We start from the raw sequence: 56562 nt of genomic DNA on the forward strand, positions 1-56562 counted from the left end.
GAGCTGGCCCGCGTCACCCAGGCCGACGGCAGCCTGGTCGCCGTGCCCGGCGCCTCCGGCGGCACCGTCGACGAGGAGCTGCTGCCCTCGCTGCTCGCGCTGTCCGACGTGATGCCGACGGGGTGGCACGCCGCGGTCAGCGCCGGCGTCGCGCAGGGCGGTACGGCCGTCGTGGTCGGCGACGGCGCGGTCGGGCTGTGCGGGGTGCTGGCGGCCTCGGTGATGGGTGCGGAGAAGGTGGTCGCGCTCTCGCGCCACCAGCCCCGCCAGGACATCGCCCGCGCCTTCGGTGCGACCCACGTGGTCGCCGGACGCGGGGACGAGGCGCTGGAGGCGGTGCTGGAGATCACCGGCGGCCTCGGCGCCGACGCGGTGCTCGAGTGCGTGGGCACCGACCAGGCGATGCGGACCGCCTTCGACGTGGCCCGACCTGGCTCGACCGTCGGGTTCGTCGGGGTGCCCCACGGCGTCGAGCTGCCGGTCCGCCGGATGTTCTCCAAGAACGTCGGCCTGGCCGGCGGGATGGCGCCCGTGCGCCGCTACCTGCCGCAGCTGCTCGACCTGGTCACCTCCCGCGAGATCGACCCGGGCCTGGTCTTCGACCTGACCCTGCCGCTGGCCGACGTCGCCGAGGGCTACCGCGCGATGGACGAGCGTCGGGCGGTCAAGGTCATGCTGCGGCCCTGACCTCTCGCGGGTCGGGTCAGCCGGAGCCGACGCTGTTCGTCATCGCGCCCAGGGTCGGCCCGCTGAAGCCGGGGAAGACCGAGGCCGTGCTCGCACCGAACCGGGTCGAGACCACCTCGGCGAGCACGCTGCGGTAGTCGGTGGTGACGGTGAGGTCGGAGTAGGCCTGGGTGCCGAGGTCGGGGAACCGGCCGTAGAACCGGCCGCCGCGCACGCCCGCGCCGGCCAGCATCATCATGCTGCCGAACCCGTGGTCCAGGCCGCGGTTCGGGTTCTCCACGATCCGGCGCCCGAACTCGGTCAGCGTCACCAGGGTGACCGTCCCGGCGCGCGGGCCCAGGTCGGTGAAGAAGGCGGCGATCGCCTGGGCCAGCTCGGCGCAGCTGCGCTGCATCAGGCCCGAGTCGACGGTGCCGAGCTGGGCGTGCATGTCCCAGCTGCCGTGGTCGACGGTGAGCACCTCGGTGCCGACGTCCCCGCGGATGATGCGGGCCGCCGTGGCCATGGCGCCCCCGAGGTCGCCGGAGGGGTAGCGGGCACCGTTCTGCGGCCGGGCCGTGGTCTGACGGGCCGGTGCGAAGTCGGCGACGGCCCCGAGCGCCATCTGTGCGGCGCGGCCCAGGGCGTCGTCGCGCCCGCCCCACAGCGTGCGCAGCGACGACTCCCGCTGTCGCGGGTCGCCGCCGCCGGCGACGACGACGCTGTCGACGTCCTCGGTGCTCATCGCGGGGGTCGGGCCGACCAGGCTGGAGGGCAGGGCGCCGGCGTCGAGGTTGACCGCGCGCAGCGGGGTGGTCCGGTCCTCGAGGCCGACCAGCCGGTTCAGCCAGCCGGCGCGGGTGGTCGAGCCGGGGGCGGCGTCCTCGACCTCCTCCATGGCCGAGAAGTGCGACCGGTTGGGAGCCGGCAGCCCGACGGCCTGGACCGCGGCGAGGCGGCCCTGGGCCCACAGACCCTGGAGCGGCTTCAGCGCCGGGTGCCACCCGAAGAACCCGTCGCTGCCCCAGAGCCTCTCCGGCTGCACCCCGATCCTCGGCCGGGCCTTGTAGTAGGCGGGGTCACCGTGCGGGACCACCATCGACAGCCCGTCGGCCGCGCCGCGCAGGGAGAGCACGACCAGGGTGTTGCGGGCGGTGCCGCTGGCGGCCCGCGCGGTCTGCAGGACGGCATCGCCGACCATGGTGGTGGCGGTGGTGGCGGTGGTGGCCCCGACCAGGCCGGCACCGAGGCCGAGCACCCCGCGGCGCGAGAGCCCGGCGTACTCGGGGCAGCCGCAGCCGTCGGCGGCGGGGAGGGGGGAGGTCGTCGTCATGGGGGTCACCGGAGGAAGTGTTCGGGGGAGTCGAGGACGGTCAGCAGCACGCGGGGCATGCCGTAGCGCAGGAGCTTGTGGTCACGGGTGACCTTCTCGGACGGCGAGCTGTCCATCACCTGGCAGCAGGCCCGGACCAGCGCGGGCGTCGCGCGGCGGTGGAGCAGCTGGTTCGCGAGGTGGTCGACCACCTGCTCGAAGGTCGCGGGCAGCCGCGGCAGCCAGGCGCGCTGCCGTCGGTAGGTGATGTCGTCGTTCGGGTAGTAGCCGCCGCCGACGACGTGGTGGATCCGGTACGAGGCGAGCATCCGGGCGGGGTTGCACCAGGCGTCGTTGCCGATCGGTGCGCCGTCGGGTCGGGGCCAGGCCAGGGGCATCAGGCCCATCGACCGGGCCTGCCAGAGGATCGCGTTGGCCGCGGAGGTCTGTCGCGTGGGGCGGGCGATCCGGGTCCGGGTGAGCCGGTAGGTCGCGACCAGGTCCTCGGCGGGGTCGCGGACCTTGCGCCCGGCGGAGGCTGCGAAGTCGGGGGAGTCGACCAGCGCCTGCAGGACGGGCACGACCGCGGTGTCGTGGTCGAGGTAGACCTGGGCCAGCCGGTCGACGAAGGCCTCGGACGGGTCGTCGCGCACGAACTTGACGGCCAGCCGCCGGGCCAGGCGTCGGGCCGTGAGCGGGTGCCGGGCCAGGTGCGCGAGGTAGGCCTCGGTCACCGCGCGCCCGTCCTGGGCCTTGTTGCCGTGCGTGAAGCCGAGGACCGACACCGTGCCGGTGGCGTGGTGGTCGGGGCGGTAGGACGCCGCCCAGGTCGGGCTCGGGTTCCCCTCGATGGTGTCGACCGCCCACCCGGTGAGGATCCGCGCCGAGTCCTTGACCTCGGCCTCGGTGTAGGCGCCCAGGCCGACGGTGTGCAGCTCGAGGAGCTCCCGGCCGAGGTTCTCGTTGGGCTGGCGGGCGGTGGAGCGGGCGTTGTCGAGGTAGACCAGCATCGCCGGGTGCAGGACCGCGGCGCGCAGGATCTCGGCGAACGAGGTGAAGGCCAGCGACCGCAGGGTGTCGCCGTAGCCGCGGCGGTGGACGTACGACGTCTCGCCGCCGATGGTGGGGACGTTGAGCAGCTGCTCCCAGAACTCGGTCATCACCTCACGGACCTGGCGGTCGGCACGGATCCGGCGGCACAGCACGTAGCGCTGGTAGTCGTAGGCGAACTGGTGGCTGGCGCTGTCGCGCCACAACCGGACCGGGTCCCACGACAGGTGGCCCCACCAGCCCTGGCACTCGTCAGCGGCCGGGTCCTCGACGGGGGCGGCGAGCTGCTGGTCGAACCAGGTCCGGGCACCGCCGGCGCGACGGACCTGCGAGGCCAGGGCCGGGGTCAGCCCGTAGGAGAACCGGGCGGCCAGGAGGCGCTGCTCGGGGGCAAGAAGCTTCACGGGGGAGTCATCGGCACGCCGGGGGCCGGTGTTGAGGGCGCGCGACAGGCAGGTGGCGGCGTACCGCGGTGCAGGTCAGGCGGGGTGCGGGCGGGGGACCTCGCGTGCGGGGACGACGCCGTCGGGAGCGGCGGGGAGCGTGAGCCGGAAGACGGTTCCGCCGCTGGGGAGGTGGTCGGCCACGACCGTGCCGCCGTGCCGCTCCACGGTGCTGCGCACGATCGACAGCCCCAGGCCGGTGCCGCGGTAGTCCCCCGCGTGCACCCGGTGGAAGGCGTCGAAGACGGCGTCGAGCTGGTCGTGGGGAACGCCGATGCCGTTGTCGGCGACCTCGACGACGACCACGTCGTCGGTGCGGCGTCCCTCGACGGTGACGACCGGGACCACACCGTCGGCGACGTACTTCACCGCGTTCCCGACGAGGTTGTCCAGCACCTGCCGCAGCTGGCCGGCGTCCCCGGCGACCGGGGGGACCGCCCCGACCTCGATCCGGGGCCGGCCACCGCCGACCGGCTCCTCCGACCAGCGGGCCGCGACGTCGGCGGCGATCGCGCCGAGGTCCACCGCGTCGCGGGCCAGGGTGGCGTCGCGCGCGGTGACGAAGGTGAGCAGGTCGTCGATGAGGTCGTGCATCCCGCTGGTCGCGGTCCCGATCCGGGCCAGCGCGCGTGCTGCGGTCGGCGGCACGGGGTCCTCGCCGGCCAGTGCGGCGACCTGGGTGGCGAGCACCTCCGTCCAGCCCGAGACCGTGCTGAGGGGGCTGACCAGGTCGTGCGCGACGACCCCGGCGAAGGAGGCGAGGCCGTCACGCTCGCGGCGTTCGGCCGTGACGTCGTGGTAGACGACGAGGGTGGCCCGCCGGCCGCCGCCGACGCTGACCGCGGTGGCCCGGACCTCCAGACGCCGGGACTCGCCACCGTCGGCGGGGACCACGACGAGGTCCTGGGGCTCCGAGACGCTGTCGGGGTGGTCGGCGGCGCGCTCGGACTGGGTGCGCAGCAGGGCCTCGATGCTCGTCTCCTTGCCGTCGGGGCGCAGCACCTTCATCCGGCGGTGGTCGACGTGGGTCCCGACCGCGGCCGCGCCGCCCCCGGTCAGCCTCACACCGGCGTCGTTGCGCAGCAGCACCGTGCCGTCGTCGGCGACGAGCAGGACACCCTCCGCCATCGCCCCGAGCACCCGGGACAGCGTCTCGGCCTGGTCCGCAGCGCCCGATCGGGCGGCGACGAGGTCCGCGTTGAGCCGACGACGCTCGGCGGCGTCGAGGGCCAGCACCATGGTCAGCGCGACCACGAAGGCCACCCAGAGCTGGGTGACCGAGGCGGCGTCGCGGGCCGGGCCCAGCGGCACGAAGCCACCCAGGCCGAGGACCGCCGAGACCACGACCGCGCTCGCGAGGAGGACGGCGTGCACGTTGGCCCCCAACGGGCTGAGCCGCAGCCCCGCCCAGACGCTGGTCGCCAGCACCAGGAACGCCAGGGGCAGCCGGTCCTGGGTGGTGAGGACCACCACCACCAGCCCCGCGGTGACGGAGTAGAGCGCCAGCAGCTCGACCGGGCTGTCGCGGACGGTCCCCAGGGGCCGGTCGGACGTCGCGGCTCGCGCGGCGATCGGTGTCGCGCGCCGGGCGCGGCGCAGCAGCCACCGGTCGCGGGCGAGCAGCACGACCGGGACGATCGCGATGACGCCGGCCAGGTTGCGGACGGCGAGCTCGAGCCCGGGAGCCGGGTCGCCGCGCAGCAGCGGCTCCCAGGTGATCTCGAAGGCCACCAGGGCCGAGAGCAGGCACGACGACACCCCGGCGACCAGCACGAACGCCACGTCCCGGCCGGCGCGCAGGGTGGGGCCGTCGTCGGCCGAGCGTGGGCCGCGGAGCCGGGGTGCGACGAGGCCGAGCACGCCGGAGAAGACCAGGCCGAGCGACACCGCGACCAGGCCGAGGTCCCGGGAGAGCGGCCAGGTGGCGCCGGTGGCGAGGTTGACGCTCGCGGCAGCGAGGAAGAGCACGGCCCCGTCGACGACCAGGGAGCGTCGCCAGCCGAGCACCGCGAACCACACCGCGATCACGCCGTTGGCCGGCCAGATCAGCGCCAGCGACTCGCCCTCGGGCACGGTGAGCCGGCCCAGGTAGGCGAAGACCAGGAAGCCCAGCGCGCCGGCGGCGGTGACGGCCCACCGACCGGCGCCCCCTCGTGGTGGCCAGGCCGTGCGGGAGGGGTCCCCGCCCGGCCCGGTCCGCGGGGACGTCGGGGGAACCGGTGGCACGGCCGCCGCGGGTCCTCCGGCGGCGTACGCCGGTGCCGGCCGGTCTGGGTCGGAGGCGACGGGCCCGTCCGCGCCGCGCCCCAGCGGCGCCGGCCCCGGCGTCGGGTCCGCGCGGGCGCGACGGCGCGGGCGGGCACTGAGGATCGTCATGGACTGCCTGTCGCTGGGGGGTGGTTCCACGGCGTCGGGACGGCCACATCATGGCTCACCGGTGGTCCTCCCGACCAGGGTCGCCTGGCACTCGTGGTGCGCGCCCCGGGTGAGGCGACCCCGGGGGGAGGGCGGTAGGACAGGGGGATGAAGACACGACACCTCGGCAACGACTCCGTCGGCCACGTCCAGGTGGGCGCGATCGGGCTGGGTCTGATGACCTTCGACCAGTCCGGGGCAGCCCCCCGCCAGCAGCTGCTCGACACGATCCGCACCGCGCTCGACCGCGGGGTGACCCTCTTCGACACCGCCGACGCCTACGGCCACGGTGACGCGGGCGCCGGCGCCCAGGGGCAGAACGAGTCCCTCGTCGCGGGCCTGCTCGACGAGCTCGGGGTGCGCGACCAGGTCCTGCTGGCCACCAAGGGCGGGCACGTGCGTACGGAGGGCGGCGACTGGGGTCTGGACTCCTCGGCCGAGCACCTCCGCTCGGCCGTCGACGCGAGCCTGCAGCGCCTCGGCGTCGACCAGATCGCCCTGTGGCAGCACCACCGTCCCGACCCGGAGGTGCCCTACGAGGAGGTCGTGGGCACGCTGCGGGAGATCCACGAGTCGGGCAAGGTCGCGATGGTCGGGCTGTCCAACGCCGACCCCGAGCAGATCCGGCTGGCGCACGAGGTCCTGGGGGACGCCCTGGTGAGCGTGCAGAACCAGTTCTCGCCCAAGTTCCGCAGCAGCCGGCCCGAGATCACCGTCTGCGAGGAGCTCGGCCTGGCCTTCCTGCCGTGGAGCCCGCTCGGCGGGCTCAACGACGCCAAGGAGCTGGCGCAGAAGCACCCCGCGTTCGCCGAGGTCGCCGAGGAGCGCGGGGCGAGCGCGCAGCAGGTGGCGCTGGCCTGGTCGTTGGCGCAGTCGGACTGCGTGATCCCGATCCCGGGGGCCAAGCGGCCCCAGTCGGTGGAGAGCTCGGCCGCGGCGGCCGACCTCGAGCTGAGCACCGACGAGCTGCGGCGCCTCGACGCCGACTGAGCGGCCGCAGCAACGGGTCGTGTGCCTGAGCCCGGTCCTGGGGCCGTGCTCAGGCACACGACTGCCGGTGGCGGTCAGACGACCGCCAGCACCTCGCCGTGCAGCAGGGAGAGCCAGCCGTCCGGGTCCGCCGCCCAGGTCCGCCAGCCGGCGGCGACCCGCTCGAGGTCGTCGCGGGTGGCCCGGCCCTCCGAGACCAGCTGGTCCGCCAGCGCCGAGGTGGTGATCCGGTCGGCCCAGAGACCGCCCCACCAGGCGCGGTCGTCCGGGGTCGCGAAGCACCACGTGGCGGAGGACGGGCGTAGGTCGGTGAAGCCGGCCGCGCGGGCCCACGACAGCAGCCGGCGGCCCGCGTCCGGCTCGCCGCCGTTGGCGCGGGCCGCGTCGCGGTAGAGGTCCAGCCACGCGTCGAGCTCGGGCACGCGGGGCCACCAGGTGAAGGCGGAGTAGTCGCTGTCGCGCACCGCGACCAGGCCGCCGGGCCGCGTGACGCGGCGCATCTCGCGCAGGGCCTGCACCGGGTCGGCGACGTGCTGAAGGACCTGGTGGGCGTGGACGACGTCGACGCTGTCGTCGGGCAGGTCGAGGGCGTGGACGTCGCCGACGACCAGCTCGACCCCGGTGACGCCCTGCGACGCCAGCTCACGGCGGGTCAGGTCGAGCGCGCCCTCGCCGACCTCGAGCGCGGTGACCCGTCCCGGGGCCACCGCGCGGGCCAGGTCGGCGGTGATCGTGCCGGGCCCGCTGCCCACGTCGAGCAGGTGCAGGTCGGGACGGCGCGCGGCCAGCTCCGCCAGCGCGGGGAGCAGGTAACCCGCGGAGTTCTCCGCGGTGCGCCACCGGTGCGAGCGCAGGACGGACTCGTGGTGGCCGTGGGTGTAGACGTGCTCCGGGGTCATGGGTCGAGGCTAGGACGGCGGGTCGGGACCGCCGGGTCCCGTCTCACTAGGCTGGGACGGTGAGCAGCACCGCGGACGACGCCCCCACCATCCACGCCACCGAGGTGGGCGACAGCGGCCCGCGGGTCGTCTTCCTGCACGGGCTCTTCGGGCAGGGCCGCAACTTCACGCAGGCCGCGAAGGCGCTCGTGCCGGACCTGCGCTCGGTGCTGGTCGACCTGCCCAACCACGGCCGCTCGGCGTGGACCGAGGAGGCCGACTACGTCGTGGTCGCCGAGGTGGTCGCCACCTGGCTGCGGACGACGTACGGCGGGGAGCCGGTGCACCTCGTCGGGCACTCGATGGGGGGCAAGGTGGCGATGGTCCTGGCGCTCGCGCACCCCGACCTCGTCGACCGCCTGGTCGTCGTCGACATCTCCCCGGCCACCAGCGACGGCGCCGGCGAGTTCGAGCACCTGCTGGGGGCGCTGGCCGGGGTGGACCTCACGATGCTCGAGCGGCGTGGCGACGCCGACGAGCAGCTGCGCGGCACGATCAACGACGAGCGGGTCCGTGGCTTCCTCCTGCAGAACCTGCGCTCCGGGTCCGGGGACAGCGGCTTCCGGTGGCAGGCCAACCTCGACCTGCTGCGCCGCGAGCTGGCCGACATCGGCGGCTTCCCCGACCTCGACTCGACCTTCGACCACCCGGTGCTGTGGATGGCGGGGGAGCGGTCTCGCTACGTGCTGCCCGAGCACGAGCCGGCGATGCGGCGGCTCTTCCCCCGCACCACCCTGGTCACGATCAAGGGCGCCGGGCACTGGGTGCACTCGGAGAAGCCGGAGGCGTTCGTCTCGGCGCTGCGGGTGTTCCTCACCGCCGCTGACCGCTGAGGCGGGGCCAGGGCTGCAGCACCGGTGCCAGGTCGACCCGGAACCGGCCGGACCCGCCAGGACGTGCGCCAGCACCACGATGGTCGAGGAGCGAGCGCAGCGAGCGTCACGAGACCCAGCACCACGATGGTCGAGGAGCGAGCGCAGCGAGCGTCACGAGACCCTGCGCCACCTCATGCAGTTCGGCTTTTGCCTAATGGTGTTAGGCTGATCGGCATGGAGCGAGTGGGGCTGACGACACGCCGGGTGGCCGAGGCCGGGGCGGAGCTTGCCGACGAGGTGGGTTTCGACCGGGTCACCGTCTCCGACTTGGCCCGACGGCTCGGGGTGGCGACCCCGAGTCTGTACTCCCACGTCGCGGGCTCCGCCGACCTCCGCACGCAGATCGCGCTGCTGGCGCTGGAGGAGATGGCCGACCGGTCGGCGGAGGCGCTGGCAGGCAGGTCGGGCCGGGAGGCGCTGGCTGCGCTGGGCGGCAGCTACCGGGGGTACGCCCGCGAGCACCCCGGGCGGTACGCCGCGGCACGCCTGCCGATGGACACCGCCACGGCCGTTGCCAGCGCGGGCCCCCGGCACGCCGCGATGACACGGGCGCTGCTGCGCGGCTACGACCTGAAGGAGCCCGACGCGACCCACGCCGTACGCCTGCTCGGCAGCCTGTTCCACGGGTGGAGCAGCCTGGAGCTCGCCGGTGGGTTCGACCACAGCGCGCCGGACGCCGCCACCAGCTGGGAGCGCGTCGTCGACGCGCTGGACCACCTGCTGCGGACCTGGCCGGGGGAGGGGCGGTCATGACGGACCGGACGTGGGTGACGACGCCGGTCACCGCCGAGCTGCTGCGCGGGGCGCTCGAGGTCGAGCAGACGCCGCGCGGCCTGCTCCCGCACCGGCTGCCGGCGCGGGCCCGGGCGCAGTGCGCGGACCCGCAGCTGGCGCTGGCCGAGAGCCAGCCGGCCGGCGTACGCCTGGCGCTGCGGACGACCGCCTCGGTCCTCGAGCTCGACACCGTGCCGACCAAGCGCGTCTACACCGGCCTGCCACCGCGTCCGGACGGCGTCTACGACGTCGTCGTCGACGGGGGCCTGGTCGCGCAGGGGAGCGTGACCGGCGGCGACGTCCTGGAGATCGACATGAGGACGGGGCAGGTTGCGCTCCGGGAAGGACCTGCCGGGACGCTGCGCGTCGACGGGCTCGGGCCGGGGGAGAAGGACGTCGAGATCTGGCTGCCGCACGACGAGACGACGATCGTGTCGACGCTGTGCTCCGACGCCGCGGTGTCGCCCTCGCCGCCGTCCGGGCGCCGGACCTGGCTGCACCACGGCAGCTCGATCAGCCACGGGTCGAACGCGACCAGCCCCACGGGGACCTGGCCGGTCGTCGCAGCACGGCTCGGCGGCGCCGAGCTGGTGAACCTCGGGCTCGGCGGCAGCGCGCTGCTGGACCCGTTCACCGCGCGAGCGATGCGGGACACCCCGGCCGACCTGGTCAGCGTGAAGCTCGGGATCAACGTCGTGAACCTCGACCTGATGCGCCGGCGGGCGTTCGGGCCGGCCGTGCACGGGTTCCTGGACACGATCCGCGACGGGCACCCCGACGTGCCGCTGGTGGTGGTGACGCCGGTGCTGGCGCCGATGCACGAGGACACCCCGGGCCCGGCGGCGCCCGACCCGGCCGCCTTCGCGGAGGGTCGCGCGGGGTTCCTCGCCACCGGCGACCCGGCCGACGTCGCGTCGGGACGGCTCACGCTGCGGGTCGTGCGGGAGGAGCTGGCGGCGGTCGTCGCCCAGCGGCAGGCCGAGGACCCGCACCTGCACCTGGTGAGCGGGCTGGACCTCTACGGCGCGGGCGACCACGACCTGATGCCGCTGGCCGACGGGCTGCACCCGGGCCCGGAGGCACACCGCTCGATCGGCGAACGGTTCGCGGAGCAGGTCTTCGGCGACGGCGGTGCGTTCACACCCTGAGGCCCGGGGTCGGTACGGTCCGGCGATGCGCATCGTGCTGCTCGGCGACAGCCACCTGGCCCGGATCACCGACGACCTCGACCGGCTCGGCGACGACGTCGTCAATGCCGCGGTGGGCGGATCGGTCGCAGCCGACGTGCTCGCGCAGGCCCAGTCGGTCGGGGTGGGCCCGCGCGACGTCGCCGTGGTCTCGGTCGGCACCAACGACGCCGCACCGTGGAACGAGGTGGACCCGGACGACTTCCGGGTGCAGCTGGAGCGGCTGGTCGAGTCGGTGCAGCCGTACCGGTGGGTGCACGTCGCGCCGCCAGGGGTCGACGAGCTGCGGATGGAGCCCGAGATGGACGGGGCCAACGGGCTGCTCGCGCGCTACCAGCGGGTCGGGGGAGTCGTCCTCGGGGAGGCCGGCGCCGAGCTGGTCGACACCCCGCGGGTGATCGCCCGGCTGGGGTCGGAGGCGTTCGTCGACGACGGGGTGCACCTGTCGGCGGCGGGGTACGCGCTGCTGGTGCCGGCGATCGCTGACGCGGTCGAGGATGCGGCCGGCTGAGCCGGTGACGTGAGATGCCTGCACGTTATGTCACGGGTGGTGGTCGCGATGGTCGATGAAGAGTGGAGGGCCGGTCGGTGAGCGAGGTCGTCTTCACCGCGGCCGCGGCGGTGCTCGTCGTCGGCGCCGTGCTGGTGCTGGTCGCCCAGCACCGCAGGGCCCGGGAGGAGCACACCGACCCGCCGGTAGAAGTCAGCGGACGCGTACGCGCCATCCAGGTCGGTCTGTTCCTGGCGTGGTTCGTGATCCTGGCGGTCGATGCCGTGCGAGACGGTCGGGAGGTCGGCGCGGTCGTGGCCAGTGTCGGCGCCGTCGTGGCTGCTGTCGTCTTGGTCCGGATCCACCAGAGGAAGAACGTGCCAGACGCCTGGGTCGACCCCGATCCACATAGTGCCGATAAGTGACATTATGTCAGATAGAGTCAGCCCGGCACCCTCGTGGGCCCCGACCGTGAATGACAACGGTGTCGTACTCAGGCTCCGGTCGGAGCGTCGTCCGGCGTCGATCGCCAGGGCCGCCCCGCACTGGTCCGTAGGTAGGCAGAGACGACCAGAGCCATCAGCAGCCCCTGAAGAATCAGCGACTCGGCCGCGCGCCACGCGATCTCGCCGTCGGCGACCGAGAGATAGATCGTCCATGCGACGGTCGCGGCCACGATGAACACCCACGCCACCAGCAGTGACCGCCAGAAAGCCACGTGGTCGCGGTCCTGCCGCGAGCCCACCATGTACGCGATGACCGCGTAGACCATCGCGCTGCCGACGAACGACACCGCGCCGCGCCAACCGTTTCGTGAGGGCCTCGAGGTTCAGCAAGACCACGACCACCCAGAGCCCGATGGCCCACCGGTGGCGGTTGCGCACGAACGACTCCACAGCGCGCTCTACGTACGGCTCAACGACCGATGATGTCGTCACGACGTACGCCAAGCACCGTGCGGCAAGGCCACGTTGGGTGGCCCGTGATTCGCCTCGATCATGGGCTCGACCGCTGCCGAGTGACAGCTCAGCATCGCTTTCGCCAGGTCACCGAGTAGCCGGTAGTGACCGAGAAGGTCTTACCGTCCACCTCGTACTCGATCCGGACGCCCGAGAGGTCGGCTGAGTCCGGGTCATCCCCGGAGCGAAGGAGAATGACGAGGTTGGCCTGCGAGTTCGGGTCGATTCTCCCGAGAGGTTCGAAAGCCTGCTTCTGCAAGCGCTCGGCGGAGGGCCATCCCAGCAGTGTGCCCACCAGAGTGTTTCTCGGTGGGCCCTGATAGCTGTCTCTGATCTCGAGGTTCCGGGCGTCGACGAGCGACACGTCCTTGATCTGCACGACTGAATCAGATTCGTTGTAGAGCACCTCGCTTCCGTGCACGACATCACTGTCGGTCTCGAAGGCGGGCAGGCACCACTCGCCGCTGCCCTGCGTGACTCCCAGGGGACCCGAATCGGCGTCGCTCAGCGTGCCGACTGTGGAGCATGCGGCCAGGAGGACGGTGAGGACCAAGCCCACGGCCACGTCCCTGGACCGGAGGGCGGCTCTCCGCGACATTCCTGGTCCCCCGCCTGGAATCCGATGCTCTTCACCCGGGTGTCCGAGGAGCGTTGGCGCATTCCTACTAGACGCTGCCTCCTGGAGTTTGCAGAGCTCGCGCCATTCCTCGGCGGTTTGCTTGGCTGCGGCCGGGAGCCGGTGCGGAGGCCCCTGGATCCACGTGGCGCAGGTCACCCACGAACGGTGTGACGACCGTGCGTGAGCACACGACTAACCAGTGTTCGAAGCAGTCACCGCATTGATTCAAGGAGGAATCACCATGGGTATCGCAGACAAGGCCAAGAACGCCGCGCAGGACGCACTCGGCAAGGCCAAGGAGGTTGCCGGCGACGTGACCGACAACGACAAGCTCAAGGCCGAGGGCAAGTCCGACCAGACCAAGGCGTCGGCGAAGAAGACCGGCGAGGACGTCAAGGACGTCTTCAAGAACTGACGCATCGCGGGCTCCGGCCCGCATCCGCACGACCCGTCCTGGACCTGCCGGGGCGGGTCGTCGTCATCTCGACTGCTCTGGCACCAGGTCGTCGTCAGGCGGTCGTCAGCAGGCAGAACGGGTGGCCCGCCGGGTCGGCCAGGACGAAGAGCGCCTCGTCGGGGTCGTCGGACCGGTCCAGCAGGACGGCCGCCCCGAGGTCGACGGCCCGGTCCTTGTGCCGTTCCAGCTCCGCACGGCTGCTCACGGAGAAGTCCAGGTGCAGCTGCATCGGCACCTTGTGACCCGGCCACGTCGGTCGCGCCAGCGGCTCGTCGACACGCTGCACGGCGACCGTACGACGTCCGTCGTCGTCAACGAGCACGAGCCAGCTGTCGTCGTCGGCTCCCCCGTCGGTCGGCGGCTCGTCCCCGGGTCGGTAGTGCCACCCCATCAGCTCGCGGTAGAACTCGGCCAGGCCGCGGGCGTCGTTGGTGTCCAGGGCGGTGTGCATCAGGTGCGGGTGCTCCACCGTCCCGTTCTACCCCACGTCCCGGCGGGTCGCGTGACCTGGAGCACACGACGTGGGATGAAGGGTCCATGCGCATCACGAAAGCGGCCGTCGCCGCGACCCTGGTCCTCGGCGTGGCCGCCCCGCTCGGCCTCGCCTCCCCCGTCCACGCCGCCACGGAGGTGGTGGTCGACCCGGCCGGCGACGCCGGTGGTCCTCAGCGCCTCGACGTCACACGCGCCGCGGTGCGCAATGACGACCGTCTCCTCGTGGCGCGGGTCAGCCTCGCTGAGGACCGGAGGGGAGACGTCATCGTGAGCGTCGACCCCCGTGGCGACTCGGGTCTGCGGCTCGTCGCCACCAAGAAGACTGACGGCTCGGTCCGCGAGCAGATCCTCCCCGGAGCGTTCACCGACGGCGGCGACGTCGACGGGCCCACTCCGTGCCGCGGCCTGCGCGTTCGCTGGGCTGAGGACGTCGCCCGGTTGGCCATGCCCTCGGCGTGCCTGCACGACGGCGACTACGGGGCGGTCCGGTTCTCGGTCCTCACCGAGAATGGAGCCGACTCCGACGTCGCCCCCGACCGTGGCACCTCGGGCTGGATCCCCCGCGGCTGAGCTCAACCGCCCCAGATCATGACGAGCCGCCGTGCTGCGCCATGATTGCCGCGGATCACTGCGAACAGTTCGCAGTGATCCGCGGCATTGTCAGAAGTGGTCGGGTCGCGACTGCAGGAACTCCCGCAGGTACGGGATCGTGAACCGCAGGTAGCCGCGCCGGCTCGGCTCGACCAACCCGGCGACGATCAGTCGGGCGCGGTAGCGGGAGACGTACCCGTGGTCCCGGCCCATCCTGCGCTCGACGTCGGCGATCGAGGACTCCCCCGTGTCGTCCTGGGCCATCGCCCACACGAACGCCCGGTCGCCCTCGGAGAGGTCGTTGATCGCGGGCTCGTGCAGCGCGAACCCGGCCTCGCGGACGGCGGCGGCGACCCCGGCGCGTACGTGGTCGGCCGTGATCGTCGGGGCCGCGGGGTCCTGCCGCCAGACCTGGTCGCCGATGACCTGGACGAGGTACGGGTAGCCGTGCGTGGCCAGCGCCATCGCCGCCACCTCGGCCTCGGCGACCTCGCGACCCGCCTGCAGGATCGGCACCCGGAGCGCCTCCTCGGCGGCGACCGGAGTGAGCGGCTCGAGGACGAAGCGACGGGCGCGGCGCAGGAAGGTCGAGACGTCGGAGGCCAGCAGGTCCTGGACCGCGGCCGGCAGCCCGGCGGCGGCGAAGGCGACCGGGCGCTCCTCGCGGAACGCGTGCTGGACCACGGCGCAGAGCTGGGCGACGTCGGCGCGACCGTCCCGGGCATGGACCTCGTCGAGCGTCACCAGGATGCCCGTGCCGTGCTCGTCGAGCACGTCGGTCAGCGCGTTGAGCTGGCGGCGCAGTCCGCCGGGACCGGCCTCGGCCGGGAGGTCGAACTCCAGCCCGCCCAGCCCGGAGGGCAGTGAGAACCCGCGGACGCGGCGGCGCGAGGACGGCGCTTGGCGCATCAGGTCGGCCAGCTCGGGCAGACCGTCCTGCGTGAGCCGGTCGAGGAGCCCGGCCGTGGCTGTCTCGGACACGACCAGCCAGCCCCGCTCACGCGCGAGCGCCTCGGCCTCGTTCAGCACGACGGTCTTGCCGATGCCGCGGTTGCCGGTCAGCAGCGCCGCCCGCCCCGCGGCACCGGGGCCGGCGTCGAGCGCGTCGCCGAGCTCGGCCAGGATCGCGTCGCGACCCGAGACCAGGGGCGGGCTGGTGCCGAAGGACGGGCGGAACGGGCTACGGGTGGGCGGCACCCCATCCATAGTTCATCATCTTTCATCAAGCGTCTAGTGCTTCATCAATCTTCATCATGCGGGGTGGGCGAGCCGCTCCCCGGCCTCCACCCGTGCCTCGACCGTGTTGCCCGGCGGGGCCAGGGGGCACTGCCAGCGGGGGTCGTACCGGCACGACGGGTGGTAGGCGAAGTTCAGGTCGAGCACGACCTCGTCGCCGTGCCCGCCGAGCCACGCGCCCTTGGCGGTGTCCAGGAGATAGCGGCCGCCGCCGTACGACTCCCGTCCCGCCGTGCCGTCGCGCAGCGGTACGAAGAGTCCCCCGCCGTACTGCGCCAGGCTCCACACGTCGAGGCTCGCCCCGACCGGGTCCGGCAGCTCGACGACCCCGCTCCGGCGCAGCTCGAGCGTGCCGTCCTCCCCCACCACGACCGGTCGCGTCTCGGCGGGCGCCGGTCGGACCGGGACCGAGAAGCGGTACGCCGGGTCGTAGTCGAACCACGGCAGACCGGTCTCGCGCAGCGGGTCGTCAGCCGGCAGCGGCGACTGCGGATGGGTGCGGAACAGGTCGTCGCGAGCCGCCTTCCAGGTGGCGTGACCCCCGGCCGGGTCCCCCGAGGCCGCGGCGGCGCGGGCGAGTGCGAAGGCCGCGTCCATCCGCTGGCGCCAGTCGACGAGCTCGAGGTGGTCGGCTGCGGAGGGCGGCGTGGTCACGTCGTGGACGCTACGCCGGGTGTGAGGTCACCCAGTAGCGCCTCTTCCCCTCCCGCTCGTCCTCCAGGACGCCACCGGCGGACTCGATCGTGAGCATCGAGCCGACGTTGTCCTCGTCGCACGTCACGAGCACCCGCTCGATCCCGAGGCCGGCCGCCCGAGCCAGGGCCAGCCGCAGCCCCGTCCGGGCGTGCCCCTCGCGGCGACGGGAGGGTCGGACGGCGTACCCGACGTGACCGCCCCGCTCGAGCAGGAACGGCGTCAACGCATGACGAAGGGCTAGGAACCCGACGACCGGGTCCTCCGTGGTCGAGGCGTCGACGAGCCACCAGTGCTCGCAGCGCACCAGGTCCTCGGGCAGCAAGGTCGCCGGGTCGGCGAGTGGTCGCACCAGGTCGATCAGGGCGCGCCCCGAGGCCTCGGTCGCCTCGAGCCGGCCCCCGTCCACGAGGAAGTCCCCCGACCCGGGGATCCGGCTGCCACCGAACTCGGCGACCGCCCGGACCCAGGACGGCAGCAGGTGAGACGACGGGGTCGCGAGCTCGGTCACGGGCACTTCCTAGCAGCAGCCCGCCGAGGTGACGCTTGCGGCGCCTCGAGATGACGTTTCCGGACACCCCGCCCGACCCGACCGCGGCCTGTCACCGAACGTTTGTTCTACTGTTACTCCAGTGTGGTCGGGAAAGGCGCTCTGAGCGGCAGGGCTGTCGGCGGTCAGTGCTTGAGTAGACCCATGACCACCACCCACGACACCCACACCGAGGCCGCCGACCTCGGATGTGACGGACCGTGGGTGCCGGGTCCAGCACGGGTACGTCCCGGGGTCCGCGTCACCGGCGCCCTGCTCGACGCCCGCGGTGCTGTCTCCGCCGCGGCCGGGGTCTCGACCACCGCACTATCCAACACCGACCTGACCACCGCAGCCCACGAGATCACCGCCCTGGAGTCCCAGGTCGCGGCCTACAAGCTCGCCGTCCTCGCCGAAGCCCGCGACCGCGGACAACAAGGCCCCGTCGGCGACGAAGCCGACCCCGACCCCGCCTCCTGGCTCGCCAAGCTCACCGGCGACCCCACCGAGGTCCTCCGCGGAGGGACCTACATCGCGACCCTCCTGCAGACCCGGTACCACCACACCCGACGCGCCCTCGAAGCCGGAACGCTCAGGCTGTCCCAGGCCAAGGTCCTCGTCCGCGCCGCCGAACGCGCCCCCAAGGCGTTGACCCCCGCACAGATCGCGTCCGCGGAGGAATCACTCGTCCTGACCGCGACCGGCGAGTCCTCACCCACGAATGGCAAGGGCCGACCCATGTCGGCCAAGAGGCTCCGCGACGAGGCACGGCGGGTGTTCGCCAACATGCTCCCGTCGAAGGCCGAGGCCGACACCGTCGAAGGCGACGACGCCGCTGATGAGGAGCACGAAGCGCACCGGGAGTGCTACCTGTCCCTGAACGACCGGGGCGATGGGACCTTCCGCGGGACGTTCGTGATCCCCACCCTGCACGGACGGATCCTGCAAGCGGCGTTGGAGAAGCTCACCGCACCGAGGCGTCACACCCGCGACACCGACGGCACGCCCCTCACCGATGAGTCCGCGCAGCACGGGACCTCCTACGGGGAGAAGATCGGTGCGGGGTTCTGCGAGCTCATCGAGCACCTGCCCACCACGGGCTTCGACCACGGCAACACCATCGGCCTGCTCATCACCGCAGCCCTCGACAAGATCGCCGCCGGCGTCGGGACCGGGACCCTGGCCACCGGCGAGGTCATCTCCATCCGCTCGATCCGGCGCCTGGCCTGCAACGCCGGCCACCTCCCCGTCGTCCTGGGCGGGGACTCCATGCCCGTCGATGTCGGGAAGTCCCGGCGCAAGTTCACCCGCCACCAGGGCTACGCCCTGAACACCCTGCACGACACCTGCGGCATCGCCGGCTGCGAGAGACCCTTCGCCTGGTGCGAGCTGCATCACCTCCTGGAGTGGTCCCGCGGCGGCCCCACCGACCTCCGCAACGCGCTCCCCCTGTGCGGACACCACCACCGCAGAGCCCACGACCCCGCCTACGAGATGCGCCGACACCGAGGCCGCGAGTACGTCCTGAAGAAGATCCGCAGATAAGCCGGTGACCCCGGCCCCTCCAGGTGTCAGGCTCCACCCGTGATCGACGACCACTGGCCCTTCTTCGGCCTCGAGGTGTCGACCCCCTCGCTGCGCCTGCGCGTCCCCCGGGAGGAGGAGCTGGCGGCGTTGGCGGACCTCGCCGCCGGCGGCGTGCACCCACCCGACGAGCGCCCGTTCCTCACTCCGTGGGCCGAGGGGACCCCGGAGGAGCGTGCGCGGTACGTCCTGCTCGAGCACTGGGACCGCCTCGCCTCGTGGTCCCCCACCGACTGGCGGCTGGGTCTGGGCATCTTCACCGCCGACGGCGAGGCTCTCGGCGCGATCAGGCTGGCGGCCCGGGACTTCTCCGTCATCCGTGAGGTCACGACCTACACCTGGCTCGGCCTGGCGCACCAGGGACGTGGGCTCGGGACCGAGGCCCGCCGAGGGGTCCTGTCCCTGGCCTTCGACCACCTCGCCGCCGCCTCGGCACTCACCTTCGTCTTCCGCGACAACCACGCCTCCCAGGGCGTCTCCCGCCGCCTCGGCTACCGGCCCGACGGCACCACCCGCGACGCCCGGGGCGACGAGATGCTCGTCTCGGACCGGCTCCGCCTGGACGCCGCCGACTGGGCCGGGGCCCGCGAGGCCGGGTACTCGGTCACCGGCCTCGATGCCTGCCGCGGGCTCCTCGGCGCGACGTGACCGCGACGTGACCGACCAGGGGCCGATGCACGAGCGCCAGCTGACGGTGACCCCCGACCTGGTCCGGCGACTCCTCGACGACCAGCTCCCGCAGCACCGGCACCTGCCCCTCCGCCCGGTGGCCGGCGGCGGCACCGTGTGCGCCGTCCTCCGGCTCGGCGAGGGCCTGGCGGTCCGGCTCCCCCTCACCGGCGACGACCCCGTCCAGGTCCGAGCTGGTCTCGAGGCCGAGGCGCAGGCCTCGGCGGCCCTCGCGGCCATCTGCCCCGCCCCCGCGCCACTGCCCGTCACCCTCTGCCGTCCCGGCCACGGCTATCCCCTCCCCTGGTCTGTCCAGACCTGGGTGCCCGGCCACGACGCCCTCGTCGAGGACCCGGCCGGGTCGTCCGCGTTCGCCGAGGACCTGGCCGCCGTCCTCGACGCCTTCCGCACCGCGGACACAAGCGGACGGACGTTCGTCGGTGAGCAGCGCGATGGGCGTGGCGGGCACCTGCCCGACCACGACGAGTGGGTCGCCCACTGCCTCGGACAGAGCGTGGACCACGACCTCGACACCGCGTCGCTCGCCGGGCTCTGGGCCGACTTGCGAGACCTGCCGCCCGCCGGCCCCGACGTGATGACCCACGGGGACCTGATGCCCGGCAACGTCATCGTCACCCACGGCCGCCTCGGCGGGCTGCTCGACACGGGCGGCTTCGGCCCGGCCGACCGCGCCCTCGACCTGGTCGCCGCCTGGCACCTGCTCCACGCACCGGCCCGAGCCGTACTCCGAGACCAGCTCGGGTGCACCGACCTCGAGTGGGCTCGCGGGCGCGCCTGGGCGCTCCAGCAGGCCCTCGGCCTGGTCTGGTACTACGCCCGCACCCACCCCGTCATCTCAGCGACCGGCCGACGCACCCTGGCCCGCGTGCTCACGGGCTGAACCACGGACGGCCGGGTGAGCCGGGCCCCGTCCACCCGGTCGGCACACTGGGACCTGTGACCGCGACCGAGCCCGACTGGGACACCCGCACCGGCCGTACGCCCGGCCCCGCGATGCGGCTGCTCAACACCGTCGTCCCCGGGGTGCGCCGGGTGCGGGCGCAGGCGGACCCGTACGCCGCCGCGTGGCGCGCGCACAATGCCCGTGCCGTCCTCGAGCCGCGCCGCCGCTGGGTCGTGCTCGGCGACTCCATGTCGCAGGGCGTCGGCGCCTCGGCGCACGACGCCGGCTGGGTCGGCCAGCTCGACCAGCGCCTGCGCGCGGACGGCCACGACCTCGCCGTGCTCAACCTGTCGGCCACCGGCGCCCGCACCCGCGACGTCCTCGACCGCCAGCTGCCCGTCCTGGACAGCCTGCCCGCCCAGCCGGACGGCACCCCGGCGGCCCTGGTCACCGTGCTGGTCGGCTCCAACGACCTCTTCGGCGGCCGGGAGGCACGCGCGGCGCTGCCGAGCGCGATGGCCGAGCTGGTCGACCGGCTCCCGGCCGGTTCGCTGGTGACCACGCTCCCCCAGCCCTCGGCGGCCGCCGACCTCGCCAACGAGCACGTCGTCCGCGCCGCCGCCCGCGGCAAGGTCGTGCTGGTCGACCTGCGCGAGACCGGCCCGACCTCGTGGCGGGGCCGGCTGGCGCCGGACTTCTTCCACCCCAACGACCTCGGGTACGCCGCGATGGCCGACGCCCTCGAGCCCGGCGTGCGCGCGGTCCTGCAGGCGCCTCAGCCCTGATCGACCGGCCTCAGCGCGGGTAGGCGTCCCCCGCGGCCTGGCGGGCCTGCCAGGCCGACGACACCATGTCGTGCAGGGTGTGCCGCATCTTCCAGTCCAGGTCGCGCGCGGCCAGCTCGCCGGAGGCGACGATCCGGTCAGGGTCCCCCGGCCGGCGGGGTGCGACGTCGGGGGTGAAGTCGATGCCGGTCACCTCGCGGATGGTGTCCATGATCTCGCGCACCGACGTGCCGCCGCCGCTGCCGAGGTTGTAGACCCGCTCCACCGGCTCGTCGGCCGCCAGCCGGCGCGCGGCCGCCACGTGGGCCTCGGCCAGGTCGGCGACGTGGATGTAGTCGCGCACGCAGGTGCCGTCGGGGGTCTGGTAGTCGTCACCGTTGATCCGCGGGTTGTCGCCGCGCACGAGCATGTCGAAGACCAGCGGGAAGAGGTTGTGCGGGCTGGTGTCGAAGAGGTCGGTGGACCCCGAGCCGACGACGTTGAAGTAGCGCAGGCTGGTGTGCTTCAGCCCCGTCGCGCGCCCGGCGGCGCGCAGCATCCACTCCCCGATCAGCTTCGTCTCGCCGTACGGCGACTCCGGCATGGTCGGCGTGCTCTCGGTGACCAGGTCGGTGTCGGGCGTGCCGAAGGTCGCGGCGCTGGAGGAGAAGACCAGCTTGTCGGCGCCGACGGCCTCCATGCACTGCATCAGGATCACCATCGCCGACACGTTCTGCTCGTAGGTGTGCAGCGGCCGCTGCATCGACACCCCGGCGTACTTGAAGCCCGCGACGTGGACGACGCCCTCGACCTGGTGCTCCTGCAGCGTGTGGTCGACGAGCTTGGCGTCCAGCACGCTGCCGTGCTCGAAGGGCACGCCCGGCGGCAGGAACTGCTCGAAGCCCGACGAGAGGTCGTCGAGGACCACCACCGGGATGTCCGCGGCCTGGAACGCTCGTACGACGTGCGAGCCGATGTAGCCCGCTCCTCCGGTCACCAACCAGGTCATCCGTACCGCTCCTTCGTCCGTGCTCCGAGTCGTGCGTGCGACCCGCAGACGCTAGCGGAGGCGGGCGCTCAGGCCGGGCGCGACGCCACGAGGACGCCGATCTTGTCGATCCGGTGCTCGGGGTTGCCGTTCTCGTCGGACCAGTAGTTGCCCTCTGCGTGGTCCTCGGGCGTCGCGCAGGTCGACAGCGTGATCATCGCCCTCGTCGGCTCGGCACCGGGCCGTCCCGGCACCGCGGCGCGCTGGGCGGTCAGCGACGCGGGCTCGCGGAACGACGTCTCCCGGGTCGTGCGCACCTCGTAGACGTAGTCGGTCCCGTCCGCCGTCACCGTCACCCGGTCCCCGCGCACCAGCGACGGCAGCTCCAGGAACGGCTCGGTGGAGGACAGCCGGTGCCCGGTCACCAGGTAGTTGCCGACGCCGCCCGGCCCGACGCCGCCGTCGGGGCCGTACGGGCTGGCCAGGTCGCCGGCGTCCTGGATCACCGTGCCGGCCACGTCGTCGGTGGTCCCCCGGTAGGCCTGCACCGGGAAGTCGCGCAGCCCGAGGTCCGGCACGCTCAGGGTCGCGGCGCGCGGGGTGCCGTCGGAGGTCGCCGGCCCGGCCGGCTCCAGCCGCTGCCCGGCCTCGGCTGCCGCCTCCGGCGCCGGCGACGACGGCTGCGGCTGCGGGGCCTGGGTCGACGCGGGTACGCGGGCCGCCGCGTCCTGCACCCGCTCGGCGGCCGGCTCACGCTCCGGCGCGGCGGAGCAGCCGGTCAGCGCAGCCAGGGCCACGAGCGGGGCGAGCACGGAAAACCTCATGCCGTCCGAGCGTAGCCAGGCCGCGGTGGGGCCGGCCGTACGTCGGCAGGCACGATGGTGGTGTGTCCCGCCCCTCCCCCGCCGGTGCCGGCGGTGGGCCCAGCCCGGGCCCGGGCGGTGGCTGACCCGGGTCGGGTGCCGCGCCACGTCCACCCGACCCAGGACGACCCCGTCGTTGCCGCCCTGTCCGAGGGCGTCGGCGGCCCGGTCGGGCCGCGGGCCGCGCGCAGCCGCTGGTGGAGCCCCACCGCGGTGGTGCTGCTGCTGGCCGCGCTGACCTTCGCGCTCGGCACCCTGCAGAAGGCGCCGTGCGCGAGCGACGCCTGGGCGGACGGGCAGACCCGCTACTCGGCGATGTGCTACTCCGACCTGCCCTACCTCTACACCGGCCGCGGCTTCGTCGAGCACGAGTGGCCCTACTCCGACGACGCCGGGGTGCGCGACCGCTTCGAGGCCATGGAGTACCCCGTCGGGATCTCCTACTGGGCCTGGGCGTCGAGCTGGGCCACGCACGCGGTGGTCGGGTTCCCCGACCTCGCCCCGCGGTACGCCACCCCGGCCGACGAGCTCTTCGGCCAGCCCGAGGTGGCGCGCGAGGTGGTGCTGTTCACCGCGGTGAACGCCTTCGGCCTGGCCCTGCTGACCCTGGGCGCGGCGTGGTTCCTGACCCGCGCGAACCCCGGGCGGCCCTGGGACGCCGCGGTGTTCGCCGCCTCACCGACGCTGGCGCTGACCGGGCTGATCAACTGGGACCTGCTGGCCGTGGCCCTGGTCGCGGCGGCGCTGTGGTCGTGGTCGCGCGGGCGCCCGCTGCTGACCGGCGTGCTGCTGGGGCTGGGCACGGCGGCCAAGCTCTACCCGGGGCTGCTGCTCGGCCCGGTGCTGGTGCTGCTGGTCCGCGCCCGGCGCTGGCGCGAGGCGGGGCTCGTGGTGGCGGGGGCGGCCGGGGCCTGGCTGCTGGCCAACGCTCCGGCGTACCTCACCGGGCCGGAGGCCTGGGGCGTCTTCTGGGGGTTCAACGCCGAGCGTGGCGCCGACCTCGGCTCGGTGTGGACGATGGTCTCGCAGGTCGGCGACGTGACGTTCTCGGCCGGCACGATCAACCTCGTCTCGCAGGGCTTCCTGGTCGTGTGGTGCCTCGGCGTCGCGGCGCTCGGGCTGCTCGCGCCGTCCCCGCCCCGGCTGGCCCAGCTCGGTCTGCTCGTGGTCGTCGGCTTCCTGCTGGTCAACAAGGTCTACTCCCCGCAGTACGTCCTGTGGCTGCTGCCGCTGGCCGCGCTGGCCCGCCCGCGGTGGCGCGACCAGGTCGTGTGGCAGGCCGGCGAGGTCTTCTACTTCGCGGTGGTCTGGTGGTACCTCGGCGGCTACCTGCGCCCGGGCGCGGCGGGGGAGGGCGAGGCGTACGACGCCCCGGTCTACTGGCTCGGGATCGTGCTGCGGATGCTCTGCGAGCTCTACCTGGCCGCCGTCGTGGTCCGCGACGTGTGGCGGCCGGACCGGGACCCGGTGGCCCGCACGGAGCCGTTGACGCTGCCGGTGCGGTCTCAGTCCACCAGCACGCGGTCGAACGACGTGGTCGTGTAGCGGACCCGTACGTCGAGCTCGTCGCCCACCTCGGGCACCCGGGCGCCGGCCGGCAGCAGCAGCATCGAGGCCTGCATGTGCGGCGGCTCGGCGAACAGGCGCTGGCGGCCGTCGACGGTGAACGGGGAGCGGGCCAGACCGGCGGCGTCGAGCCCGCCGCGCGCCAGCACGGCCGCGCGGGCGCGCAGCCGGCTCTCACCGGCCGGGGCGGTCAGGCCGATGCCGTGGGCGGTGCCGCCGCTGACCACGAGGAGGTGCCCGGCGCGGGGGGCGGTGCGGCCGCGGTAGCCGTACACCTGGCCCCGGCGCAGCGGGTGCACGTCGAGCACGGTGGAGGTGACCCGCAGCGCACCGCGGTCACCGAGCCAGAGCCCGGTGCCGACCCGGGGTCGGACGGTGTAGTCGGCATAGGTCCGCCGCAGCGTGGCCAGCTCGTCGGCCGACAGGTGGCTGATCCACAGCGTGCGGGTCGGCAGGTCGGCGGCGACCACGTCGTCCATCAGCTGCAGGACCTCGGCGAGGTGCGAGCCCTGGTCCAGCGGGAGGTGGAACGCCACGCCGGCCACGGAGGCCGTACGCCGTCCACGCAGCAGCCGTCCCGCGGCCCGCAGCCCGTCGGCGTCGAAGCCGTGACGCAGCATGCTGGTGCGTCGCTCGAGCACGACCCGGGCGGCGGGGTGCCGGTCGAGCAGGTCGACCAGGTCCTCGAGGCGGCCGACGGTGTGGACGACGCGACGCTCCAGCGCCTCGTCGAGCTCCAGCTCGGGCCCGAAGGGACGCCACGGCGTGAGCACGAGCAGGTCGCCGTCGAAGCGGCTCGCCACGGTCTCCAGCTCGGAGTAGGTGCCGACCGCGATCGTGTCGACGTCGTGGCCCTGCTCGCGCAGCCAGCCGGCGCGGCGGGCCAGCCGCGGCAGCGTCAGGCCGTACCCGTTGCCCTTGACGACCGGCGCCAGGCCGGGGTTCGCGGTCGCGACGGCGTCGAGGTGGGCGCGCCAGCGGGCGCCGTCGACGTGGAGGGTCAGGGTCATGCGGTCACCGCCGGCTCATGTAGAGGTCGAAGGCGCGATAGAGCGCCCGGTTGAGCGGGAGGTCCCACTCGCCGACGGTCTCGACGGCCTCGCCGCCGGTGCCGACCTTGAACTGGATCAGCCCGACGTGGGAGTCCTCGGGGTCGAGGGTGTCGGTGATCCCGCGCAGGTCGTAGACGTGGGCGCCGGCGGCGAGCGCGTCGCGCACCATCGCCCACTGCACGGCGTTGGACCCGCGGACCTCGCGCTTCTCGGTGGAGGAGGCGCCGTAGGAGTACCAGGCGTGGGTGCCGACCCGGATGGCGATGGTCGAGGCGACGAGGTCGCCGTCGTGGCGGGCGGCGAAGACCCGGAACCGGTCACGGTCCTCGGCGCCGAGCGCCTCGGCCATGGTGCGGAAGTACGACAGCGGGCGCGGGGTGAAGTGGTCGCGCTCGGCGGTGTGGACGTAGAGCGCGTGGAAGGCGGCCAGCTCGTCGGCCAGGCCGGCGGGGTCGCCGGCGTCGGCGGTGGTGACCTCGACGCCCTCCTTGGCGGCCTTCTTGATGTTGCGCCGCCAGAGCTGGTTCATGCCCTTGAGGACCTCGTCCTCGGTACGGGCGGTGCCGTCGGGGTGGACCAGCGGGACCTGGAAGACGTACTGCGGCTGGCCCGCCGCGAACCCGCCCTCGGCGCCCTGGTGCCGCCAGCCGAGGCGACGCAGCCCGGAGACGACGGCGGCGCCGAGCGGCTCGCGCACCGACGGGGCGAGGTCGGCCAGCCGGGCGGTGGTGTCGTCGGCGACACCGTCCTTGACCTGCTGCGCGCTCCACCGGCGGGTGACCACGGGCGGGCCGATCCGGACGCCGAAGGCGCCCTGACCCTTGACGTGGGCCGTCAGCGGGTCGAGCCAGGCGGCGAGGTCCTCGGCGGCGTCGTCCCAGTCCAGGACGGGTCCCTCGGGCAGGTAGGCCAGGAACCGCTTCACCTTCGGCAGCTGGCGGTAGAGCACCAGCGCGGCGCCGACCATCTCCTCGGCACGGTCGGGGGAGGACCGGAACCAGCCCAGCGACTCACGGCGCCACTCGCTCTTGACCCGGCCCCAGGCCGGCGTCTGCAGGAAGCTGGCCGACGGGCGTGAGCGCAGGTGGGCGAGGTGCTCGTCCTCGGTGACGGGTCGGACGGTGAGGGCGGCAGGCACGGATCGAGGCTACCGGCGACCGGGCGGTGGGCCCGACCGGGCGGGTCAGAGGCGTTCGCGGAGCCAGGCGAAGTCGGCGACGTGGGCCTCGGCCGGGCCGGGGGTCTCGCAGACGACCGGGGCGCCGGCGTCGCGCACCACCTGGGCCAGCAGGTCGGGGTCGATCCGGCCCTGGCCGAAGTTGGTGTGCCGGTCGGCGCCGGAGTCGAACTCGTCACGGCTGTCGTTGGCGTGCACCAGGTCGATCCGGCCGGTGATCGCGAGCACGTCCTGGACCACGGTCGTCAGGTCGTTGCCGCCCGCGTGGGCGTGGCAGGTGTCGAGGCAGAACCCGACCATGTCGGCGCCCTCGGCCGAGGAGATCGCGTCCCACACCCGCCCGATCCGCTCCAGGTAGCGGGTCATCGCGTTGTCCCCGCCGGCGGTGTTCTCGATCAGCAGCGGGAGCTTGAGGTCGGTGGCCTCGACGGCCTTGCGCCAGTTGTCGAACCCGGTCTCCGGGTCGTCGGCCTTGTTCACGTGCCCGCCGTGCACGATCAGGCCCTTCGCGCCGATCTCGGCCGCGGCGTCGACGTGCTTCTGGAGCAGCTTGCGGCTCGGGATCCGGATCCGGTTGTTCGTGGTGGCGACGTTGACGATGTACGGCGCGTGGACGTAGAGGTCCACGCCGGCCGCCTCCGCGTCGGCCCGCAGCCCCTCGGCGCCCCCGGCGTAGGCCACCTCGGGGCCGGCGTAGCCCTGCGGGTCGCCCAGGAACATCTGCACCAGCGGCGCCCCCCGCTCCCGGGCCTCGGCCAGCGGGTCGGTCTGGTCGACGTGGGCGCCGATGGCGATCGTGGTGCTGCTCATGCGGGCCAGGGTAGGCGGGCCGTCCGGGGGTGCGGGAAGTCCCCGGTCGGCCGGGGACTTCTGAACATGTCGGGCTTTGCAAAGGCCGACAAGTTCGAAACCTGCCCGTCCAGTCCGGCTCAGCCGACCGGGGCCTGGATCGGCCCGGTCTCCCACAGGTCGGGGTGCTCGGCCAGCCAGGTCCGCGCGTCCCGGCGGCCGAGGTCGCGGGCGGCGTCGAAGAAGTCGGGGTCGAACAGCAGGTAGCTCAGCAGCTCGCCCTGCAGCGGGCTGTCGCTGCCGAGCAGCCGGTGCACCACCTGCAGGTCGGGGTCGGACAGGGTGCCGCGCCACGACTTGTGGTTCTCGCGGAACACCTCCAGCGCCGTGTCGGCCAGGGCGTCGCCCCGCTCGGGGGCGATCGCGACGTAGGGCACGACGCGGTACCCCGGCTTCCCCCGCGACGAGCGGTGCCGGTCGAGCGCGGGGCGGAGGTCGTCGTCGGCGGCCATCGCGTTGGTCTCGGCCAGTCGACGGAGGTCGTGGCGCATCGGGTCGTCCATCACCGACCCGAGCAGGGTGGCGCCGCCGTCGCCGAGGTCGACCGGGGCGCGGTCGAGGGCCGGGTCGGCCGGGCGCGGGTGCAGGCTGCCGGTGCCGACGGCCACGACCCGCTCGGCGCCGAGCTCGAGCGCGGGGGCCAGCGGCACCCGGCGGCGGGTGGCGCCGTCGGCGTACCAGCCTGCGGCCTCCTCCGGGGAGTCCACCCGCACCGAGGGGAACAGCGTCGGGATGGCCGAGGAGGCCATCAGGTGCTCCACGCCGAGGCGGGTCCGTACGAACCGGCGGTAGCCGTCCGGCGTCGGGGAGCCCGGCAGGTCGGTGTGGTCGGGACCGGTCTCGGTGAACATCACGACCTCACCGGTGCGGACGGCCGTGGCCACCACCGACAGGGCGTGCACCCGGCCCTGCTCGAGGTTGTCGTGCAGCGAGTCCCAGGTGATCGCCCGGCCCAGGGTGCGGGCCAGCGGAGCCGTGCCGAACAGCCCGCGCAGCCGGAAGACCGACAGGCCCAGGGTCTCGGAGGCGTAGCGCAGCGCGACGACCGGGACCTGCTGCCACAGCGGGCGGATCACGTGCCGCTTGGTGGCCTGGCCGAGGGTGGCCACGAGACGCTCGACCTGCTCCTCGGCGTCGAGGTGCGCGGTCGAGGTGAGTGCGGCGGCGAGCAGCGCGCCGGCGCTGGTGCCGAGGTGCAGGGTCGGGTGCACCCCTCGGCGCTCGAGCTCGGGGAGGAGGACCTCGAGCACCCCGACCTGGTACGCCGAGCGGGCGCCGCCGGCGTCGAGCACCAGGGCGACCTCACCGTCCGTCCCCGCCCCGTCGCGCGGGGACCCGTCGGGACGGGCGGGACGGGAGGGGCGGCGGGGCTCGGCAGGGGGCACCCGCCGGATGCTAGACGGTGCGCCCGGGCCTGGGGACGATGATTTCGGCACCTCGGCGACACGCTGGTACCTTGTGCTGTCCTCGCGACCAGCCGGACCCGCAGACCGGGTCCGCGCCCCGAGGAGCACAGGCCCTCCTGCCACGGAGATTCCGTGGCCACCTAGCCCACAGGAGGTGGAGACAGCCTTGCGCGCTTACGAAGTCATGGTCATCCTTGACCCCAGTCTCGACGAGCGGACTGTCGAGCCGTCGCTCGACAAGTACCTCAACGTCATCCGCAAGGACGGCGGCACGATCGACAACCTCGACGTCTGGGGCCGTCGGCGCCTGGCCTACGAGGTCAAGAAGAACGCCGAGGGCATCTACGCCGTCGTCACGCTGCAGGCCGAGCCGGCCACGGTCAAGGAGTTCGACCGCCAGCTCACCCTGAACGAGTCGATCCTGCGTACCAAGGTCCTCCGGCCCGACGCCCACTGATCGCAGCCCTGCCTGTGGACAGCCGCTGACGGCTGTCGGCGCGGCACGGCACGATCGGCGGACACCGCTCCGGACACCGCACCACCTCGACCCAGGAGAACCCCATGGCAGGCGAGACCGTCATCACCGTCGTCGGCAACCTCGTCGACGACCCCGAGCTTCGCTTCACGCCCTCCGGGGCGGCCGTGGCGAACTTCCGGATCGCGTCGACTCCGCGGACCTTCGACAAGAACACCAACGAGTGGAAGGACGGCGAAGGCCTGTTCCTCTCCTGCTCGGTGTGGCGTCAGGCCGCGGAGAACGTCGCCGAGTCCCTCCAGAAGGGGATGCGCGTGGTCGTGCAGGGGCGGCTCAAGCAGCGCTCCTACGAGACCCGTGAGGGCGAGAAGCGCACCGTCGTCGAGCTCGAGGTCGAGGAGGTCGGGCCGTCGCTGAAGTACGCCACGGCCAAGGTCGCCCGAGCCAGCCGCTCCGGCGGCAACGGCCAGGGCGGCGGCGGGTACGGCGGGGGCGCCCCTCAGGGCGGCTCCGGCGGCCAGGGCAACCAGGGTGGTTCCGGCGGCGGCGGTTCGTACGGCGGGGACGACCCGTGGGCGACCCCGGCTCCCCAGCAGGGGGGTCAGGGCGGCCAGCAGCGTCCCGCCGGTGGCCAGCAGGCCGACCCCTGGGGGGCTCCGGGCGTCGGCTCGGAAGAGCCCCCCTTCTGATCCAGCACCCATCCACCATTCCGGTCCGGACACCACAACGGACCGGGCTCATCGAAGGAGAGCACCGCAATGGCCAAGCCAGTGGTCCGCAAGCCGAAGAAGAAGGTTTGCCAGTTCTGCAAGGAGAAGGCGACCGGTGTCGACTACAAGGACGCCGCCCTGCTCCGCAAGTTCATCTCCGACCGCGGCAAGATCCGCGCGCGTCGGGTCACGGGCAACTGTGTCCAGCACCAGCGCGACGTCGCCACGGCCGTGAAGAACGCCCGTGAGGTCGCCCTGCTGCCGTACACCGCGACCGGTCGCTGAGAGGACTGACGACATGAAGCTCATCCTCACCCAGGAGGTCGACGGCCTCGGTGCCCCCGGGGACGTCGTGGACGTCAAGCCCGGCTACGGCCGCAACTACCTCGTCCCGCGCGGCGAGGCCCTGGTCTGGACCCGCGGTGGCGAGAAGACCGTGGAGTCCATCAAGGCCGCCCGCGGCGCCCGCGCCGTGCGTGACCGCGACCACGCGGTCGAGGTCAAGGCCTCGCTCGAGGGCTCGACGGTCGACCTGCCGGTGCGCGCCGGTGCCGGGGGCCGTCTCTTCGGCGCCGTCACCACCGGTGACATCGCCTCGGCGATCGGCACCGCGTCCGGCGAGAAGATCGACAAGCGCACGATCGTGCTCGGCAACCCGATCAAGTCGCTCGGCAGGCACACCGTCGGTGTGCGCCTCCACGAGGAGGTCTCGGCCACGGTGACGCTCAACGTCGTCCCCGCCTGACCGAGCCACCCGCACCACCCGCAGTACCACGACGGCCGTCCCCCTCGGGGGGCGGCCGTCGTCGCGTCCGGGCGGTCAGCGCGCCACGAGGCCGTCGAGGACGGCGGGTCGCTGCGCGCTCACCGTGCCTGCGCGGAGCTGGAGACGGCCGCTGGTCGGGCGGTCGTAGGCGGCCAGCACGACCACCTGGGCCTGACGGGTCCGCTCGGCGCGCTGCGGCACCACCGCCCACCGACCGCGGTCCAGCCGCCACTCGACGACCCCCAGGCCGGGCCCCGTGGGCGCCACGACCCGCAGGTCGCGCACCCCGGTCAGCCGGGTGCTCAGGACGGCCCCGCGGGTCCGGGTCACCAGCACGTCCCCGCCGAGGGCACCCTTCGTGCCGCGGGTCGCCCAGCCGGCGGGGGCCGCCAGCTCACGGGGGACGTGGAACGCGCGGCGCTGGGGCGTGGGGTCGGTGTTGCCCGCGACGTCGGTGGCCGTCGCGGTGACCTCGTGGTCGCCCGCGGCGAGCCGACCGAGCCGGAGGGGCCCGCCGGCGCACTCACGCGCGACGCCGTCGAGGGCGCAGGTCCAGGTGACCGGGGTCGTCCGCGTCCCCTCGTCGGCGCCGACGAAGACCCCCGGCTTGAGCGTGGCCTGCACCGGCGAGCCCGGGGTGACGGGGTCCGGGTCCAGGCCACCGACCCGGGTCTCGGGCGCCCGGGTGTCGGAGCGCCAGGTCGCGGTGGCCGGGGAGGCGCTGTCGTCGTCGGGGGCGGTCTCGCGGCCCGGCTGCAGGAGGCTGCCACGCCAGTCGACCGGGGCGTCGCCCTCGTCGACCGCGTGGACCTCGAACCGCCAGGGGCCCTGGCCGCTCCCGACCTGCGTGTCGGGCAGGTCCTCGTAGGTCACCGGGCTGGTGCAGGGCTCGAGGTCCGTGGTCACCGCCCCGACGACGCGGCAGCGGAAGCCCCACGGGCCGGCGTCGCCGTCCTCGACGACCTCGTGGAACTCGAAGGTCACGGTGTCCTCGGCGATCCAGCCCGCGGCGTTCGGCACGAAGCTGCGGCCGGTGATCTCGGTGTCGGGGGGCGTGGTGTCGTCGCAGCCGGGATCCAGCAGCGGGAGGTCCTGGCGCTCGGTCAGGCAGCCAGGGGCGGCGGCCTGGCTCGCGGGAGGGACCGCGGTGGCGAGGGACAGGCCGAGGGCGAGCGTCGCCACGGCGGCGAGGCCTCGAGGGGTACGTGCGGGGTGGACCGTGCGAGCCATGAGGACTCCGGGGGGCGAGGGGCGGGGGAGACCGGTCCCGAGGCCGGTGCGGTCACCCTAGGAACGCGGCGGGCCCGGCGCAGCCGTCCGTCTCGCCCACGAGCGACCGGCGTAGACCAGCAGCACGACCACGGATCCGACCGCGGCCAGCAGCGCCAGTCCGGCGGTGGGGCCGGCGAGCGCGTCGACCCCGGCGCCGAGCACCACCGCCGGCAGCACGGCGACCGCGACGGTCAGGGTGCGCACCGAGCCGAGCCAGCCGGCAGCGGCGGGGTCGCCGGCCTCGCGGGCCGCCGCGGTCAGGGAGTGCATCAGGGTGCCGGTGGCGGCGAGGGCCGGCAGCGAGACCGCCCAGGCCAGCGCCGGGTCGGCCCTGAGGTCGGAGGTCAGGTCGGGCGCGACGAGCACGGCCGACGTCAGCCCGGCGAGGACGACCAGGGCCAGCGCGGCGGTGCGGTGGGGCAGGTCCCGCGGCAGCCGGACGACGGCCAGCAGCACCAGTGCCCAGCCGAGCGGGTCGGGGGTGGCGTCGACCCCGCCGGTGTCCACCCGGAGCGTGACCAGGAGGAGGCCGAGCGCGGCGACCAGCAGCGGCTGCACGGCGCTCATGCTGGCACGCCCGGGACGGGCGGCGTGGGGCCGCTCACCGGCCGGCGCCGGTGACCAGCCAGGCGCCGCCGCGCTCGCGGTGCACCAGGGCGAGCCCGCGGGCGCCCATGAAGACGAACGAGAACACCACCCAGACCCCGACCAGGCCACCGCCGGCACCGGCCACGAGCAGCACCACCGGGGCGTGCGCCAGCAGGACCAGCGTCCCCGCCCGGGCGAGGTAGGCCCCGTCCCCGGCACCGATCAGCACCCCGTCCAGGACGAAGACCACCCCGGCCAGCGGCTGGGCGAGCGCGGCGACCAGCAGCACCGGGACCAGCCGCTCGTGCACCTGCGCGTCGCTGCTGAAGAGCGGACCGAGCAGGGGCGCGGCGACGGCCAGGAGCACCCCGGTGACCAGCCCGCTGAGCAGTCCCCAGCGCAGCATCCGCCGGGTCACCGCCCGCGTCCCCTCGACGTCCCCGGCACCGAGGTAGCGCCCGGTGATCGCCTGCGCGGCGATCGCGATGGCGTCGAGCACGAACGCCAGGAACGTCCACAGCGTCATCGCCAGCTGGTGGGTGGCGAGGTCGACGGTGCGCTCGGCGGCGGGGGCGATCGCGACGGCGTACGTCGTGACCAGCAGCGCGGCGCGCAGCGTCAGGGTCCGCACCACCAGCGGGCCCGCGGCCCGGGCCGCCTCCCGGACCCCGCGGGTGTCGGGGCGCAGCGAGGCGCCCTCGCGGCGGGCCCCGCGGACGACGACCGCGACCAGCGCCGCGGCGCTGAGGACCTGGGCGACCACCGAGCCGATCGCGGAGCCGGCGATGCCGAGCGCCGGCAGCGGGCCGGTGCCGAAGACCAGCAGGACGTTGAGGACGAGGTTGACCACGTTGCCGGCGACGGCGACGACCAGGGGGGTGCGGACGTCCTGGAAGCCGCGGAGCACGCCGGTCGCGGCCAGCATCACCAGCAGCGGGGTCGTGCCGAGCGCGGCGATGCGCAGGTAGGTGAGCGCTGCGTCCTCGACGGCCGCCTCCGCCCCGAAGATCCCGACGAGGGGTCCGGCGAGCGCCAGCAGGACCGCGGTGGCCGCGACGCCGATCAGGACGGCCAGCCAGATCCCGTCGACGCCCTGGGCCAGGGCCCCGGCCCGGTCGCCGGCCCCGACCCGGCGGGCCACGCTGGCGGTGGTGCCGTAGGCCAGGAAGACGCAGAGCCCGACCACGGTCTGCAGCACGGTGGCCGCGACCCCGAGTCCGGCCAGCGGGATCGTGCCCAGGTGGCCGACGACGGCGGCGTCGCCGAGCAGGAACAGCGGCTCCGCGACGAGGGCCAGGAAGGCCGGCACCGCCAGTCGCACGATCTCGGCGTCGTGGCGCCTGCGGTGTCGTCGCAGGTCAGCGCGGGCGGGTGGGGTGCGCACCTGGCTCCTGCTTGACAAGGGCCGGATCGGCCCGGTGGATAACGGGGGTCAGTCTGTGGAAAGTCTGACTTAAGTCCGGCCCCGTGGTCGACCGGCAGAGGGTCTTGACATGGACGGCCGGTGAACGTAGGTGGGACCGAACTTTTTCAGTTCCACATGCTGTCAGACACATCGCAGCAGGTCAGAGTGGGTGTCGGGGATAGGAACGGCGTGTCGTCCACAGGGTCGCTCACACTCACCCCACAGGTTCGGGCGGGTCTGCCGGAGTTGTCCCCAGGTTATCCACAGGACCTGTGGACAACGGAATAGGTCGGGGCCGTCGACGGGCCGTACGGTCGCGGTTCCGGTCGATCCGCCGAGGCCTGTCGGCGCTCCGTCCTAGCGTCGGTCCCGAGGTCGTCCAGCAGCCCCCGACCTGACCAGCCGACCCGCCGAGGAGGGCGCCGCGTGAGTGTGACCGAGTCCCAGGACCGCTTCGCCGAACCCCCCTTCGAGGAGTGGGGCGACGGGCCCATGCCCTACGCGCCGGGCGAGGCCCCGTCGTCGTCACCGGGCGCTCGTACGCCCCCGCAGGACATGGCCGCCGAGCAGTCCGTGCTCGGGGCGATGCTGATCTCCAAGGACGCCATCGCCGACGTCTCGGAGGTCCTGCGCGGACCGGACTACTACCGCCCCTCGCACGAGACGATCCACGACGCCGTCATCGACCTCTTCGGTCGCGGCGAGCCGGTCGACATGGTCACGGTCTCCGCCGAGCTGCAGCGCCAGGGTCACCTCCAGCGCGTCGGCGGCGCGCCGTACCTCCACACCCTGGCCTCCAACGTCCCGATCGCTGCCAACGCCCAGTTCTACGCCGAGATCGTGCGCGAGAAGGCGATCCTGCGCCGCCTCGTCGACGCCGGCACCAAGATCGTGCAGATCGGGTACGCCGGCGAGGGCCAGGTCGACGACGTCGTCGACCGCGCCCAGGCCGAGATCTACACCGTCACCGACAAGCGCAGCAGCGAGGACTTCGCCCCGCTGGCCGACATCATGGACGGCGTCCTCGACGAGATCGAGGCGATCGGCAACCGGGAGGCCGGGCTCTACGGCGTGCCCACCGGATTCGCCGACCTCGACGACCTGACGAACGGTCTGCACTCTGGGCAGATGATCATCGTCGCGGCTCGTCCTGCCATGGGGAAGGCGCTCGCGCTCGACACCCCGCTCGTGACACCGACCGGCTGGACCACGATGGGCGATGTCGCCGTGGGTGACGACCTCGTCGACGCCCAGGGCAAGGCGACACGAGTCGTGGCGGCGACCGACGTCATGGTCGACCGGCCCTGCTACGAGGTGACCTTCTCGGACGGCACGACGATCGTGGCCGACGCCGAGCACCAGTGGCTGACGGAGACGGTGGTCGAGGAGCGAGCGTCAGCAAGCGTCTCGAGACCCTCGCAGCCGACCTCCCGTATCCGCACCACCGAGCAGATCGCGCAGACGCTGGACCGGATCCACACCATCTCGATGCCGGACGGCTCGTCGGTCAAGGTGGGGTCCGTACGCCCCGTCGCCTCTGTTCCGGTGCGGTGCGTCCAGGTCGACAACGACGACCACCTCTACCTCGCGGGCGAGTCGATGGTTCCGACCCACAACTCGACGCTGGCGCTGGACTTCTGCCGCGCGGCCTCCATCCACAACAACCTCTCCAGCGTCTTCTTCAGCCTCGAGATGACGCGCTCGGAGATCACGATGCGGCTGCTCTCGGCCGAGGCGAAGGTGCCGCTGAACCACATCCGCAACGGCAAGATGGACCAGGCCGACTGGGACAAGCTCGCCCGCCACATGGGCCGGGTGTCGTCGGCGCCGATGTTCATCGACGACTCGCCCAACATGACGATGATGGAGATCCGGGCCAAGGCCCGCCGGCTCAAGCAGCGCCACGACCTCAAGCTGATCGTGATCGACTACATGCAGCTGATGACGTCCGGCCGCAAGGTCGAGTCGCGCCAGCTCGAGGTCTCGGAGTTCTCCCGCCAGATCAAGCTGCTGGCCAAGGAGCTGCAGCTGCCGATCATCGCGCTGTCGCAGCTCAACCGTGGGCCGGAGCAGCGCGGCGACAAGCGCCCGATGATGAGCGACCTTCGCGAATCGGGCTCGCTCGAACAGGACGCCGACATGGTGATCCTGCTGCACCGCGACGACGCCTACGAGAAGGAGTCGACCCGCCCTGGCGAGGCCGACCTGATCGTGGCCAAGCACCGCAACGGCGCGACCCGTGACATCACGGTGGCCTTCCAGGGCCACTACTCGCGCTTCGTCGACATGGCGCACTGACCTCGGGTCGACGACCGGCCACCGACGCCCGTCGCGGCTAGCGTGCCGTATGCCCGAGTTCACCTGGCGACCGGCCAACCAGTCCACGACCGAGGACGTCGAGGCGGTGTTCGACGCCGGCGGCGCCGGGAAGTGCCGCTGCCAGGCCCTGAAGGCCCCGGGCTGGATCTGGCGCGATACCACCCAGGAGCAGAGGGAAGCAGCCCTGCTGGAGCAGACCGGTTGCGGCACCGACGGGCCCACGTCCGGTCTCGTCGGCTACCTCGACGGTGAGCCGGCCGGCTGGGTCGCGGTCGAGCCGCGGGAGGACTACCCCAGGGTGTGGAGCCGGAAGGCGCCGTGGATGCGGATGGACCCCGACCTCGAGGGCGTCTGGTCGGTCACCTGCTTCGTGGTGCGCAAGGGCTTCCGTCGCCAGGGGCTGATGTACGAGCTGGCCGCCGGCACCGTCGAGTACGGACGGCAGGTCGGCGCCCGCGTCCTGGAGGGCTACCCCACCGAGCCGGTGCCCGGGAAGACGGTGATCTGGGACGAGGCCTCGGTGGGGCTGCTCCAGGTGTTCCTCGACGTCGGGTACGAGGTGGTGGCCTCGCCGACCCTGCGGCGGAGGGTCGTGCGGCACCGACTCCTTGACCCGACCGGCTAATGTGATTAGCCTCAGGCTAAGAGCATTAGCCACCCACCAGGAGACGCCATGACCCACCACCTGCCTCTCGACGGGAACCACCTCGCCTACGACCTGGAGGGGGAGGGACCCCTGGTCGTCCTCGCGCACGGCATGGGGGACACCCGGCACTCGTACCGCTTCGTGGTCCCCGCCCTGGTGGCGGCCGGCTACCGGGTCGCCAACGTCGACCTGCGCGGCTGCGGCGACTCCAGCCTGGGCTGGGACGGCTACAGCCGCACCGACATCGCCGGCGACCTCGTCGCCCTCATCCGCCACCTCGGCGGCCCGGCCGTCATCGTGGGCCAGTCCATCAGCGGCGGTGCGACGTCGATCGCGGCCGCCACCGCGCCCGACGTGGTCGTCGGCGTCATCGAGCTGGCGCCCTTCACCCGTACGCAGTCCGTCAGCCTCGGCGGCCTGCTGCGGAACCGGCGCTACCGCACCGGGACGCTCCGGCTGGTGTGGGCCGTCACCACGGGGAGCTCGCGCGGGTGGGGGAGGTACCTCGACCTGGCCGTGCCCGAGAAGCCGGCCGACTGGGACGCAGAGCTGGGACGGATCGTGGCGAAGCTCGACGAGGACGGGCGGATGAAGGTCCTCAGGGCCATGGGCGGTTCGAGCCCGGCGGACGCCGGCGCGCGCCTGCCGGACGTCTCCTGCCCCGTGCTGGTGGTGGAGGGCAGCCTGGACCCCGACTGGGCGGACCCGGTGGCCGAGGCGGAGCTGATCCTGGCCGACCTCCCCGACGGCGTGGGCGAGGTCGCCGTCATCGAGGGCGCCGGGCACTACCCGCACACGCAGACCCCCGACGAGGTCGTCGCGCTGGCGCTGCCCTTCCTGGCCCGGACGCTCCCGCGTGCCTAGGGCCGGCCTGGCACCGGCCACGGTCGTCGAGGCGGCCGCCGACCTGGCCGACGAGACCGGGTTCGACCACCTCAGCATGGGGAAGGTGGCCGAACGGCTCGGCGTCCGGGCCCCCTCCCTCTACAAGCACGTCGAGGGACTCGACGACCTCGCCCACCGGATCGCGGTCCTGGCCGCCCACGAGCTCAGCGACGCCATCCGCGACGCCACCCAGGGCCGCTCGGCCCGCGAGGCGCTCGCCGCCGCCGCCCGCGCGATGCGCGCCTTCGTGAACGAGCACCCCGGTCGGTACGCCGCGATCAACGCCGCCCGCCGTACCGGCGCCGACGACCCGCTGGAGGTCCCCACCGCACGGTTCCTAGCCTCGCTCTCCGCCGTGCTGCACGGCTACCGGGTGGACCCGGCCCAGGAGGTGCACGCGATGAGGATGCTGCGCAGCATGCTCCACGGGTTCGCCGACCTCGAGCTGGCCCGCGGCTTCCAGCTCGACACCGACGTGGACGAGAGCTTCACCTGGCTCCTCGACTTCGTCGACCGCGGGCTGCGGGCGCTCGTCGCGGAGCTGCCATGAGCATCACGACCGCCCGGCTGCGGTTCCGACCGTTCGTGAGCGCCGACCACACCTGGCTGCACCCGATCGCCTCCGACCCGGTCGTCACCCGCTACACCGACTGGGGCCCGAACACCGTCGACGACACCACCGACTTCCTGGCCGACGCCGCCACGGAGGGGGCCGGGCCGTCGCCCTGGACCTGGGCGGTGACCCAGGCCGACGGCACGGGCATCGGCTCGGCGAGCCTCGACGTCGTCAGCGCCCCCCACCGCCGGGCGCGGATCGGCTACCTGGTCGGACCGGCGCACCAGGGCGCCGGCTACGGCACCGAGATCGCGACCGGGCTGGTCTCGCGCGCGTTCGACCACCACGGGATCCGCCGCGTCGAGGCCACCTGCCACCCCGACAACACCGCGTCGGCCCGGGTGCTGGAGAAGGCGGGCCTGCTCCTCGAGGGGCGCATGCGCAGCCACCTCCTGGCTCGCGGCGCGTGGCGGGACAGCCTGCTCTTCGCGACCCTCGACACGGACCCCCGCGGCGGACGAGACTCACGAGCGCCATGACGACGACGCCGCACCCCGCCGACACCCACGACCTCATCCGCGTCCACGGCGCCCGCGAGAACAACCTCAAGGACGTCAGCGTGGAGCTGCCCAAGCGGCGGCTGACCGTCTTCACCGGGGTCTCCGGGTCGGGCAAGAGCTCGTTGGTCTTCGCCACGATCGCCGCGGAGTCGCAGCGGATGATCAACGAGACCTACAGCGCGTTCGTCCAGGGCTTCATGCCCAGCCAGGCCCGCCCCGACGTCGACGTGCTGGAGGGGCTGACCACCGCGATCATCGTCGACCAGGAGCGGATGGGCGCCTCGCCGCGCTCCACGGTCGGCACCGCCACGGACGCCAACGCGATGCTGCGGAGGCTCTTCAGCCGGCTGGGCGAGCCGAGCATCGGGGGGCCGCAGGCGTACTCCTTCAACGTCGCCTCGATCTCGGGCGCCGGCGCGGTGACGACGACCAAGGCCGGGCGGGAGACCAAGGAGCGGCGCTCGTTCACGATCACCGGCGGCATGTGCCCGCGCTGCGAGGGCCGCGGCGCGGTCAACGACATCGACCTGAGCGCCCTCTACGACGACAGCCTGTCCCTCAACGACGGCGCGCTCCGGATCCCGGGCTACAGCATGGAGGGCTGGTACGGCCGGATCTTCCGCGGCTGCGGCTTCCTCGACGCGGACAAGCCGATCAGGGACTACTCCGCACGCGAGCTCGACGACCTGCTGCACAAGGAGCCGACCAAGCTCAAGATCGACGGCATCAACCTGACCTACCTCGGGCTGATCCCGCAGATCAAGAAGTCGTTCCTGGCCAAGGACGTCGAGGCGATGCAGCCGCACGTCCGGGCGTTCGTCGAGCGTGCCGTCACCTTCACGACCTGCCCCGACTGCGGCGGCACCCGCCTCACCGAGGCCGCCCGCTCCTCGACGATCGGCGGGGTGAGCATCGCCGACGCCTGCGCGATGCAGATCAGCGACCTCGCCACCTGGGTGCGCGGCCTCGACGAGCCGTCGGTGGCGCCGCTGCTCACGACGCTGGGACACACGCTCGACTCGTTCGTCGAGATCGGCCTGGGCTACCTCTCCCTGGACCGCCCCGCCGGCACGCTCTCGGGCGGCGAGGCCCAGCGCACCAAGATGATCCGCCACCTCGGGTCCTCCCTCACCGACGTCACCTACGTCTTCGACGAGCCGACCATCGGCCTGCACCCCCACGACGTGCAGCGGATGAACGAGCTCCTCCTGCAGCTGCGCGACAAGGGCAACACCGTGCTGGTCGTGGAGCACAAGCCCGAGGCGATCGCGATCGCCGACCACGTCGTCGACCTCGGTCCCCGCGCCGGTACGGCGGGCGGCGAGATCGTCTTCGAGGGCACCGTCGCCGGCCTGCGGGCCAGCGACACCCTCACCGGTCGCCACCTCGACGACCGGGTCTCGCCCAAGGAGGTCCTGCGGACCCCGACCGGGGTGCTCGAGGTGCGGGGCGCGAGCACCCACAACCTGCGCGACGTCGACGTCGACGTGCCGCTCGGCGTGCTCACCGTGGTCACCGGTGTCGCGGGGTCCGGCAAGAGCTCGCTCATCCAGGGCTCCGTGGCGGGTCGCGAGGGCGTCGTGGTGGTCGACCAGAGCGGCATCAAGGGCTCGCGGCGCAGCAACCCCGCGACGTACACCGGTCTGCTCGAGCCGATCCGCAAGGCCTTCGCCAAGGCCAACGGCGTGAAGCCGGCGCTGTTCAGCGCCAACTCCGAGGGCGCCTGCCCGAGCTGCAACGGCGCCGGGGTGATCTTCTCCGACCTCGGGATCATGGGCGGCGTCTCGACGCCGTGCGAGCTGTGCGAGGGGCGCCGCTTCGACTCCTCCGTGCTCGACTACACCTTCGGCGGTGCCGACATCAGCGAGGTCCTCGCGATGTCGGTCGCGGTCGCCGAGGAGTTCTTCGGCAGCGGCGACGCCCGGGTGCCGGCCGCCCACAAGATCCTGGTCAACCTCGTCGACGTCGGCCTGGGCTACCTGACCCTCGGGCAGCCGCTCACCACGCTCTCGGGCGGGGAGCGGCAGCGCATCAAGCTGGCCACCCGGATGGCCGAGCAGGGCGTGACCTACGTGCTCGACGAGCCGACGACCGGCCTGCACCTCGCCGACGTCGAGAACCTCCTGGGGCTGCTCGACCGCCTCGTCGACGCGGGGAAGACGGTCGTGGTGATCGAGCACCACCAGGCCGTGATGGCGCACGCCGACTGGATCATCGACCTGGGTCCGGGCGCCGGGCACGACGGCGGGCTGGTGGTCTTCGAGGGCACGCCGGCGGAGCTCATCGCCTCGCGCGCGACGATCACCGGCGAGCACCTGGCGGCGTACTGCGGGAGCTGACTGGACGTCCTCCCGTGCGGGCGCGCCTACATCAGGGCGGCCGTCAGCCGGCACACGTTGTCGACGTAGCGCCGGTGCCACGGGCGCTGCTGCCACTCGGTGACCGTCAGCACCCGGGACGCCGCACGCTGCTCGTCGTCGTGCTCCTGCAACCGGCGGACGAGGTCGCCGCCGAAGCCGAGCAGCATCACCTCGTAGGTGAGCGCGAACGAGCGGAAGTCCATGTTGGAGGAGCCGATCACCCCGACCGTGTCGTCGACGGTGAGGTACTTCGCGTGCAGCACCGCCGGCGCCGGGTAGAGGTGGATGACGACCCCGGCCTCGAGCAGCCCGCTGTAGTAGGACCGCTGGGCGTGGCCGACCAGGAACTGGTCGGCCTCCTCGCCCACGAACAGCTCCACCCGCACCCCCCGGTGCGCCGCGGTGGTGATGGCCGACATCAGCGCCTCGTCCGGCACGAAGTAGGGGCTGGTGATCGAGACGCGCTCGGTGGCCAGGTGCACCAGCGAGGTGAACAGGCGCAGGTTCGGCTCGCTCGGGAAGCCCGGCCCGGACGCCACCACCTGCATCGCGTTCGCGCGTCCGTCGAGCCCGCCCGGCAGCAGGTCGGGCTTGTCGACGAAGTGGGTCTCGAAGTCGAGCACCTGGCCGGTCTCGGTGTACCAGTCGGTCGCGAAGACGGCCTCGACCGACAGCACGACGTCACCGCTGACCTGCAGGGTCAGGTCCTTCCACCGCCGCCCCTCGCGCGCGTTGCGGGCGCTGCCGTACGCCGGGCCGATCAGGTTGTGCGAGCCCACGAAGGCGGTCTGGCCGTCGACGACGAGCAGCTTGCGGTGGTTGCGCAGGTCCGGGCGGCGCCACTGCCGGCGCAGGGGGCGGATCGGCATCATCAGCTCCCACGCGACGCCGGCCGCGGTCAGCCGCCGCTGCAGGTCCTTCCAGCCGGGGTACGAGCGGGAGCCGAGGTGGTCCATCAGCATCCGCACCTCGACCCCCCGGCCGGCGGCCGCGCACAGCGTGGTGAAGAAGGCGTCGGTGGCCTCGTCCCACGAGGCGATGTAGAACTCGACCTGGACGTAGTGCCGGGCGCCCGCCACGGCGTCGGTCATCGCCGCGAACGCCTCGGCGGTGTCGCCGAACAGGCCTTCGTCGGCCCCGGTCACGCACGGGATGCCGGTCAGGTGCCGGTTCATCCGCAGGATGCTGGCCAGCCCCGGTGACGGCTCGGCGCCCCAGGGCACCGTCGGCAGCATCCGGGTCTGCTCGCCGATGAAGCCGGTCGCCTGCCGCTGGACCTCGATCCGCCGCCCGCGCACCCACGGGCTGCCGATCAACCAGTAGAGCGGGAACCCGACCACCGGGACGAAGAGGATCAGCAGCAGCCAGGCCGACGACGACGCCGGGCGCCGGCCCTCGGGGACGGTGCCCACCGCGGCGAGCTTGAGGACGTACTCGGTGGCGAGCAGCACCGCGGTGATCATCGCCGTCCAGCTCATGCGACGAGCCTAGGGAGCCGCGACAGGGCGTAGGTCCCGTGTCCCTTGACACCCGGACCGCCACGCGTCAGGTTCGCGCTACCGGCCGGGGTGTCCCCGGGGGTGCCCAGGGAGATCACCATGCGTACACGGTCCCGTCTCGTCGTCCTCCCCGCGATCGGCGCGCTCGTCGTCGGCGCCCTGGTCGGGGCCCCCGGCTCCACCGCGGCCCCGCCCCCGGCCACGCCCGCCGTCGCGTCCGCCGCGGCGCCCGACGACGGGGGCCTGGAGGTGTACGTCGGGGAGGTCGGCGCCGGTCAGCTGCCCGACCTCGTGGCGCTCGGGATCGACCGCCACGAGCTGGAGCTGGCCCCGGTCGCGGGTGGCCAGGACGATCTCGGTGGCAAGGGCCTGGTCGAGGTCGAGGTCGTGCTCAGCGCCGACCAGGCAGAGCAGCTCGCCGCGCAGGGTCTCGACCTCCAGGTCAAGCAGGTCGACGGGCAGAGCGTCACCGAGCGCGCCGACGCCCGGGCCGCCGAGGGCTACGAGGTCTGGCAGACCTACTCCGGCGACGGTGGCATCGCCGAGGAGCTGCGGCAGGTCGCGGCCGACAACCCGCGGATCACCAAGCTGGTCACCGCCGGGCAGACCGTGCAGGGCCAGGACATCCTGGCGCTCAAGGTCACCGACCGCGCGCGTCGTACGCCTGACGGGTCCCGCCCCGCGGTGCTCTACCTCTCCGCCCAGCACGCGCGCGAGTGGATCACCCCCGAGATGACGACCCGGCTGCTCGCGCGGGTCGTCGAGCGGTACGCCGCGGGCGACCGCGGCACGCGCCGGCTGCTGGCCTCCACCGAGCTGTGGTTCCTGCCGGTGGCCAACCCCGACGGGTACGACTACACCTTCACCGAGGGCAACCGGCTGTGGCGCAAGAACCTGCGCGACAACGACGGGGACGGCACGACGGCGCCCGGTGACGGCGTCGACCTGAACCGGAACTGGCCCTACCGGTGGGGCTACGACAACGAGGGTTCGTCGCCCGACCCGGCGAGCGAGACCTACCGCGGCCGTGGACCCGCCTCCGAGCCCGAGACGCAGGCGCTGGACGCGCTGGCCGACCGCGTCGGCTTCGAGTTCCTGGTCAACTACCACTCGGCCGCCGAGCTGCTGCTCTACGGTACGGGCTGGCAGGTGGCCACGCCCTCGCCGGACGACCTGGTCTACGAGGCCCTGGCCGGTGACGACGCCGAGCCGGCCGTCCCCGGTTACGACCCCGACCTGTCCGCCGAGCTCTACACCACCAACGGCGACACCGACAGCGGCATCACCGAGGAGTACGGCGCGCTCGGGTTCACCCCCGAGATGTCGACCTGCGAGGCCGCCTCCGGGGTCGACCCCGACGACGAGTGGCTCGCCGAGGACTGCGGCAGCGGCTTCGAGTTCCCCGACGACGAGCAGCTGGTCCAGGGCGAGTTCGAGAAGAACGTCCCGTTCGCGCTCTCGGTGGCCCGCTCCGCCGGGGACCCCGACGAGCCGCGCTCCTCGCTCGGCCTCGAGGCGCCGGCCTTCGAGGTCGACTCCTTCGACGTCTCCTACGGCGACCCGCAGACCGTCGCGGTCGACGCCCGGCGCTCGATCCGTGACAAGGAGCTCCGCTTCCGTGTCGACGGCGGGCCCGTCCGGCGCACCTCGGTCGCGCGCTGGCGCGGCGGGGAGACCTACGGCCGGGACAACGACGTCTACTACGCCGAGTACCGCGGGACGGTCCGCGGCACGCAGGTCGGCGACCGCGTGACCGCCTGGTTCACCGGACGGGACGGCGCCACCCGCCGCGACCCGGGCACCCCGGTGCGCAGCGAGCGGTTCCGCTACACCGTCGAGTCCGACAGCGGGGCCGACGTGCTGGTCGTCGCCGACGAGGACTACACCGGGGTCAACCCGACCTACCCCGCCGGCACCGACGCCCCGGCGTACGCCGCGGCGCACGTGCGCGCGGTCGAGGACGCCGGTTACACCGCCGACGTCTGGGACGTCGACGCCCAGGGCGTGCCGCACGACCTCGGCGTGCTCGGGCACTACGACGCGGTGCTGTGGTACCTCGGCGACAACCGGCTCACCCAGGACCCCGAGGACGAGGAGACCGACACGCCGTTCGGCCCGCTCCCCGACGTGTCGGTGGCCGAGCGTGCCCAGGACCTGACGATCGCGGTCCGCGACTACCTCAACGAGGGCGGCAAGCTCGTGCACGCCGGCGAGACCGCGCAGTACCAGGGCCTCCCGGGGATCAGCGACGCCGTGGGCGGGCTCTACTACGGCCTGAACGGCGACCCGACCGCGGAGTGCGTCGTCGACGACCAGGCCGGGTTCTTCGAGGACTGCCTGATCCTGGCCGACGACTTCCGGCAGTACTGGCTGGGCGCGGTCAACCGGTTCGACACCACCGACCCCGGGGCGGTGGAGGGTCTCCCGGGCCCGCTGGGGGGCTTCCTGGGCGTGCTGGGCGGTCCCGTCGTCGAGGGCAGCAACCCCCTCGACGAGGCCGGCAGCTTCCAGGTCACCAGCGACGTGCTGCCGGTCGAGGACTTCCCCCAGTTCGCCAGCCGCGGCGCCGCGACCTACCCGGTGCAGCCGGGCGACCCGCTCAGCCCGGTCGAGGGCCAGCGGTACGCCGGGGTGCTCCACGCCGACAGCTCCTGGGCGCGGCTGACCCGGACCATCGACCTCACCGGCGCCACGTCGGCGGAGCTGCGGATGGCGACGTCGTGGAACACCGAGGAGGGCTACGACCACCTCGTGGTGGAGGCCCGTACGGCCGGTGGCAGCGACTGGACCACCCTGGCCGAGGTCGGCGGGGCCACCTCGACCGCGCCGCCCAGCGAGTGCGAGGCCGGCTTCTTCGTCGAGATCCACCCGTTCCTCGGCTCCTACCTCGGCGGCGCCGACTGCACCGGTCCCGGCAGCACCGGCACCTGGAGCTCGCTGACCGGGGTGGGCGGCTGGGAGGACCTCGCCTACGACCTCTCCGCCTTCGCCGGTGACGAGGTGGAGGTCTCGGTCGGCTACGTCACCGACCCCTCGAGCGGGGGGATCGGCGCCTTCGTCGACGACACCCGGGTCGAGGTCGACGACGCCGACCGGCCCGACCTCGCCGACGGCTTCGAGGGCGCCACCAGCCTCTGGGCGCCGGGCACCACCCCGCCGGGCAGCCCGCCGACCTCGACCGACTGGCAGATCGGGGGGCCGCTGGTCGAGAGCGTGGCCGCGACCTCGACCGACGACACCCTGCTGCTCGGGTTCGGGCTGGAGCAACTGGCCTCCGACCGGGATCGGGAGCGGCTCGTGAGGCGCGCGCTGGCCGGTCTGCTGGGCAGCTCCTGAGCACCGGCGGTCGGACGTCGGCGGGTGACGGGCCGGCGTACCTGCTCTTCTGGGGCCACCGGCCGCAGCCGGACGGGACGCTCGGACCGTCGTGCCTGAGCCAGTGGTGGCCCGCGCCCTTCGTCGTCGACGGACGCCGTTACGCCACCGCGGAGCACTGGATGATGTGGCGCAAGGCGGTGCTGTTCGGTGACGCCGACGCGGCTGCGCAGGTGCTGGCGTCGGACTCCCCGGCGGAGGCCAAGGCGGTCGGCCGCGGGGTGCGCGGCTTCGAGAGCCGGACCTGGGTGCGTCACCGCTGGGAGGTCGTGGTGGCGGGGTCGGTGGCCAAGTTCGGGTCCGACCCGGCGCTGCGGGACTACCTGCTCTCGACCGGGGACGCGGTGCTCGTGGAGGCCTCGCCCGACGACCTGGTCTGGGGCACCGGTCTGGCCGCGGCCCACCCCGACGCGACCGTCCCCGCGCGCTGGCCGGGCCTGAACCTGCTGGGACAGGCCCTGGTCGAGGCGCGCTCCCGGCTGCGGGACGCCGTCCGGGGGTAGGTTCGCCGGGGTCGACGACGAGGTCGGCCGGGGCGAGAGGGAGCGTGGTCGTGGAGCCGTCGCAGATGCTGACCAGTCCGACCGGGCAGTCGCTGGCGCGGCTCGCCGCCGACGCGTGGGAGCGGTGGGGCGAGGACACGACCACCGTCTTCGAGGGCGCGCGGTGGACCTCGGCCGAGCTGGGCCGCCAGGCCCGGGCCGTGGCCGGCGGGCTGGCCGGGCTGGGCGTGCGGCCCGGCGACCGGGTGGTGGTGCTGATGGCCAACTGCCCCGAGGTCACCGTCAGCTACCAGGCGGTCTGGTGGCTGGGTGCGGTCACCACGCCGGTGCTGTTCCTGGTGAGCGAGGACGAGCTGCGCCACGTCCTGGTGGACAGCGAGGCGGTGGTCGTGGTGACCACCCCGGAGTTCACCGGCAAGGTGCTCGGCGCCGCCCGGGGGGTCGTGACGCTCCGGCACGTCGTGGTCGCGGGGGAGCCCGTCGAGGGGACGGTCGCCTTCGCCGACCTGGTCGGCCAGGCCGAGGCGGCGCCCGCCGACGTCGACCCGACGGGTCTGGGGGCGCTGCTCTACACCGGCGGGACCACCGGGCGGTCCAAGGGCGTCATGCTCAGCCACGACGCGCTGTCGGCGGCGGCGTGGGCCTCGACCCTGAACTCCACCGACCCGCGGCACACCGTCTCGATCCTCCCGCTGCCGCTGGCCCACGTCTTCGGGCTGATGGTCTCGACGATGGGCCTGCACGCGACCCAGGCCGGCACGACGGTGCTGATGCGGTGGTTCGAGCCGGCCGCCTACCTGCGCCTGGTGGCCGCCGAGGGCGTGCACGTCGGCCCCGTCGTCCCGGCGATGCTCCGCTCGCTGCTCACCCAGCCGCTGGAGGAGCACGACCTGTCCACGCTTCAGCGGCTCTCCTCGGGCAGCGCCCCCCTGGCCGAGGAGGTCGTCGAGCAGCTGGCCCGCCGGCTGCCGCAGGTGGAGGTGGCCGAGGGCTACGGGTGCACCGAGACCGCGGCGCTGATCTCCAGCACCCCGCTCGGGGCGGTGCGGCGCGGGAGCGTCGGCCGACCGGTGCACGGCATCTCCGTGAGGATCACCGCCCCCGACGGTCGCGAGGTGCCGACCGGGGAGGACGGGGAGATCTGCGTGCAGGGCCCGTCGCTGATGCAGGGCTACTGGCGGGCCCCGGACGCCACCGTGAGCACGCTGCGCGACGGGTGGCTGCACACCGGCGACGTCGGCCGGGTCGACGCCGACGGCTACCTCTACGTCGTCGACCGGATCAAGGACCTGATCATCCGCGGCGGCTTCAACGTCTACCCCCGCGACGTCGAGGAGGTCCTGATGGCCCACCCCGACATCGCCAACGCCGCCGTCGTGGGTCGCCCCGACGACGTCCACGGCGAGGAGGTCGTGGCCTACGTGCAACCGGCCGCCGGCGCGACGCTGGACCCCGACGCGGTGCGCGCGTACGCCCGCGAGCACCTCTCCGCGGTCAAGTACCCCCGCGAGGTCCACGTCGTCGAGCAGATCCCGCTGACGTCGGTGGGCAAGCTCGACCGCAAGCGGCTGCGGGCGTACGGGGCGGGCTGAGGTCGCCGGAAGTCCCCGGTCGGCCGGGGACTTCTGAACTTGTCGGCCTTTGCAAAGGCCGACAAGCTCGAAACTTGCCCGTCAAGTACCGCCGCCCGACCAGCCGACGACTCAGCCCGACCCGTCCCCCAGCAGCAGGTCGAGCGCCGGGGGGAGGTCGTCGAGGCGCTCGATGCTGGCCACCCGGGCGTCGACCGAGCGGGCGAAGCGGCGGGCCTCCTCGTCGTCGTCGGCCGGCGCGAGCACCACGAGCTCGTCCAGCGCCCGGGCCGCGGCCGTGGGGTCGAGGTCGTCGGTCGCGCGGCAGTCCGAGAGCAGCACCGTGACCCGCCGTGCCGCCCGGGCCGGCGCCAGCTGGTCGCGCGCCGCCCGCAGCGCCGCGTCCAGCGACGTCATCCCGTGGCCCCGCAGGCCGAGCACCCGCTCGACGGTCTGCAGCGGGGGTACGGGCGCCAGCAGCTCGACCACCACCTCGGTGCGCCGGTCGAAGGCGACCACGGCCAGCTCGCCCGAGGAGCGCAGCGCGACCGCGGCCGCCGCCATCGCCGCGGTGACCAGGCGCGGGCCGTCCATCGAGCCCGACCGGTCCAGGAGCAGGCAGACCGCGGTGTCGGGCCGCTGCCACGACGTGGCCACGAGGTCCTCCAGCGAGGGCCGGGTGCCGGCCGCCCGCGCGCCCGCGATCGCCTCCAGCGAGGCGTCGACGTCGAGGTCGCCACCCAGGTGCGCCGGGCGCCGTCGGAGCCGGCCGGAGCCCGTACGCCCCCGCGACCCCGACCGGGCACGGTCCAGCACCAGGCGCGGCACGAGCGCCTGGACCTTCGCCCGCAGCTGAGCGTCGGTGGCCCGGCTCATCGCCGCGAGCAGCGGCAGCACCTCGTCGGGGTCCTCGCCCAGCGCCTCACGGAGCGCGTCGACGTCGAGCTCGCCGAGCTCGGGGGAGAGCTCGGCGAACCGGGCGTGGCCGGACAGCTCGGCCCGGGGGGTGGAGCGCTCGGGGCGTCCCCGGCGTGACTCGCGCGGCTCGCCCGGGGCGGGGCTCGGCGGCGCGGCGGAGGGGCCCGCCCCGGCAGGGGGCGGGCTCAGGCTTCCCCCGGCGGCTCGCCCTCCCCGCGCTCGTCGGAGCCGTCGTCGGGGCGCGGACCGAAGTGCTCGACGTAGAGCTCCTCGATGACCTGCTCGGGGGTCCGGTGCGACGCCTCGTCGACCCGCACCCGCCCGCTCAGCGCGACCAGGGCGGAGTCGAGGCCGGCGTCCCAGTCGCCGGGCTCGACCCCGCGCGACCGGGCCAGCTCGTGGGCCATGCCGGCGAGGTCGATCGCGCCCCGCACCGACGACCCCACGCGGATCTCCGGGTGGTCGCGGGTGGCCCGCACCAGCGCGACCGCGGACGCGCCCCACCCGGGCGAGGGCAGCGCGCAGCGGCCGGCGACGATCTGCTCCTCGGCCTCCGCGGACTGGTAGCCCATGGTGATCCGGCAGGTGCGGTCGTACACGGCGCTGGAGACGCGGGCGGTGCCCACGGCGTCGTACGGGTTCATCGCGGCGACCATGCCGAAGCCGGGCTCGGCGCGGACGACCCCGAGCCGGGGGACGGTGATCTCGCGCTCCGACATCACCGTGAGCAGGGTGTTCAGGGTCTCCTCGGGGACGCGGTTGAGCTCCTCGACGTAGAGCAGGCCGCCCCCGCGCAGGGCGTCGAGCAGGGGACCGTCGACGAACACGTCGACGGCGTAGCCGCGCTCGAGCACGAGCGCGGGGTCGAAGTGGCCCACCAGGCGGGCCGGGGTCAGCTCGGCGTTGCCCTCGACCAGCACGAAGGCGGAGTCACGGCGGCGGGCGACCTCGCGCAGCAGCGTCGACTTGCCGGTGCCCGGGGGGCCCTCCAGCACGACGTGGGCGCCGCTGCGCAGGGCGGCCTCGAGCAGCTCGCTCTCCCGCGCCCGGCCGACCACCTCCGGGGCGGGGGTCGAGCCCGCCGCCCCGGAGGGGAGTCTCGTCATCGGTGTCGGTCCTCCTGGCCTGTCGGGGCCGTCAGTGGCTGTGGACGACGACGCCGCGGACGTTCTCGCCGTTGAGCAGGTCGTCGTAGCCCTCGTTGACCTGGTCCAGGGTGTAGGTACGGGTGATGATCTCGTCCAGCTTGATGTCGCCGGACTGGTAGAGACCGAGGATCCGGGGGATGTCGGTGGTCGGGTTGCAGTCGCCGAACAGGCTGCCCTTGAGCTGCTTGCGGTAGAGCGTCATCACGGTGCCGGGGAGCTGGACGTTGACCTCCTCGACCTTGTTCAGGCCGGTGAGCACGACCACCCCGCCCTTGCCGACGGCGTTGAAGCCCTCGGCGACGATCTCGGAGGTCATCAGGCCGGGGGTCAGGATGGCGGAGTCGGCCATCTGGCCACGGGTCAGGTTGGTCAGCGTCTCCATCGCCTCGCCGGTGCTGGCGAAGGCGTGCGTGGCGCCGAGCTCCATCGCCTTCTCGCGCTTGTTGGCCAGCGGGTCGACCGCGATCACGTTCTTCGCACCCGACAGCGCCGCACCCTGCACCGCGTTGATGCCGATGCCGCCGATGCCGATCACCACGACGGTCTGGCCGGCCTTGACGTCGGCGGTGTTGACCGCCGCGCCCCACCCGGTGGGCACGCCGCAGCCGACGAGCACCGCCTTCTCGAGCGGCAGGTCGTCGTCGACGGGGACGCAGGAGTTCTGGTGGATCACGCCGTACTGGCTGAAGGTGCCGAGCATGCACATCGCGCCGTAGTCACCGCGCGGCCCGGTGATCGGGAACCGGCCGCCGGGCAGGTAGCCCTCGAGGATCGTCGCGCCCATGTCGCAGATCGACTGCTGGCCGTTGGCGCAGTAGCGGCACGACCCGCAGTTGGGGATGAAGGAGCAGACCACGTGGTCGCCGACCTTCACGCGGGTCACGCCCGGGCCGACCTCCTCGATGATCCCGGCACCCTCGTGACCGAGCACCATCGGCAGGCGGGCCTCGAGGTCGCCGTGGGAGACGTGGATGTCGGAGTGGCAGAGCCCGGCGTGGGTGTAGCGGATGAGGACCTCGCCCGCCTGGGGCTTGTCGAGGGTGAGCTCCTCGATCTCGATGCGCTTGCCTGCTTCGTAGACGACGGCGGCCTGGGTCTTCATGCGTGCTCCTCTGGTCGGGGACCGGTACGCCGCGGTCCGCGACGCTGTGACTCCCGTCACCGTCGCAGGTCGTGGGGTGCGTGGGTGTTCAGCTTCTGGACAGGCGGTCGGGACCGCGGGCTACTGTGACCGCGACCACACCAGCACGGCTCGGACGTCAGGCACGAGGGGGACGCCGGTGAGCCTCACCGACGAGATGCGCGCACCGATCGCCGACTCGTGGCGTCGCGCCGGCCTGGCCGGCGTCGACCCGGCCTCGGCCCTCGAGAGGCTGACCTACGCCGAGGTCGACCTGAGGAGCCCGCTGATGGCCGCGGCCACGCCCGTGCTCGACGACCTCGGCGACCAGCTCAGCGAGACCGTCTTCAGCACCCTGCTGGTCGACCGGGACGGCCGCGTCGCCCAGCGGTGGTGCGGCACCCGCGGCCTGGAGCGCGCCTTCGACGACCTGGGGGTCGCCGTCGGGGTCAGCATGCTCGAGGAGGCGGTCGGCACCAACGCCCCCGGCACCGTGCTGGAGACCCGGGAGCGGATCGCGGTGCACGGCTCGGAGCACTACGCCGTGCCGCTGCGCGACTTCAGCTGCTACGGCCACCCGATCTTCCACCCGGTCACCCGCCGGATCGAGGGCGTCCTCGACATCACCTGCGTCGCGACCTCCGCCGACCCCCTGCTGCGGCCGGTGGTGGCCCGGGCGGTCGCCGACATCGAGCAGCGGCTGCTCGACAGCAGCCGGGTCAGCGAGACCGAGCTGCTGCACGCCTTCCAGGCCGCCTCCGGGCGACGCCGGGCCGTCGTGGCGATGCTGGACGACCTGACCATGTCGAACCGGACCGCGCTCGACCTGCTGGGCCAGGTCGACCTGACGCTGCTGCGGATGCTGGCCCAGGACGTCGGCAGCAGCGGGCTGTCCCGGGAGCTCACGCTGGAGTCCGGGGTGGCGGCCCGGGTCCGCGTGGAGCACGTGCCGCGCACCCGCGGCGGTTCCCTGGTCCACGTCGAGCCGTTGGCCCGCCCGCGGAGCCCCCGCAACCGGACCACCCCGGTGAGCCGGGTCGCGACCGGCCCCGCGCTCGTCGCGGGCGCGCCGGGCACCGGCCGCACGACGTACGCCGCCCGCCTCGCCGGCGACCGCCGGGTCGCCGTGCTGACCGCGGCCCGCGCCCTGCTCGACGGACCGGCGACCTGGTCGCACGACTTCGTCTCCCTGGTCCGCGCCGGGCAGGGCACGGTGTGCGTGGACGGCATCGACCTGCTCCCCGAGCAGCTCGTCGACCTCGTCGCCTCCCACGTGGCCACCGGTGCCGCGCCCCGGGTGGTGCTGATCTCCGGCCCGGTCGACGACCTGGTCGGACGGGCCGCCGCGCTGGTCTCGGCCTGCACCGACCGCACCGAGCTCGCCCCGCTGTCCGCCCGCACCGCCGACCTGCCCGACCTGGTTGCGACCCAGCTGGCCGACCTCGGCTGCGACGCCGCGGCCCACCTCGCCCCCTCCGCCCTGGCCGCGCTCGGCGCGCAGCCCTGGCCCGGCAACCTGCGCGAGCTGCGCGCCGTGCTCGAGCACGCCGTGCGCGGCCGCGGGCTCGGTCCGGTCACCGTTGACGACCTGCCGGAGGCCTACCGCTCCCGCGACGGCGCCCGCACCCTCGCCCCGATCGAGCGGGCCGAGCGCGACGCGATCGTCGCCGCGCTCGACCAGCACGGAGGCAACAAGGTCCGCGCGGCGGCGGCGCTGGGCATCTCGCGCACGACGCTCTACGCCAAGCTGCGGACGCTGCGGATCACGGCGTACTGACCTCCCCACCCGGACCGGTCGCTCACCGGGCTCTCAGCCACCCCGGGCATCCTGGTCCGGTGACCACCGCCGCCGCGACGTCCCGGCCTCCTCGTCTGGCCCGCGCCCGCGCCGCGCTGCGGCGCGACAGCCCCGTCCCCGGTGGCGTGCCCGAGCTGGCCCGGGCGGTGCTGGTCCTCGAGGTCGTCCTCGTGCTGCTGCTCTCGCTGGGCCGCTCGGCGGTCTACTCCGTGGTCAACCTGCTGGAGGCCGTCACGGCGCCGGGCGCGCTGTCGGAGCAGGCCGCGACGCTGAACAGCTCGGTCACGCCGGACCGGCCGTGGTTCGACCTCGCCTACCAGCTGCTGCGGATGGGGTTCGCGGTCATCCCGGTGCTGCTGTGCGCCTACCTGCTCGTGCGCTCGGGGACCCGGGTGCGCGAGGTGTGGTTCCGCGGCGCCGGGTGGCGCGACCTCGGCTCCGGGGCCGTGATCGCGCTCGGCGTCGGGTCGCTTGGCGTCGTGTTCTACCTGGCGACGTTCGCGCTCGGCACCAACCTCACCGTGGTCGCCCAGGGCCTGCCCGAGGAGTGGTGGCGCTACCCCGTCCTGGTCCTGTCGGCGCTGCAGAACTCCGTCGTGGAGGAGTTCGTCGTGCTCGGGTTCGTCCAGGTCCGGCTGCGCCAGGCCGGCCTCGGTGACGCGAGCGCGATCGGGCTGGCCGCGCTGCTGCGTGGCAGCTACCACCTCTACCAGGGCCTCGGGGGCTTCGTCGGCAACCTGGCGATGGGCCTGCTCTTCGGCTGGCTCTACCGCCGCTGGCAGCGCGTGACCCCGCTGGTGGTCGCCCACACGTTCCTCGACATCGGTGCCTTCGTCGGGTACGCCGTGCTGGCCGGCCAGGTGGACTGGCTGCCCACCCTCTGACCCCGCGCCGACGACCCCGCGCCGGCCGGGTCAGAGCAGGGTGACCCAGAAGTCCCAGAACCGCTCGAGGATCGCGCCGGCGAGCAGGAGGTACCACCCGAGCACGATCAGGTACCGCACGTTCCACAGCTTCTCCACGACGCGGGGCGAGCGCGAGGTGCCGGCACCGGCGGCCACCAGCGTCGACCACACCGCCGTCGGGATCGTCACCGCCCACACCACCAGGCACCACGGGCACAGCGCGTTGATCTCGTAGAGGGTCTGGAAGGCCAGCCAGTGCACGAACACGAGCCCGGCCAGGCCGCCGAGGGCGAGCCCGGCGAGCACCGTGCGCGGCAGCCGGGCGCCGAGGGCGAGGGAGAGGCCGAGGGTCACCACGGCCGCGAAGCCGATCAGCCCGAGCAACGAGTTCGGGAACCCGAACACCTCGGCCTGGTCGCTGGCCATCACCGAGCCGCAGGACACGATCGGGTTGATGTCGCAGGCCGGCGTGAACGACGGGTCGGCGAGCAGCTTCAGCTTGTCGACGGTCAGCGTGAAGGCGGCGAGCAGCCCGAGGGCGCCGAGCACCACGAGGCCCACGCCGTACGGCCGCAGGCTGATGTCGTAGGCGGACAGGTCCTCCTCGGGGCCGTCGACGTCATCCGGGGTGCCGACGGGGTGCTGCTGGTCCACCGCGTTCATGGCGCCAGCGTAGGGCGGTGACGTACAGCCGCGGCTCAGAAACCGGGTCTAGGCTCGCCGGGCCGGCGTGACCGCGACGGCGCGCCACGAGAGGAACCTGCGTTGCACGCACGCGTCACCGAGACCCGCTGGCTCACCCCGACCCTGGTCCGGGTGGTGCTCGGTGGCGACGACCTCGCCGGCTTCGAGGTGGGGCCGGAGACCGACGCCTACGTCAACCTCGCCCTCCGGCCGGACGGGTCGCCGTACGACGCGGTCTTCGATCCTGCCGCGGTGCGCGAGGAGCACCCGCGGGAGACGTGGCCGGCGCGGCGGCGCTACACCGTGGCCGACTGGGACGCCGAGCGGCACGAGCTGAGCATCGACTTCGTGGTGCACGGCGACACGGGTGCGGCCGGGCGGTGGGCGGCGACGGCCGGTCCGGGGGACGTCCTCGTCTGGGAGGGCCCGAGCGGCGGCTACCGGCCCGACCCGGCCGCCGAGGTGCACCTGCTGGTGGGCGACGAGTCCGCCCTGCCCGCGATCGCGGCCTCGCTGCGGGTCCTCCCGCCGGGGGCGCGCGCGGTCGTCCGCCTGCTCTGCGACGGGCCCGCGCACGAGGTGGCGCTGGAGTCGCCCGGCACGCTGGACCTGGTGTGGCTCCACCGACGCGGAGACGATGGGGACGTCGACCTCCTGGCCGGGGCGGTCCGGGCCGCGGACCTGCCCGCTGCGGCCGCCGGGCGGGTGCAGGCGTTCGTGCACGGCGAGGCCGACGAGGTACGCGCGGTGCGCCGCCACCTGCTCGCCGACCGGGGGATGGCCCGCGCCGACATGTCCTGCTCGCCGTACTGGCGGCGGACGATGACCGACGAGGCCTGGCGCGCGGTGAAGCGCGACTTCGTCGCGGCCATGGAGGCCGACGCCTGACGCGTCGTCGACCGGGCGGGACACGACCGGGCGGCACACGACCGGGAGGGCGGCCTGTGGGCGGGCTCACGCCACCGCGCGCGTGACCACCGGCGGGTGGGGGACGACTGATCGTCAGCCGGCCGCGCGCCGGACCCACCCGAGCGGGACGACGGCGTCCCCAGGAGGCACCGATGAGCACCCGGAACCCCACCGCACCCCCCACCGAGACCACGCCCCCGTCGCTGGTCCGCCGGCTGCCCGTGGAGGCGCTCGGCACCTTCTGGCTGGTCCTCGCCGGCTGCGGCACCGCCGTCCTGGCCGGGGACGAGGTCGGGTTCGTCGGCATCGCGCTGGCCTTCGGCCTGGCCGTGCTGACCATGGCCTACGCGGTGGGCCACGTCTCCGGGGCGCACTTCAACCCGGCCGTCTCCGTCGGTCTCGCCGTCGCCGGCAGGTTCGCCTGGAGGGACGTCCCCGGCTACGTCGTCGCCCAGGTCGCCGGCGGGTCGCTGGGCGCGCTGGTGCTCTACGTCGTCGCGTCGGGCCGCAGCGGCTTCTCCTTGGCCGACGGCTTCGCCACCAACGGGTACGGCGACCTGTCCCCGACCGGGTACTCCCTGCTCGCCGTCGCGGTGGCCGAGGCCGTCCTGACCTTCGTGTTCCTCTACGTCATCCTCGGCGTGACGGACCGCCGCGCCCCGGCCGGCTTCGGCCCGCTGGCGATCGGCCTGGCGCTCACCCTGATCCACCTGATCTCGATCCCGGTCTCGAACACCTCGGTCAACCCGGCGCGCTCGTTGGCCGTGGCCTGGTTCGACGGCGCCGCGCTCGGTCAGGTGTGGCTGTTCGTGGTCGCGCCGGTCGTGGGCGCGGCCCTGGCGGGCGCGACCTACGCGCTGGTCACCGGGGTCGACCGCCGCGGCACCGAGATCGACGGCGACGACCGGGTCGGCTGACCCGGCTCAGCGCACCAGGACCGCGGCGCCCACCACCGCCCCGGGACGTCATGCGATCCGTGGATACGGGGGCGCGGGACGGATGACGTCCCGCGACGTCCGCGCCCGCCGTACGCCTCAGCGCGCCGGCGC

General features: G+C 73.7%; 56 protein-coding genes (2 of these 56 cut by a window edge). 31 read left to right on the forward strand and 25 right to left on the reverse strand.

Annotated features, from left to right (window positions below; all coding sequences use genetic code 11):
• A protein-coding gene (locus tag GV155_RS10315) for a zinc-dependent alcohol dehydrogenase family protein (RefSeq protein WP_160007680.1) crosses the window boundary here: on the forward strand, window positions 1-687 show its 3' portion. Its footprint begins 342 nt before the window's first position; only the last 687 of its 1029 coding nucleotides appear in the window; its start codon lies beyond the left edge, outside the window; it ends in the stop codon at window positions 685-687.
• 16 nt (window positions 688-703) lie between these two features.
• Here the strand turns inward: GV155_RS10315 and GV155_RS10320 are convergent, their stop codons facing one another.
• The 3 genes from GV155_RS10320 to GV155_RS10330 all read right to left on the reverse strand — a co-directional run bounded on the left by GV155_RS10320 (window position 704) and on the right by GV155_RS10330 (window position 5847).
• The gene (locus tag GV155_RS10320) at window positions 704-1999 is read right to left on the reverse strand and encodes a DUF1501 domain-containing protein (RefSeq protein WP_160007682.1); all 1296 of its coding nucleotides are present in this window, start codon (window positions 1997-1999) and stop codon (window positions 704-706) included.
• Between the two features lie 5 nt (window positions 2000-2004).
• Window positions 2005-3432: a DUF1800 domain-containing protein gene (locus tag GV155_RS10325; protein WP_160007684.1), complete on the reverse strand. Its 1428-nt coding sequence runs from the start codon at window positions 3430-3432 to the stop codon at window positions 2005-2007.
• Between the two features lie 75 nt (window positions 3433-3507).
• The gene (locus GV155_RS10330; protein ID WP_160007686.1) at window positions 3508-5847 is read right to left on the reverse strand and encodes an ATP-binding protein; all 2340 of its coding nucleotides are present in this window, start codon (window positions 5845-5847) and stop codon (window positions 3508-3510) included.
• A 147-nt stretch (window positions 5848-5994) separates the two neighbouring features.
• Here GV155_RS10330 and GV155_RS10335 point away from each other — a divergent pair, with 147 nt between their 5' ends.
• Complete coding sequence (locus GV155_RS10335; RefSeq protein ID WP_160007688.1) at window positions 5995-6876, forward strand: aldo/keto reductase; 882 nt, start codon at window positions 5995-5997, stop codon at window positions 6874-6876.
• A 74-nt stretch (window positions 6877-6950) separates the two neighbouring features.
• Here the strand turns inward: GV155_RS10335 and GV155_RS10340 are convergent, their stop codons facing one another.
• The gene (locus tag GV155_RS10340) at window positions 6951-7775 is read right to left on the reverse strand and encodes a methyltransferase domain-containing protein (protein ID WP_160007690.1); all 825 of its coding nucleotides are present in this window, start codon (window positions 7773-7775) and stop codon (window positions 6951-6953) included.
• Window positions 7776-7834: 59 nt separating this feature from the next.
• Between GV155_RS10340 and GV155_RS10345 the strand changes: the two genes are divergently transcribed.
• The 5 genes from GV155_RS10345 (at window position 7835) to GV155_RS10365 (ending at window position 11565) form a co-directional block, all read left to right on the forward strand.
• Window positions 7835-8647, forward strand: a complete 813-nt coding sequence (locus GV155_RS10345; protein ID WP_160007692.1) for an alpha/beta fold hydrolase — start codon at window positions 7835-7837, stop codon at window positions 8645-8647.
• 216 nt (window positions 8648-8863) lie between these two features.
• Window positions 8864-9442: a TetR/AcrR family transcriptional regulator gene (locus tag GV155_RS10350; protein WP_160007694.1), complete on the forward strand. Its 579-nt coding sequence runs from the start codon at window positions 8864-8866 to the stop codon at window positions 9440-9442.
• A complete protein-coding gene (locus GV155_RS10355) occupies window positions 9439-10611 on the forward strand; it encodes a GDSL-type esterase/lipase family protein (protein WP_160007696.1) in 1173 nt (390 codons plus the stop codon). The genes GV155_RS10350 and GV155_RS10355 overlap by 4 nt, the downstream gene beginning before the upstream one ends.
• Before the next feature lie 25 nt (window positions 10612-10636).
• Complete coding sequence (locus tag GV155_RS10360) at window positions 10637-11161, forward strand: SGNH/GDSL hydrolase family protein (RefSeq protein ID WP_160007698.1); 525 nt, start codon at window positions 10637-10639, stop codon at window positions 11159-11161.
• Between the two features lie 77 nt (window positions 11162-11238).
• Window positions 11239-11565 (forward strand): hypothetical protein, encoded by a 327-nt coding sequence (locus GV155_RS10365; RefSeq protein ID WP_160007700.1) that lies wholly within the window; start codon window positions 11239-11241, stop codon window positions 11563-11565.
• A gap of 68 nt (window positions 11566-11633) precedes the next feature.
• On the opposite strand, the gene GV155_RS10370 is transcribed toward GV155_RS10365, so the two are convergent.
• Window positions 11634-11933: a hypothetical protein gene (locus GV155_RS10370; RefSeq protein WP_160007702.1), complete on the reverse strand. Its 300-nt coding sequence runs from the start codon at window positions 11931-11933 to the stop codon at window positions 11634-11636.
• A 233-nt stretch (window positions 11934-12166) separates the two neighbouring features.
• Window positions 12167-12664, reverse strand: coding sequence for a hypothetical protein (locus GV155_RS10375; protein WP_160007704.1), 498 nt, complete (start codon window positions 12662-12664; stop codon window positions 12167-12169).
• Between the two features lie 295 nt (window positions 12665-12959).
• Between GV155_RS10375 and GV155_RS10380 the strand changes: the two genes are divergently transcribed.
• Complete coding sequence (locus tag GV155_RS10380) at window positions 12960-13133, forward strand: CsbD family protein (RefSeq protein WP_160007706.1); 174 nt, start codon at window positions 12960-12962, stop codon at window positions 13131-13133.
• 94 nt (window positions 13134-13227) lie between these two features.
• Here GV155_RS10380 and GV155_RS10385 read toward each other — a convergent pair whose 3' ends face one another.
• Window positions 13228-13644, reverse strand: a complete 417-nt coding sequence (locus GV155_RS10385) for a VOC family protein (RefSeq protein WP_236554246.1) — start codon at window positions 13642-13644, stop codon at window positions 13228-13230.
• Window positions 13645-13712: 68 nt separating this feature from the next.
• Here GV155_RS10385 and GV155_RS10390 point away from each other — a divergent pair, with 68 nt between their 5' ends.
• Entirely contained in the window at window positions 13713-14240 is a 528-nt protein-coding gene (locus GV155_RS10390) for a hypothetical protein (protein WP_160007708.1), read from the forward strand.
• 90 nt (window positions 14241-14330) lie between these two features.
• Here the strand turns inward: GV155_RS10390 and GV155_RS10395 are convergent, their stop codons facing one another.
• Genes GV155_RS10395 through GV155_RS10405 form a run of 3 tightly spaced genes read right to left on the reverse strand, consistent with a single transcriptional unit; the run spans window position 14331 to window position 16701 of the window.
• Window positions 14331-15458: an ATP-binding protein gene (locus GV155_RS10395; RefSeq protein WP_201300134.1), complete on the reverse strand. Its 1128-nt coding sequence runs from the start codon at window positions 15456-15458 to the stop codon at window positions 14331-14333.
• Window positions 15459-15512: 54 nt separating this feature from the next.
• Window positions 15513-16151, reverse strand: coding sequence for a DUF1684 domain-containing protein (locus GV155_RS10400; protein WP_201300135.1), 639 nt, complete (start codon window positions 16149-16151; stop codon window positions 15513-15515).
• Window positions 16152-16161: 10 nt separating this feature from the next.
• A complete protein-coding gene (locus GV155_RS10405) occupies window positions 16162-16701 on the reverse strand; it encodes a GNAT family N-acetyltransferase (protein WP_236554247.1) in 540 nt (179 codons plus the stop codon).
• A 183-nt stretch (window positions 16702-16884) separates the two neighbouring features.
• Here GV155_RS10405 and GV155_RS10410 point away from each other — a divergent pair, with 183 nt between their 5' ends.
• The 4 genes from GV155_RS10410 to GV155_RS10425 are packed head-to-tail and all read left to right on the forward strand — an operon-like array spanning window position 16885 to window position 20661.
• Window positions 16885-18264, forward strand: coding sequence for an HNH endonuclease signature motif containing protein (locus GV155_RS10410; RefSeq protein ID WP_160007714.1), 1380 nt, complete (start codon window positions 16885-16887; stop codon window positions 18262-18264).
• Window positions 18265-18303: 39 nt separating this feature from the next.
• Entirely contained in the window at window positions 18304-18951 is a 648-nt protein-coding gene (locus GV155_RS10415) for a GNAT family N-acetyltransferase (RefSeq protein ID WP_160007716.1), read from the forward strand.
• Between the two features lie 7 nt (window positions 18952-18958).
• Window positions 18959-19873, forward strand: a complete 915-nt coding sequence (locus GV155_RS10420) for a phosphotransferase (RefSeq protein WP_236554248.1) — start codon at window positions 18959-18961, stop codon at window positions 19871-19873.
• A 56-nt stretch (window positions 19874-19929) separates the two neighbouring features.
• Window positions 19930-20661: an SGNH/GDSL hydrolase family protein gene (locus tag GV155_RS10425; RefSeq protein WP_201300136.1), complete on the forward strand. Its 732-nt coding sequence runs from the start codon at window positions 19930-19932 to the stop codon at window positions 20659-20661.
• Between the two features lie 10 nt (window positions 20662-20671).
• Here the strand turns inward: GV155_RS10425 and galE are convergent, their stop codons facing one another.
• Together galE and GV155_RS10435 are read right to left on the reverse strand one after the other, a co-directional pair.
• Window positions 20672-21649: a UDP-glucose 4-epimerase GalE gene (gene galE / locus GV155_RS10430; RefSeq protein WP_160007718.1), complete on the reverse strand. Its 978-nt coding sequence runs from the start codon at window positions 21647-21649 to the stop codon at window positions 20672-20674.
• A gap of 68 nt (window positions 21650-21717) precedes the next feature.
• Window positions 21718-22452: a class E sortase gene (locus tag GV155_RS10435; RefSeq protein ID WP_160007720.1), complete on the reverse strand. Its 735-nt coding sequence runs from the start codon at window positions 22450-22452 to the stop codon at window positions 21718-21720.
• A gap of 117 nt (window positions 22453-22569) precedes the next feature.
• Between GV155_RS10435 and GV155_RS10440 the strand changes: the two genes are divergently transcribed.
• The gene (locus GV155_RS10440; protein ID WP_236554249.1) at window positions 22570-24036 is read left to right on the forward strand and encodes a glycosyltransferase family 87 protein; all 1467 of its coding nucleotides are present in this window, start codon (window positions 22570-22572) and stop codon (window positions 24034-24036) included.
• On the opposite strand, the gene GV155_RS10445 is transcribed toward GV155_RS10440, so the two are convergent.
• The 4 genes from GV155_RS10445 to GV155_RS10460 form a co-directional block, all read right to left on the reverse strand.
• Window positions 23997-25067 (reverse strand): alanine racemase, encoded by a 1071-nt coding sequence (locus tag GV155_RS10445; protein ID WP_160007724.1) that lies wholly within the window; start codon window positions 25065-25067, stop codon window positions 23997-23999. The genes GV155_RS10440 and GV155_RS10445 overlap by 40 nt on opposite strands.
• 4 nt (window positions 25068-25071) lie before the next feature.
• Entirely contained in the window at window positions 25072-26247 is a 1176-nt protein-coding gene (locus tag GV155_RS10450) for a lipid II:glycine glycyltransferase FemX (RefSeq protein ID WP_160007726.1), read from the reverse strand.
• A gap of 45 nt (window positions 26248-26292) precedes the next feature.
• Complete coding sequence (locus tag GV155_RS10455) at window positions 26293-27096, reverse strand: deoxyribonuclease IV (protein WP_160007728.1); 804 nt, start codon at window positions 27094-27096, stop codon at window positions 26293-26295.
• Between the two features lie 119 nt (window positions 27097-27215).
• Window positions 27216-28520 carry a patatin-like phospholipase family protein gene (locus GV155_RS10460; RefSeq protein ID WP_160007730.1) on the reverse strand — a complete coding sequence of 435 codons (1305 nt, stop codon included), beginning with the start codon at window positions 28518-28520 and terminating at the stop codon, window positions 27216-27218.
• Window positions 28521-28707: 187 nt separating this feature from the next.
• On the opposite strand from GV155_RS10460, the gene rpsF reads away from it, so the two are divergent.
• From rpsF to rplI, 4 genes are all read left to right on the forward strand, one after another.
• Window positions 28708-28998 carry a 30S ribosomal protein S6 gene (gene rpsF, locus GV155_RS10465; RefSeq protein ID WP_160007732.1) on the forward strand — a complete coding sequence of 97 codons (291 nt, stop codon included), beginning with the start codon at window positions 28708-28710 and terminating at the stop codon, window positions 28996-28998.
• Window positions 28999-29102: 104 nt separating this feature from the next.
• Window positions 29103-29705: a single-stranded DNA-binding protein gene (locus GV155_RS10470; protein WP_160007734.1), complete on the forward strand. Its 603-nt coding sequence runs from the start codon at window positions 29103-29105 to the stop codon at window positions 29703-29705.
• Window positions 29706-29774: 69 nt separating this feature from the next.
• Complete coding sequence (gene rpsR / locus GV155_RS10475; protein WP_160007736.1) at window positions 29775-30011, forward strand: 30S ribosomal protein S18; 237 nt, start codon at window positions 29775-29777, stop codon at window positions 30009-30011.
• Window positions 30012-30024: 13 nt separating this feature from the next.
• Window positions 30025-30471, forward strand: coding sequence for a 50S ribosomal protein L9 (gene rplI / locus GV155_RS10480; protein ID WP_160007738.1), 447 nt, complete (start codon window positions 30025-30027; stop codon window positions 30469-30471).
• Between the two features lie 75 nt (window positions 30472-30546).
• On the opposite strand, the gene GV155_RS10485 is transcribed toward rplI, so the two are convergent.
• Genes GV155_RS10485 through GV155_RS10495 form a run of 3 tightly spaced genes read right to left on the reverse strand, consistent with a single transcriptional unit; the run spans window position 30547 to window position 33736 of the window.
• Complete coding sequence (locus GV155_RS10485; RefSeq protein WP_160007740.1) at window positions 30547-31722, reverse strand: hypothetical protein; 1176 nt, start codon at window positions 31720-31722, stop codon at window positions 30547-30549.
• A 57-nt stretch (window positions 31723-31779) separates the two neighbouring features.
• Window positions 31780-32331: a hypothetical protein gene (locus GV155_RS10490; RefSeq protein WP_160007742.1), complete on the reverse strand. Its 552-nt coding sequence runs from the start codon at window positions 32329-32331 to the stop codon at window positions 31780-31782.
• Between the two features lie 34 nt (window positions 32332-32365).
• Window positions 32366-33736 carry an MATE family efflux transporter gene (locus GV155_RS10495; protein ID WP_160007744.1) on the reverse strand — a complete coding sequence of 457 codons (1371 nt, stop codon included), beginning with the start codon at window positions 33734-33736 and terminating at the stop codon, window positions 32366-32368.
• A gap of 513 nt (window positions 33737-34249) precedes the next feature.
• On the opposite strand from GV155_RS10495, the gene dnaB reads away from it, so the two are divergent.
• The 6 genes from dnaB to GV155_RS10525 are packed head-to-tail and all read left to right on the forward strand — an operon-like array spanning window position 34250 to window position 41062.
• Window positions 34250-36055 (forward strand): replicative DNA helicase, encoded by a 1806-nt coding sequence (gene dnaB / locus GV155_RS10500; protein WP_160011150.1) that lies wholly within the window; start codon window positions 34250-34252, stop codon window positions 36053-36055.
• Window positions 36056-36104: 49 nt separating this feature from the next.
• Entirely contained in the window at window positions 36105-36701 is a 597-nt protein-coding gene (locus GV155_RS10505; protein WP_160007746.1) for a GNAT family N-acetyltransferase, read from the forward strand.
• 48 nt (window positions 36702-36749) lie between these two features.
• On the forward strand, window positions 36750-37586 hold the full coding sequence (locus GV155_RS10510; RefSeq protein WP_160007748.1) for an alpha/beta fold hydrolase: 837 nt from the start codon (window positions 36750-36752) through the stop codon (window positions 37584-37586).
• Window positions 37579-38157 (forward strand): TetR/AcrR family transcriptional regulator, encoded by a 579-nt coding sequence (locus GV155_RS10515; RefSeq protein ID WP_160007750.1) that lies wholly within the window; start codon window positions 37579-37581, stop codon window positions 38155-38157. Before GV155_RS10510 ends, GV155_RS10515 begins: the two co-directional genes overlap by 8 nt.
• Window positions 38154-38702, forward strand: coding sequence for a GNAT family N-acetyltransferase (locus GV155_RS10520; protein ID WP_160007752.1), 549 nt, complete (start codon window positions 38154-38156; stop codon window positions 38700-38702). Before GV155_RS10515 ends, GV155_RS10520 begins: the two co-directional genes overlap by 4 nt.
• On the forward strand, window positions 38699-41062 hold the full coding sequence (locus GV155_RS10525; RefSeq protein WP_160007754.1) for an excinuclease ABC subunit UvrA: 2364 nt from the start codon (window positions 38699-38701) through the stop codon (window positions 41060-41062). Before GV155_RS10520 ends, GV155_RS10525 begins: the two co-directional genes overlap by 4 nt.
• Before the next feature lie 26 nt (window positions 41063-41088).
• Here the strand turns inward: GV155_RS10525 and GV155_RS10530 are convergent, their stop codons facing one another.
• A complete protein-coding gene (locus GV155_RS10530; protein ID WP_160007756.1) occupies window positions 41089-42561 on the reverse strand; it encodes a phospholipase D-like domain-containing protein in 1473 nt (490 codons plus the stop codon).
• Between the two features lie 120 nt (window positions 42562-42681).
• Here GV155_RS10530 and GV155_RS10535 point away from each other — a divergent pair, with 120 nt between their 5' ends.
• From GV155_RS10535 to GV155_RS10545, 3 genes are all read left to right on the forward strand, one after another.
• Window positions 42682-45918, forward strand: a complete 3237-nt coding sequence (locus tag GV155_RS10535) for a M14 family metallopeptidase (protein ID WP_160007758.1) — start codon at window positions 42682-42684, stop codon at window positions 45916-45918.
• 41 nt (window positions 45919-45959) lie between these two features.
• The gene (locus GV155_RS10540) at window positions 45960-46460 is read left to right on the forward strand and encodes an NADAR family protein (protein WP_268892619.1); all 501 of its coding nucleotides are present in this window, start codon (window positions 45960-45962) and stop codon (window positions 46458-46460) included.
• Window positions 46461-46525: 65 nt separating this feature from the next.
• A complete protein-coding gene (locus tag GV155_RS10545; RefSeq protein ID WP_160007760.1) occupies window positions 46526-48052 on the forward strand; it encodes a class I adenylate-forming enzyme family protein in 1527 nt (508 codons plus the stop codon).
• A gap of 111 nt (window positions 48053-48163) precedes the next feature.
• Here GV155_RS10545 and GV155_RS10550 read toward each other — a convergent pair whose 3' ends face one another.
• From GV155_RS10550 to GV155_RS10560, 3 genes are all read right to left on the reverse strand, one after another.
• Window positions 48164-48928 carry a VWA domain-containing protein gene (locus GV155_RS10550; RefSeq protein ID WP_201300137.1) on the reverse strand — a complete coding sequence of 255 codons (765 nt, stop codon included), beginning with the start codon at window positions 48926-48928 and terminating at the stop codon, window positions 48164-48166.
• A gap of 206 nt (window positions 48929-49134) precedes the next feature.
• Complete coding sequence (locus GV155_RS10555; protein WP_160007762.1) at window positions 49135-50055, reverse strand: AAA family ATPase; 921 nt, start codon at window positions 50053-50055, stop codon at window positions 49135-49137.
• 31 nt (window positions 50056-50086) lie between these two features.
• Entirely contained in the window at window positions 50087-51199 is a 1113-nt protein-coding gene (locus tag GV155_RS10560; protein WP_160007764.1) for an NDMA-dependent alcohol dehydrogenase, read from the reverse strand.
• A 178-nt stretch (window positions 51200-51377) separates the two neighbouring features.
• Between GV155_RS10560 and GV155_RS10565 the strand changes: the two genes are divergently transcribed.
• Window positions 51378-52994, forward strand: coding sequence for a sigma-54-dependent Fis family transcriptional regulator (locus GV155_RS10565; RefSeq protein WP_201300138.1), 1617 nt, complete (start codon window positions 51378-51380; stop codon window positions 52992-52994).
• A 59-nt stretch (window positions 52995-53053) separates the two neighbouring features.
• The gene (locus tag GV155_RS10570) at window positions 53054-53899 is read left to right on the forward strand and encodes a CPBP family intramembrane glutamic endopeptidase (RefSeq protein WP_236554251.1); all 846 of its coding nucleotides are present in this window, start codon (window positions 53054-53056) and stop codon (window positions 53897-53899) included.
• A gap of 30 nt (window positions 53900-53929) precedes the next feature.
• On the opposite strand, the gene GV155_RS10575 is transcribed toward GV155_RS10570, so the two are convergent.
• Entirely contained in the window at window positions 53930-54583 is a 654-nt protein-coding gene (locus tag GV155_RS10575; protein ID WP_160007766.1) for a vitamin K epoxide reductase family protein, read from the reverse strand.
• A 102-nt stretch (window positions 54584-54685) separates the two neighbouring features.
• Here GV155_RS10575 and GV155_RS10580 point away from each other — a divergent pair, with 102 nt between their 5' ends.
• Window positions 54686-55492 carry a siderophore-interacting protein gene (locus tag GV155_RS10580; RefSeq protein ID WP_160007768.1) on the forward strand — a complete coding sequence of 269 codons (807 nt, stop codon included), beginning with the start codon at window positions 54686-54688 and terminating at the stop codon, window positions 55490-55492.
• Window positions 55493-55665: 173 nt separating this feature from the next.
• A complete protein-coding gene (gene aqpZ, locus GV155_RS10585; protein WP_160007770.1) occupies window positions 55666-56430 on the forward strand; it encodes an aquaporin Z in 765 nt (254 codons plus the stop codon).
• 117 nt (window positions 56431-56547) lie between these two features.
• Here the strand turns inward: aqpZ and GV155_RS10590 are convergent, their stop codons facing one another.
• Window positions 56548-56562 carry the 3' portion of an ABC transporter ATP-binding protein gene (locus tag GV155_RS10590; RefSeq protein ID WP_236554252.1) on the reverse strand. The gene runs 1773 nt beyond the window's last position, so 15 of the gene's 1788 nt are visible here — the last part of the coding sequence; its start codon lies beyond the right edge, outside the window — the gene reads right to left on this strand; its stop codon occupies window positions 56548-56550.

The sequence above is a fragment of the Nocardioides sp. AX2bis genome, from assembly GCF_902506435.1.
GTDB lineage: Bacteria > Actinomycetota > Actinomycetes > Propionibacteriales > Nocardioidaceae > Nocardioides.

Bases quoted from the DNA above. Each gene is read 5' to 3' on its own strand.
- GV155_RS10330 (WP_160007686.1), bottom strand. From the start codon at position 5,847: ATGACGATCCTCAGTGCCCGCCCGCGCCGTCGCGCCCGCGCGGACCCG.
- GV155_RS10575 (WP_160007766.1), bottom strand. From the start codon at position 54,583: ATGAACGCGGTGGACCAGCAGCACCCCGTCGGCACCCCGGATGACGTC.
- GV155_RS10410 (WP_160007714.1), top strand. From the start codon at position 16,885: ATGACCACCACCCACGACACCCACACCGAGGCCGCCGACCTCGGATGT.
- rplI (WP_160007738.1), top strand. From the start codon at position 30,025: ATGAAGCTCATCCTCACCCAGGAGGTCGACGGCCTCGGTGCCCCCGGG.
- GV155_RS10510 (WP_160007748.1), top strand. From the start codon at position 36,750: ATGACCCACCACCTGCCTCTCGACGGGAACCACCTCGCCTACGACCTG.
- aqpZ (WP_160007770.1), top strand. From the start codon at position 55,666: ATGAGCACCCGGAACCCCACCGCACCCCCCACCGAGACCACGCCCCCG.
- GV155_RS10560 (WP_160007764.1), bottom strand. From the start codon at position 51,199: ATGAAGACCCAGGCCGCCGTCGTCTACGAAGCAGGCAAGCGCATCGAG.
- GV155_RS10355 (WP_160007696.1), top strand. From the start codon at position 9,439: ATGACGGACCGGACGTGGGTGACGACGCCGGTCACCGCCGAGCTGCTG.
- GV155_RS10485 (WP_160007740.1), bottom strand. From the start codon at position 31,722: ATGGCTCGCACGGTCCACCCCGCACGTACCCCTCGAGGCCTCGCCGCC.
- GV155_RS10490 (WP_160007742.1), bottom strand. From the start codon at position 32,331: ATGAGCGCCGTGCAGCCGCTGCTGGTCGCCGCGCTCGGCCTCCTCCTG.
- GV155_RS10530 (WP_160007756.1), bottom strand. From the start codon at position 42,561: ATGAGCTGGACGGCGATGATCACCGCGGTGCTGCTCGCCACCGAGTAC.
- GV155_RS10350 (WP_160007694.1), top strand. From the start codon at position 8,864: ATGGAGCGAGTGGGGCTGACGACACGCCGGGTGGCCGAGGCCGGGGCG.
- GV155_RS10360 (WP_160007698.1), top strand. From the start codon at position 10,637: ATGCGCATCGTGCTGCTCGGCGACAGCCACCTGGCCCGGATCACCGAC.
- GV155_RS10525 (WP_160007754.1), top strand. From the start codon at position 38,699: ATGACGACGACGCCGCACCCCGCCGACACCCACGACCTCATCCGCGTC.
- dnaB (WP_160011150.1), top strand. From the start codon at position 34,250: ATGCCCTACGCGCCGGGCGAGGCCCCGTCGTCGTCACCGGGCGCTCGT.
- GV155_RS10320 (WP_160007682.1), bottom strand. From the start codon at position 1,999: ATGACGACGACCTCCCCCCTCCCCGCCGCCGACGGCTGCGGCTGCCCC.
- GV155_RS10505 (WP_160007746.1), top strand. From the start codon at position 36,105: ATGCCCGAGTTCACCTGGCGACCGGCCAACCAGTCCACGACCGAGGAC.
- GV155_RS10340 (WP_160007690.1), bottom strand. From the start codon at position 7,775: ATGACCCCGGAGCACGTCTACACCCACGGCCACCACGAGTCCGTCCTG.
- GV155_RS10535 (WP_160007758.1), top strand. From the start codon at position 42,682: ATGCGTACACGGTCCCGTCTCGTCGTCCTCCCCGCGATCGGCGCGCTC.
- GV155_RS10470 (WP_160007734.1), top strand. From the start codon at position 29,103: ATGGCAGGCGAGACCGTCATCACCGTCGTCGGCAACCTCGTCGACGAC.
- GV155_RS10445 (WP_160007724.1), bottom strand. From the start codon at position 25,067: ATGACCCTGACCCTCCACGTCGACGGCGCCCGCTGGCGCGCCCACCTC.
- GV155_RS10555 (WP_160007762.1), bottom strand. From the start codon at position 50,055: ATGACGAGACTCCCCTCCGGGGCGGCGGGCTCGACCCCCGCCCCGGAG.
- GV155_RS10455 (WP_160007728.1), bottom strand. From the start codon at position 27,096: ATGAGCAGCACCACGATCGCCATCGGCGCCCACGTCGACCAGACCGAC.
- GV155_RS10335 (WP_160007688.1), top strand. From the start codon at position 5,995: ATGAAGACACGACACCTCGGCAACGACTCCGTCGGCCACGTCCAGGTG.
- GV155_RS10380 (WP_160007706.1), top strand. From the start codon at position 12,960: ATGGGTATCGCAGACAAGGCCAAGAACGCCGCGCAGGACGCACTCGGC.
- galE (WP_160007718.1), bottom strand. From the start codon at position 21,649: ATGACCTGGTTGGTGACCGGAGGAGCGGGCTACATCGGCTCGCACGTC.
- GV155_RS10545 (WP_160007760.1), top strand. From the start codon at position 46,526: ATGCTGACCAGTCCGACCGGGCAGTCGCTGGCGCGGCTCGCCGCCGAC.
- GV155_RS10390 (WP_160007708.1), top strand. From the start codon at position 13,713: ATGCGCATCACGAAAGCGGCCGTCGCCGCGACCCTGGTCCTCGGCGTG.
- GV155_RS10435 (WP_160007720.1), bottom strand. From the start codon at position 22,452: ATGAGGTTTTCCGTGCTCGCCCCGCTCGTGGCCCTGGCTGCGCTGACC.
- GV155_RS10520 (WP_160007752.1), top strand. From the start codon at position 38,154: ATGAGCATCACGACCGCCCGGCTGCGGTTCCGACCGTTCGTGAGCGCC.
- rpsR (WP_160007736.1), top strand. From the start codon at position 29,775: ATGGCCAAGCCAGTGGTCCGCAAGCCGAAGAAGAAGGTTTGCCAGTTC.